Annotated in this window: 45 protein-coding genes and 7 pseudogenes (2 of these 52 cut by a window edge); 21 read left to right on the plus strand and 31 right to left on the minus strand. The window is 59.8% G+C overall.

What is annotated here, in order from left to right:
* Positions 1-264: the end of a hypothetical protein gene (locus tag F1563_RS02580; protein ID WP_007433746.1), read on the plus strand. The gene continues 402 nt to the left of window position 1, outside the view; the window shows 264 of its 666 coding nt (coding positions 403-666); its start codon lies beyond the left edge, outside the window; its stop codon occupies positions 262-264.
* A 101-nt stretch (positions 265-365) separates the two neighbouring features.
* Positions 366-1,178: an isoprenyl transferase gene (locus tag F1563_RS02585; protein ID WP_081414862.1), complete on the plus strand. Its 813-nt coding sequence runs from the start codon at positions 366-368 to the stop codon at positions 1,176-1,178.
* Positions 1,179-1,182: 4 nt separating this feature from the next.
* On the opposite strand, the gene leuA is transcribed toward F1563_RS02585, so the two are convergent.
* On the minus strand, positions 1,183-2,913 hold the full coding sequence (gene leuA, locus F1563_RS02590) for a 2-isopropylmalate synthase (RefSeq protein WP_002527463.1): 1,731 nt from the start codon (positions 2,911-2,913) through the stop codon (positions 1,183-1,185).
* 200 nt (positions 2,914-3,113) lie between these two features.
* On the opposite strand from leuA, the pseudogene F1563_RS02595 reads away from it, so the two are divergent.
* Positions 3,114-4,605, plus strand: a pseudogene (locus tag F1563_RS02595) (amidohydrolase).
* 20 nt (positions 4,606-4,625) lie between these two features.
* Here the strand turns inward: F1563_RS02595 and era are convergent.
* The 4 genes from era to F1563_RS02620 are packed head-to-tail and all read right to left on the minus strand — an operon-like array spanning position 4,626 to position 8,428.
* On the minus strand, positions 4,626-5,648 hold the full coding sequence (era, locus tag F1563_RS02605) for a GTPase Era (protein ID WP_007433743.1): 1,023 nt from the start codon (positions 5,646-5,648) through the stop codon (positions 4,626-4,628).
* Positions 5,641-6,939, minus strand: a complete 1,299-nt coding sequence (locus tag F1563_RS02610) for a hemolysin family protein (protein WP_007433742.1) — start codon at positions 6,937-6,939, stop codon at positions 5,641-5,643. The genes era and F1563_RS02610 overlap by 8 nt, the downstream gene beginning before the upstream one ends.
* Positions 6,936-7,403 (minus strand): rRNA maturation RNase YbeY, encoded by a 468-nt coding sequence (ybeY, locus tag F1563_RS02615; RefSeq protein ID WP_002527468.1) that lies wholly within the window; start codon positions 7,401-7,403, stop codon positions 6,936-6,938. The genes F1563_RS02610 and ybeY overlap by 4 nt, the downstream gene beginning before the upstream one ends.
* Positions 7,400-8,428, minus strand: a complete 1,029-nt coding sequence (locus tag F1563_RS02620; RefSeq protein WP_107528637.1) for a PhoH family protein — start codon at positions 8,426-8,428, stop codon at positions 7,400-7,402. Before F1563_RS02620 ends, ybeY begins: the two co-directional genes overlap by 4 nt.
* A 110-nt stretch (positions 8,429-8,538) precedes the next feature.
* Between F1563_RS02620 and F1563_RS02625 the strand changes: the two genes are divergently transcribed.
* Positions 8,539-9,660, plus strand: coding sequence for a phosphotransferase (locus F1563_RS02625; RefSeq protein WP_002527471.1), 1,122 nt, complete (start codon positions 8,539-8,541; stop codon positions 9,658-9,660).
* A gap of 74 nt (positions 9,661-9,734) precedes the next feature.
* On the opposite strand, the pseudogene pip reads toward F1563_RS02625, so the two are convergent.
* Positions 9,735-10,743, minus strand: a pseudogene (gene pip / locus F1563_RS02630) (prolyl aminopeptidase).
* A gap of 37 nt (positions 10,744-10,780) precedes the next feature.
* Between pip and F1563_RS02635 the strand changes: the two are divergent.
* On the plus strand, positions 10,781-11,533 hold the full coding sequence (locus F1563_RS02635; RefSeq protein ID WP_002527474.1) for a queuosine precursor transporter: 753 nt from the start codon (positions 10,781-10,783) through the stop codon (positions 11,531-11,533).
* Between the two features lie 188 nt (positions 11,534-11,721).
* Here the strand turns inward: F1563_RS02635 and F1563_RS02640 are convergent, their stop codons facing one another.
* The 5 genes and pseudogenes from F1563_RS02640 to tgt form a co-directional block, all read right to left on the minus strand.
* Complete coding sequence (locus F1563_RS02640) at positions 11,722-12,981, minus strand: ABC transporter permease (protein ID WP_002546777.1); 1,260 nt, start codon at positions 12,979-12,981, stop codon at positions 11,722-11,724.
* Positions 12,978-13,931 carry an ABC transporter ATP-binding protein gene (locus F1563_RS02645; RefSeq protein WP_172623556.1) on the minus strand — a complete coding sequence of 318 codons (954 nt, stop codon included), beginning with the start codon at positions 13,929-13,931 and terminating at the stop codon, positions 12,978-12,980. Before F1563_RS02645 ends, F1563_RS02640 begins: the two co-directional genes overlap by 4 nt.
* Before the next feature lie 110 nt (positions 13,932-14,041).
* Positions 14,042-14,695, minus strand: coding sequence for a response regulator (locus F1563_RS02650; protein WP_002527478.1), 654 nt, complete (start codon positions 14,693-14,695; stop codon positions 14,042-14,044).
* A pseudogene (locus F1563_RS13975) lies at positions 14,695-16,057 on the minus strand (sensor histidine kinase). The gene F1563_RS02650 and the pseudogene F1563_RS13975 overlap by 1 nt, the downstream one beginning before the upstream one ends.
* A 106-nt stretch (positions 16,058-16,163) precedes the next feature.
* Complete coding sequence (gene tgt / locus F1563_RS02665; protein WP_007433736.1) at positions 16,164-17,405, minus strand: tRNA guanosine(34) transglycosylase Tgt; 1,242 nt, start codon at positions 17,403-17,405, stop codon at positions 16,164-16,166.
* Between the two features lie 88 nt (positions 17,406-17,493).
* On the opposite strand from tgt, the gene F1563_RS02670 reads away from it, so the two are divergent.
* From F1563_RS02670 to F1563_RS02700, 6 genes and pseudogenes are all read left to right on the plus strand, one after another.
* A complete protein-coding gene (locus F1563_RS02670; RefSeq protein ID WP_002527482.1) occupies positions 17,494-18,345 on the plus strand; it encodes an EamA family transporter in 852 nt (283 codons plus the stop codon).
* Between the two features lie 42 nt (positions 18,346-18,387).
* Entirely contained in the window at positions 18,388-19,605 is a 1,218-nt protein-coding gene (locus tag F1563_RS02675; RefSeq protein ID WP_002527483.1) for a hypothetical protein, read from the plus strand.
* 61 nt (positions 19,606-19,666) lie between these two features.
* Positions 19,667-21,736, plus strand: coding sequence for a RecQ family ATP-dependent DNA helicase (locus F1563_RS02680; RefSeq protein WP_002527484.1), 2,070 nt, complete (start codon positions 19,667-19,669; stop codon positions 21,734-21,736).
* 213 nt (positions 21,737-21,949) lie between these two features.
* The gene (locus F1563_RS02685) at positions 21,950-22,351 is read left to right on the plus strand and encodes a DoxX family protein (protein WP_002527485.1); all 402 of its coding nucleotides are present in this window, start codon (positions 21,950-21,952) and stop codon (positions 22,349-22,351) included.
* 196 nt (positions 22,352-22,547) lie between these two features.
* Positions 22,548-24,186: pseudogene (locus tag F1563_RS02695) on the plus strand (PTS mannitol transporter subunit IICBA); the annotation flags it as partial.
* A 154-nt stretch (positions 24,187-24,340) separates the two neighbouring features.
* Positions 24,341-25,387 (plus strand): zinc-dependent dehydrogenase, encoded by a 1,047-nt coding sequence (locus F1563_RS02700; RefSeq protein WP_002527487.1) that lies wholly within the window; start codon positions 24,341-24,343, stop codon positions 25,385-25,387.
* Between the two features lie 18 nt (positions 25,388-25,405).
* Here the strand turns inward: F1563_RS02700 and F1563_RS02705 are convergent, their stop codons facing one another.
* The 3 genes from F1563_RS02705 to hrcA are packed head-to-tail and all read right to left on the minus strand — an operon-like array spanning position 25,406 to position 28,338.
* Positions 25,406-26,146, minus strand: a complete 741-nt coding sequence (locus F1563_RS02705; protein ID WP_002527488.1) for a 16S rRNA (uracil(1498)-N(3))-methyltransferase — start codon at positions 26,144-26,146, stop codon at positions 25,406-25,408.
* Positions 26,143-27,315 carry a molecular chaperone DnaJ gene (gene dnaJ, locus F1563_RS02710; RefSeq protein ID WP_007433733.1) on the minus strand — a complete coding sequence of 391 codons (1,173 nt, stop codon included), beginning with the start codon at positions 27,313-27,315 and terminating at the stop codon, positions 26,143-26,145. Before dnaJ ends, F1563_RS02705 begins: the two co-directional genes overlap by 4 nt.
* A 3-nt stretch (positions 27,316-27,318) precedes the next feature.
* A complete protein-coding gene (hrcA, locus tag F1563_RS02715) occupies positions 27,319-28,338 on the minus strand; it encodes a heat-inducible transcriptional repressor HrcA (RefSeq protein ID WP_002527491.1) in 1,020 nt (339 codons plus the stop codon).
* A gap of 143 nt (positions 28,339-28,481) precedes the next feature.
* Here hrcA and F1563_RS02720 point away from each other — a divergent pair, with 143 nt between their 5' ends.
* Positions 28,482-29,165, plus strand: a complete 684-nt coding sequence (locus F1563_RS02720; RefSeq protein WP_002546773.1) for an MBL fold metallo-hydrolase — start codon at positions 28,482-28,484, stop codon at positions 29,163-29,165.
* An 18-nt stretch (positions 29,166-29,183) separates the two neighbouring features.
* Here the strand turns inward: F1563_RS02720 and F1563_RS02725 are convergent, their stop codons facing one another.
* The 3 genes from F1563_RS02725 to hemW form a co-directional block, all read right to left on the minus strand.
* Positions 29,184-29,942, minus strand: coding sequence for an inositol monophosphatase family protein (locus F1563_RS02725; RefSeq protein ID WP_002527493.1), 759 nt, complete (start codon positions 29,940-29,942; stop codon positions 29,184-29,186).
* On the minus strand, positions 29,939-30,817 hold the full coding sequence (locus tag F1563_RS02730; RefSeq protein ID WP_172623588.1) for a DUF3097 family protein: 879 nt from the start codon (positions 30,815-30,817) through the stop codon (positions 29,939-29,941). The genes F1563_RS02725 and F1563_RS02730 overlap by 4 nt, the downstream gene beginning before the upstream one ends.
* 73 nt (positions 30,818-30,890) lie before the next feature.
* Complete coding sequence (gene hemW, locus F1563_RS02735; protein WP_172623557.1) at positions 30,891-32,072, minus strand: radical SAM family heme chaperone HemW; 1,182 nt, start codon at positions 32,070-32,072, stop codon at positions 30,891-30,893.
* Between the two features lie 235 nt (positions 32,073-32,307).
* Between hemW and F1563_RS02740 the strand changes: the two genes are divergently transcribed.
* Genes F1563_RS02740 through F1563_RS02750 form a run of 3 tightly spaced genes read left to right on the plus strand, consistent with a single transcriptional unit; the run spans position 32,308 to position 35,433 of the window.
* The gene (locus tag F1563_RS02740) at positions 32,308-33,600 is read left to right on the plus strand and encodes an ABC transporter substrate-binding protein (protein ID WP_007433730.1); all 1,293 of its coding nucleotides are present in this window, start codon (positions 32,308-32,310) and stop codon (positions 33,598-33,600) included.
* A complete protein-coding gene (locus tag F1563_RS02745) occupies positions 33,597-34,586 on the plus strand; it encodes a carbohydrate ABC transporter permease (RefSeq protein ID WP_002527497.1) in 990 nt (329 codons plus the stop codon). Before F1563_RS02740 ends, F1563_RS02745 begins: the two co-directional genes overlap by 4 nt.
* Complete coding sequence (locus F1563_RS02750) at positions 34,579-35,433, plus strand: carbohydrate ABC transporter permease (RefSeq protein ID WP_002527498.1); 855 nt, start codon at positions 34,579-34,581, stop codon at positions 35,431-35,433. Before F1563_RS02745 ends, F1563_RS02750 begins: the two co-directional genes overlap by 8 nt.
* Positions 35,434-35,459: 26 nt before the next feature.
* Here F1563_RS02750 and F1563_RS14860 read toward each other — a convergent pair.
* The 4 genes and pseudogenes from F1563_RS14860 to F1563_RS13450 all read right to left on the minus strand — a co-directional run bounded on the left by F1563_RS14860 (position 35,460) and on the right by F1563_RS13450 (position 36,769).
* Positions 35,460-36,155: pseudogene (locus F1563_RS14860) on the minus strand (AMP-binding protein).
* Positions 36,116-36,337 (minus strand): hypothetical protein, encoded by a 222-nt coding sequence (locus tag F1563_RS13985; protein WP_002527502.1) that lies wholly within the window; start codon positions 36,335-36,337, stop codon positions 36,116-36,118. Before F1563_RS13985 ends, F1563_RS14860 begins: the two are co-directional and overlap by 40 nt.
* 84 nt (positions 36,338-36,421) lie before the next feature.
* Positions 36,422-36,565: an AMP-binding protein gene (locus tag F1563_RS13815; RefSeq protein WP_002527503.1), complete on the minus strand. Its 144-nt coding sequence runs from the start codon at positions 36,563-36,565 to the stop codon at positions 36,422-36,424.
* A gap of 12 nt (positions 36,566-36,577) precedes the next feature.
* Complete coding sequence (locus F1563_RS13450) at positions 36,578-36,769, minus strand: hypothetical protein (protein ID WP_002527504.1); 192 nt, start codon at positions 36,767-36,769, stop codon at positions 36,578-36,580.
* Between the two features lie 357 nt (positions 36,770-37,126).
* Between F1563_RS13450 and F1563_RS02770 the strand changes: the two genes are divergently transcribed.
* The 4 genes from F1563_RS02770 (at position 37,127) to F1563_RS02785 (ending at position 41,183) form a co-directional block, all read left to right on the plus strand.
* The gene (locus F1563_RS02770; protein WP_002546771.1) at positions 37,127-37,648 is read left to right on the plus strand and encodes a rhomboid family intramembrane serine protease; all 522 of its coding nucleotides are present in this window, start codon (positions 37,127-37,129) and stop codon (positions 37,646-37,648) included.
* Positions 37,649-37,667: 19 nt separating this feature from the next.
* Positions 37,668-38,657, plus strand: a complete 990-nt coding sequence (locus F1563_RS02775; protein ID WP_007433727.1) for a 1,4-dihydroxy-2-naphthoyl-CoA synthase — start codon at positions 37,668-37,670, stop codon at positions 38,655-38,657.
* A 29-nt stretch (positions 38,658-38,686) separates the two neighbouring features.
* Positions 38,687-39,871: an AMP-binding protein gene (locus tag F1563_RS02780; protein ID WP_002527507.1), complete on the plus strand. Its 1,185-nt coding sequence runs from the start codon at positions 38,687-38,689 to the stop codon at positions 39,869-39,871.
* 76 nt (positions 39,872-39,947) lie between these two features.
* Positions 39,948-41,183 carry an isochorismate synthase gene (locus F1563_RS02785; protein ID WP_002546770.1) on the plus strand — a complete coding sequence of 412 codons (1,236 nt, stop codon included), beginning with the start codon at positions 39,948-39,950 and terminating at the stop codon, positions 41,181-41,183.
* Positions 41,184-41,708: 525 nt separating this feature from the next.
* Here F1563_RS02785 and F1563_RS02795 read toward each other — a convergent pair.
* From F1563_RS02795 to lepA, 5 genes are all read right to left on the minus strand, one after another.
* Complete coding sequence (locus tag F1563_RS02795) at positions 41,709-42,038, minus strand: serine aminopeptidase domain-containing protein (RefSeq protein WP_081414864.1); 330 nt, start codon at positions 42,036-42,038, stop codon at positions 41,709-41,711.
* A 133-nt stretch (positions 42,039-42,171) separates the two neighbouring features.
* Positions 42,172-42,357, minus strand: a complete 186-nt coding sequence (locus F1563_RS02800; RefSeq protein ID WP_002527512.1) for a hypothetical protein — start codon at positions 42,355-42,357, stop codon at positions 42,172-42,174.
* Between the two features lie 203 nt (positions 42,358-42,560).
* Complete coding sequence (menD, locus tag F1563_RS02805) at positions 42,561-44,153, minus strand: 2-succinyl-5-enolpyruvyl-6-hydroxy-3-cyclohexene-1-carboxylic-acid synthase (RefSeq protein WP_172623558.1); 1,593 nt, start codon at positions 44,151-44,153, stop codon at positions 42,561-42,563.
* Between the two features lies 1 nt (position 44,154).
* On the minus strand, positions 44,155-45,162 hold the full coding sequence (locus tag F1563_RS02810) for an o-succinylbenzoate synthase (protein WP_007433725.1): 1,008 nt from the start codon (positions 45,160-45,162) through the stop codon (positions 44,155-44,157).
* Positions 45,159-47,006, minus strand: a complete 1,848-nt coding sequence (gene lepA, locus F1563_RS02815; protein WP_269148778.1) for a translation elongation factor 4 — start codon at positions 47,004-47,006, stop codon at positions 45,159-45,161. Before lepA ends, F1563_RS02810 begins: the two co-directional genes overlap by 4 nt.
* A gap of 139 nt (positions 47,007-47,145) precedes the next feature.
* Between lepA and F1563_RS02825 the strand changes: the two are divergent.
* Both F1563_RS02825 and rpsT read left to right on the plus strand, forming a co-directional pair.
* Positions 47,146-49,056: pseudogene (locus F1563_RS02825) on the plus strand (alpha-amylase family protein).
* Between the two features lie 125 nt (positions 49,057-49,181).
* Positions 49,182-49,448 carry a 30S ribosomal protein S20 gene (gene rpsT / locus F1563_RS02830; protein ID WP_007433724.1) on the plus strand — a complete coding sequence of 89 codons (267 nt, stop codon included), beginning with the start codon at positions 49,182-49,184 and terminating at the stop codon, positions 49,446-49,448.
* Positions 49,449-49,577: 129 nt separating this feature from the next.
* Here rpsT and holA read toward each other — a convergent pair whose 3' ends face one another.
* The 5 genes and pseudogenes from holA to leuS form a co-directional block, all read right to left on the minus strand.
* Entirely contained in the window at positions 49,578-50,603 is a 1,026-nt protein-coding gene (gene holA, locus F1563_RS02835) for a DNA polymerase III subunit delta (protein ID WP_002527519.1), read from the minus strand.
* Positions 50,604-50,610: 7 nt separating this feature from the next.
* Positions 50,611-52,353: a DEAD/DEAH box helicase gene (locus tag F1563_RS02840; RefSeq protein ID WP_007433722.1), complete on the minus strand. Its 1,743-nt coding sequence runs from the start codon at positions 52,351-52,353 to the stop codon at positions 50,611-50,613.
* Between the two features lie 96 nt (positions 52,354-52,449).
* A pseudogene (locus F1563_RS02845) lies at positions 52,450-54,730 on the minus strand (ComEC/Rec2 family competence protein).
* 52 nt (positions 54,731-54,782) lie between these two features.
* On the minus strand, positions 54,783-55,625 hold the full coding sequence (locus F1563_RS02850; RefSeq protein WP_002527523.1) for a helix-hairpin-helix domain-containing protein: 843 nt from the start codon (positions 55,623-55,625) through the stop codon (positions 54,783-54,785).
* Positions 55,626-55,785: 160 nt separating this feature from the next.
* Positions 55,786-57,671, minus strand: partial view of a leucine--tRNA ligase gene (gene leuS / locus F1563_RS02855; RefSeq protein ID WP_002527524.1) — the 3' portion only. 595 nt of this gene lie beyond the right edge of the window; 1,886 of the gene's 2,481 nt are visible here — the last part of the coding sequence; the start codon falls outside the window, past its right edge; it ends in the stop codon at positions 55,786-55,788.

Below are 57,671 nucleotides of genomic sequence, written 5' to 3' on the forward strand. Positions count from 1 at the left end.
TTCACCACCATTCCGCTGTTCATCTCGTCGAGTCAGCGCATCGGGAATGCCGACCTGCCACTCATCATCAGAATTCTGACGCTCATCATTTCCTGGTGGATCGTCCTCGTTCCGGCGTGGTTTCCCGTCGTTATTGACCGGTTGCGTCCCAATTCCTCGGGAATTTCTGGGAGAACTCGGGAACGTATCAGTCATTGGACGAGCGTCGCCTCGATCATTGCCTGCCTCGGCTCCGGAGTCATCATCATATGGACGTCCCTGTGACGGCGTTGAGGCCTTGAATTTCGGATAACTTTTCTTGGTTACCGTCCCGAGGATACCGGTCTGGATCCGCGGCAGCCCCCGACGCCACTACGCTATGATCCATGGCCCGAACCACATCGCGACCCCCGAAGCGCAGCCCACTGCCGCACTCGTCCGGGGCTCGTCCACCTGAACTGCCATCAGAACTTATCCCCCAACACGTCGCCATCGTCATGGACGGCAATGGACGTTGGGCCAAGCAGCGAGGTCTTAAGCGTACTGACGGTCACGCACGTGGCGAGGATGCCCTCTTCGATGTCATCGAGGGAGCCATCGAAATGGGTATTCCCTATTTGAGCGTCTATGCATTTTCCACCGAGAACTGGAAGCGCTCTCCCGACGAAGTTCGGTGGCTTATGGGCTTCAACCGCGATGTCATCCACCGCCGTCGCGATCAACTCGATGCCATGGGCGTGCGCATCCGCTGGGCCGGGCGCCGTCCCAAGCTGTGGAAGTCCGTTATCAAGGAATTGGAGTCAGCCGAGGAACAGTCAGCTGACAACACCGTCCTCACCCTCCAGTTCTGCGTCAACTACGGCGGTCGGGCCGAGATTGTTGACGCGGTGCGTGACATCGCCCGCTTGGTTGCTGAGGGCAAGATTGATCCCGATCACATCACGGAAAAAACCTTCCGGACTCACCTTGACGAGCCCGAGATCCCCGATGTCGACCTGTTCTGGCGTTCCTCCGGGGAACAGCGCACATCGAACTTCCTATTGTGGCAATCGGCCTACGCCGAGATGGTATTTTCCGACGTGTTGTGGCCCGACGTTGATCGCCGCGACCTGTGGGATGCAGTGGTGGAATACGCCAAGCGGGATCGGAGGTTTGGTGGGGCTGTCCCCAATGAAGTCAACCCCACCCCATCGTCATGAATCCCTAATCCAGGCGACGGGAGCGGTTCACCGCGCTGACGACCGCTTTGAGGGAGGCCTGGGTGATATCAGGGTCAATGCCAACTCCCCAAAGGATCTGTGAGGTTTCGCCGTCCCCAATTTCACATTCAACGTAGGCGGCGGCCTTTGCGGCATCCCCGGCCGTCATGGCGTGTTCGGAGTAGTCGAGCACTTGGACAACGATATCGAGACAAGCCAAAGCGTCGATGAATGCCGACACCGCACCATTGCCTTCGCCACGGATTTGAACATCATCTCCATCAATCCGAAGATTGGCGGTGAGCTGATGGGTCCCGGTCTCAGTGGACGTCATGCGGCTCACCAACTCGATACCGGGCACTTGCAAGTACTCGCGATTAAACAGATCCCAGATCTCGTCGTGGCTGACCTCACGGGCCTGGTCGTCGGTGTAGTGCTGCACAGCGCGGGAGAACTCAATCTGTAGACGACGCGGCAGATCGACTTGATGTTCAGTCTTCAAGAGGTAAGCCATGCCGCCTTTACCGGACTGGCTGTTGACGCGGATGACGGCTTCGTAGGTACGCCCGACATCGTGCGGATCGATGGGTAGGTACGGCACCTGCCAGGCTATCTCGTGGATACCGATGCCCTGTTCCTGGGCCTGGCGTTCGAGGTCCTCCAGGCCTTTCTTGATGGCGTCCTGGTGGGAACCTGAGAAAGCTGTGAAGACGAGGTCGCCGGCGTAAGGTTGACGTGTCGGCACCGGCAGTCCGGTGCAGTACTCGACGGTGCGGCGAATCTTCGGCATGTCAGAGAAGTCGATACCCGCGTCGATACCCTGGCTGACAAGGTTCATACCCAAGGTGACGAGGTCAACGTTGCCAGTACGCTCACCGTGGCCAAAAAGGCAGCCCTCGACACGATCGGCGCCCGCCATCTGAGCAAACTCGGCGGCCGCGACTGCGGTGCCACGGTCGTTGTGCGGGTGCAAAGAAACGCACACGTGCTCACGGTCGCGAATATTGCGACAGAAATACTCGATCTGGTCGGCGTAGGTGTTCGGCGTACTCACCTCGACGGTAGCCGGCAAGTTGAGGATGATCTCACGGTCAGGCCCGGGCTGCCAGACGCCCATAACGGAGTGGCATACCTCGAGGGCGAAGTCAGTGGGAGTCTGGCTAAAGATCTCCGGAGAGTACTCATAGCCGAACTCGACGTCACTGAGGTACTTCTCGGCGTACTTAACGACCCACTCGGTACCCCGGTGGGCGAGGTCGATGCACTGTCGTTCGTCAACCTTGAAAACGACGCGTCGGAAGAGCTCAGCGATCGCGTTGTACATGTGAATAGTGGCACGGTGAGCGCCGACTAAGCTCTGCGCAGTACGGTCAATGAGGTCCTCACGAGCCTGAGTCAGCACCGAGATGGTGACGTCCTCGGGAACAATGTCGGACTCGATGACCTGACGGACGAAGTCGAAATCGGTCTGAGAGGCTGAGGGGAAGCCAACTTCAATCTCCTTATACCCCATCCCAACGAGAAGTTCGAACATCCGCATCTTGCGGGCCGGGGTCATGGGATCAATGAGGGCCTGGTTGCCGTCACGCAAATCGGTGGACAGCCAACGCGGGGCATGGCCCAAGGTTTTGTCTGGCCAGGTGCGGTCAGGCAGCTTCTGCGGAACGAAAGGCTTGTTACGCTCGATAGGCATTGAACTGGTCAGCTGGCAGGGGCGGAGCTGGATTCCCGTCATGGTATCCCCCGTGGGTGATGTGTCGGGCAGCCCGATTACCCGCAGCGAGGAGGCCACCCTTTCAACGGGCCTCGCTACGGCACGCAAGGAGGAGTGCACTCGACATGACGGTCACAGTACACCGAATCGATCAAGCGTGGGATACTTCTCAAAACCGTTCAAGGTGCGACATCGTCCGCTGTCGGTGAGAGCATCTGGGTGTGTTGTTACTTCACGACGCCAGAATTCTCGATCTCATTGACGGGTCGGCAAGCGAACCCACCGACGTGCTGCTGTCGGATCGCGTCCTTGCACTCGGCCCCGATGCGCAGCAGCAAGCCAATAGTGTGAAGGTGCGAAGCATTGATCTTAATGGTCGGCTCCTCATGCCTGGTTTGTGGGACGAGCACGTCCACGTCGGACAGCGGGCGTTGGCGACACGAAAGTTCCGTGTCAGCCAAACCGCAAGCTGCGAGACGGTGCTCGAGGAGGTCGCCACCCACGTCAGACGGCGTGATGACAGCGACGAGCCGATCCTGCAGGGATTCGGGTTCCGTCCCTCGCTATGGGGCTCAAACCCTGACGCCCGTCAGCTTGACACCGTCACCGGTGATCGTGCCGTCGTCCTCGTCTCCGCGGATCTGCATTCCTCGTGGTGTAATACCGCGGCTATGCGCAAACTCGGTATCGAGGGAGATGGATTTCTGCGTGAGCAGACCAGTTTCGATGTCCAAACCCAGCTCTCGCACGTCGATCCTCATGTTTTGGACGGTTGGGTGGGAAGCTGCAGCGGCGCCGCGGCACGCCTAGGAATCACTGGCATCCGCGATATGGAGTTCAACACCGATGTGGAGACGTGGCTACGGCGCGAAGCCGATGGTCGGTGTCCGCTACGGGTCGAGGTGAGTGTGTATCCGGAACGGCTGGATGAGGCAATTGCCCAGAGATTAGCTACTGGCCAGTCCCCCGTCACTGATAAGCCTGGCCCAAGCCGAGTGGCTATGGGCCCGCTCAAGGTCATCGTCGATGGGTCGATGTCGACGCGCACTGCCTGGTGCATGGACTCTTACCCGACAGGCGGCGGGCCCAACGGGGCCGGAATTGACTCAGTAAGGCCGGAGGATCTGGTCAACCTTATGAGGCGAGCTAAATCTGCCAACCTTCAGTGCGCGGCCCACGCCATTGGAGACCGAGCGGTCAAAGAGGTCCTCAACGCCTTCGAGGTGACCGGGGTCTCCGGTCCCATCGAACACGCTCAGGTGCTCACCGACGAAGACGTTCCCCGTTTTGCGGCTCTCGGGGTGCGAGTGAGCGTCCAACCCCCTACACCTTATCGACGATCGAGACGCTACCGACGTCATGTGGGCTGACCGCGCCGACCGCTGTTTCCGGTTCGCCGACATGGTGCGTGCCGGGACCGAGTTGTCGCTGGGATCAGACGCCCCAGTCTCCCCTATCGATCCGTGGGGTGCGATCCGAGTGGCTGTCGAAAGAACCAATGACCAGCGCCCACGTCGGCACCCCGAACAAGCCCTCACCCTGTCCCAGGCCATTATGGCCAGCACTCGTCACGTGGCTCAGGTAGTTCAGGGCGGGCCAGGAGACGTCATCGCTGTAGCCCACAACCCCTTCGACCTATCCGGTGACGCGTTGGCAGGCCTCACTAGCGACCTGACGGTCGTCGGCGGAGAGGTGACGGCCGCAGCCCTATAAGACCGCCACCTCCCGATAACTCAGAACCCCAACCGATTGAGGTATTTCGGGTCGGACTGCCAGTTCGGCAACACCTTGACCTGGAGGTCTAAGTGGGTTGGTGTTCCCAACAGGGCCGCGATCTGTCGTCTGGCGTGGGTACGGACCTGCTTGATATGGGAACCATGGTGACCGATCATGATGCCCTTCTGGGAATCACGTTCCACGATGAGGGATGCGTAGACGTCCAGTAGGGGATGATCGTCCGGCTGACCCTCTCGGAGCCCCATTTCCACGATCTCCACGGCCAGAGAGTGAGGAAGCTCCTCGCGCACGCCTTCAAGCGCTGCCTCACGGATCAGCTCGGCGACAAGGGTATCAGTCGGTTCGTCGGTCACCTCGCCGTCAGGATAGTAGGCCGGTCCTTCCGGTAGCAGAGAGACGATGGCGTCACGAACCTCGTCGACCTGCTCACCGGAAACAGCGGAGCACGGGATGATTTCAGCGAATTCAATGCCGACCTCCTCCTGCAACTTGCCAATAGCGACCAGATGCTCAGCCATCCGCGCCTTGGACACAAGGTCGGACTTCGTTGCCAGAGCGATAAGCGTGGGACGCCGAGGAAAATCGGCGATCTGGGAGACAAGGTAGGTATCCCCTGGCCCGATCCGCTGGTTGGAGGGCAAACACACTCCAATGACGTCGACCTGGGTCCAGGTGTCGAAGACCAGGTCGTTAAGTCGCTGGCCCAGCAGGGTGCGCGGCTTATGGAGACCGGGGGTGTCGATGACGACGATCTGGGACTTCTCGCCAGTAACTACGCCACGGATGACATGACGGGTGGTCTGGGGCTTCGAGGAGGCAATGGCGATTTTCGAGCCGACCAAGGCGTTCGTGAGGGTCGACTTACCGGCATTTGGGCGCCCGACGAAGCACACGAAGCCGGAGTGGAATCCGGCACGGGTAGATTCAGCCACCCTCGCGGCAACATAATCGACGACGGAAATCTCCTCGTCATCGCCGTCCATGAGATCAGCCAGCGAGGGCATCTCGTCGTCACTCATCATTATCCTCCTGTTCGGGGGTTGCCTCGGGAGCGCGCTTCACCAAGCAGGTATCCACCTGGTGACGTCGACCGGTCGCCTTCTCTGCGGTGATCTCTAGCCCCTCCCAGATGATGACAGATCCCGGGATGGGCACGACGGACAGTTCCTTGGCCATAAGGCCACCAACCGTCTCGACGTCGTCATCGTCGACCTTAAGGTCAAACAGTTCTCCTAGGTCATCGACCGGCAAACGCGAGGAAATACGGAAGACACCATCTTTGATCTCTTCGGTAAGGGTCGGCTCGGCGTCGTATTCGTCAACAATCTCGCCAACGATCTCCTCGACAATGTCCTCGATCGTCACCAAGCCAGCCGTACCGCCAAACTCGTCGACGACAATGACGAGATGGTTGCGGTCTCGCTGCATTTCGTGCAGCACTTGGTCGACCGGTTTAGAGTCTGGGCAGAGCACAGCAGGCCGCATAATTGATTCGACGCTTTCGGTAGCATAACCGTCAGGATTGTCGAGCACTCGCCGAGAAAGGTCCTTGAGATAGGCGATGCCACGGATGTCGTCGAAACCTTCGCCGACGACCGGAACCCGGGAGAAGCCAGATCGCAGGGCCAAGGTCAAGGCCTGACGCAGATTCTTAGTCCGGGGAATATAAACCACGTCGGTGCGCGGAACCATGACCTCCTTCGTGAGGGTGTCACCCAGCTCGAATACTGAGTGAATCATTTCCCGCTCGCCGGCCTCAATGAGGTCCGAGGCCTCGGCGTAGTCGACCATCTCGCGCAGCTCAGCCTCAGAAGTGAAGGGGCCCTCGGCGTATCCCTTGCCGGGAGTCAGGGCATTGCCGATGAGAATTAGCAGGGCCGCGATGGGGCCGAGGACGTGGGCAAGCACTCCCCAGGGACGCGACCAAAAGGTGCAGATATTGGTGTCATGTTGGCGCCCCAAGGTGCGCGGAGCCACTCCCCATGTCAAGAAGTCAACGAGCACCATGATCGCCACGACGATGAACACCTGTTGCCAGAGCAGGTCGAAGTGGCTGAAAATAAGCAGCGCAACAAGTGCCGTCGCCGTCACCTCGGAAATAACCCTCACCAGCATCGCGGTATTGATGAAGGGTGCCGGGTCGGCAACCATGTCAAGCACCCGTTGATGAGCAGCCTTACCGTCGGCAGCAAGCTCCTCGGCCTTCGAATGGGACATGTGCTGAAGGGCCGTCTCCATAGCCACATTGAGACTTGCCAACACTGTGAAAACGAAGGCGATCGCCAGAACGAGCCATTCTTGCTGTGTCACCACTGACCTGTCTGTTCTCGATGATCATCCCATGCCGCGATGATTTCGTCATTGAGTCCGAACATGACGCGCTTCTCTTCGGGTTCGGCATGGTCGTGGCCGAGCAGGTGCAACAATCCGTGGATGAGGAGGTATTCCGCCTCCCCATCGGGGGTGCGACCGTTCTCAGCGGCTTGCCGAGCTGTAACTGTCGGACACAGCACGATGTCACCGAGTAGCCCGGAGGGCGGGTCCTCGCGGTCGACGGGAGCACGCATCTCGTCCATCGGGAAGCTCAGGACGTCGGTCGGCCCGGGAAGACCCATGAACTTTTCGTGGTAGGCCTCCATCGTTTGCTCGTCGATGAGGATGATCGATAGCTCCGACGAGGGGTGGATGCGCAACCAATCAAGGGCAAATGTCGCCAGACCGACGAGTCCCTCCTCATCGGCCGGGGAGCCAGACTCATTAGTGATGTCGATCATCGGGTCTTCCTGTTCTTGCGCGGATTTTTGGCGCCATACGGCTCGGTGACGATGTCGTAACGGTCGTAGGCGGCGACGATTTTGCCCACCAGACGGTGGCGGACAACATCGCGGCTGGTGAGGTTACAGAAAGCGATGTCGTCGATGCCGTCGAGGATGCCCTGCACTACTCGTAGCCCAGACTTCACACCGGGGGGCAGATCGACCTGGGTGACGTCGCCAGTGACGACGATCTTTGAACCGAAACCGAGGCGAGTGAGAAACATCTTCATCTGCTGCGGTGAGGTGTTTTGGGCCTCATCCAAGATGACGAAGGCGTCATTGAGAGTGCGGCCCCGCATGTAGGCCAACGGTGCCACCTCAACAGTTCCGGCACTAAGAAGACGTGGCACAGTATCGGAGTCGACCATATCGTGTAGGGCATCGTAGAGCGGGCGCAAATAGGGGTCAATCTTCTCCGACAAGGTACCAGGTAAGTAACCGATTTTCTCTCCCGCCTCAACGGCCGGACGAGTGAGGATAATCCGGCTCACCTGCTTGGTCTGGAGAGCTTGCATTGCTTTGGCCATTGCCAGATATGTCTTACCCGTGCCAGCCGGACCGAGGCCAAAGGTGACGGTGTTGGCGTCGATCGCGTCAACATACCGCTTCTGGTTCAGGGTTTTAGGACGAACTATCTTGCCGCGGTTTTTGAGGACGTCCGCCGTCATGACTTCGGCCGGGCCTTCTCCATTGCGGGTCATGGCCACGACCCGGTCGACATCATCGACGGACAGGCTCTGACCGGTACGGATGATCGTCATCATCTCCGACAGAATGTCGCCGGCATCGACCAGATCTGCGGGATGCCCCGCGAGGTGAATCTCATTACCGCGTACCAGAATATCGGCATCCAGGGCGTCCTCGAGACGTTTGAGGAATTCATCATTGGGCCCGACTAGGGTCACCATGGGAATCGATGTAGGCACCGCGACAACGCGCCGCGCCGCGCCTTCTTTGCCAGTATCGGTGTTGTGAGTCTGCAAAGTTGTGGTCAGGGTTCTCTCCGGTGTGACGGGAATGTGTACCCTCCTACTGTAGACGTAGCCAACGACGGCGCAGCGCGCTGGCAGGTGCAGCGTGCCAGGAGGTAGTGATGGGACGGGGCTGGCTCGACGATGCGGCATTCACCCTGGGTACTGAATTGTCATTGGACAAGGTACTTCGCGAAGGGGTGCGCACCAGCGTGGCCCGGTGCTGGGTGGATGGTTCTACGACGGCCTCTTCGGGCGCGCGAATGGTTGTGGCGAAATGTTTCCGATCAACATCGATGGCGCACAATTCCGGCGGACTGGGGATTGTCCGGGAGGTAGCTGGTTTGGGCTGTCTGCCGGAGGCACCGCGGCTATACGCCGCCGACCTCGATCTAGGCGTAGTGGTCATGGAGAATGTGCCGGGGACGACCTTAGAAACGATCTTGGCCGGCAACGACCCCTCAGCTGCTCTCACTGCCGCTGAGATGTGGGGACGGGCGATGGCGTCTGTTATGGCGGCATCGATGCGGGAGGCGTCTGATCGGCAGGTAAGCAACGAGGTCATCCCAGCGTTCCAGGATGCCGTCCGTTGCCTTGACCCACGGACGCGCTCGGCGGGTGGCCCAGCCTCACCCCGTCTGCCAGGGAGGGGCCTACAGAAAATGTGCGCGGCACTAGAGATCGAGGTACCCGATGATGCGGAGCTCGAATTGTTTGAGTTACTGCGCGGGACCGACGGGGCCGAGGTCGTCACCCAAGCTGACCCGAGCCCCGGCAATGTGCTCGTCGCCGACGATAAAGCCAGATTTGTCGACTACGAAGCGACCTCCGTTCACCATCCGGCAGTTGACGTCGTCAACCTAATCATGCCGTGGAGCAGTTGTGATGGGCTCGTTGGAGTCCCCGCAGAGTTCGTTGACGCCGTCCGCGAAGAATTCCTGAGCGGGTCTCGTTATGCAGGTTCCTGGTTGTCCGATGAACCGATGATCGGTCTGGCAGGTACGGCCGCCACCCTTCAACTCACCGAGCTGTCTTTGGACTCTCTTCGTCGACACCATCTGAATCAACGGGGCGACATGGCTAAGAGTGCGATGGTGTACCGCTGGACATGGGCGGCAACACATGGAGTGCTGACACCTGTTACCGCGGATCTATGCGGGCGAATGGCGCATCGCGCAGTCCACGACTGGGGATGGCCCGAGCATCCGACTGTCGCGAACTGTTTCGCCCCGGTTCCGCTGTGACCTCCTTAAGGTCCAGTCGATTTGACCGTGAGTACATGGTCAAATCGACTGGACCTTCGCCCGCCATCCCTCAATCATCGCCAGGCGAACTCGTCACACACCTTCACCAGTTCGGAGGCAATCAACGGCTCGAACGCAGAGTGACCTGCCATCACGATTCGCAGGTCGACGCTCGGCAGAACCCGCGATAAATCGACAGCCGTGATGTCAGGGCAGCACATGTCGTAGCGGCCCTGGACGATAACCATCGGGATGTCGGCCAGCTTGTGGGCGTTACGCAGCAGCTGTCCCTCGACCATGAACCCGTGATTGACGAAGTAGTGGTTCTCAATGCGGGCGAAGGCCAGTGCGAAGTTCGGATCCGAGAACTCCTCAACGTGAGACGGATCGAAGGACAACGAGGTTGTCGCACCCTCCCACGTCGTCCAGGCCACCGCAGCGGGACCGTGGACGCCGGGATTGTCATCCCAAAGCAGGTCGTAGTAGGCGGCGATGTTGTCGCGAGAGAAGTCATACCCAGCACGGCGCAACGGCTCACAGAACTTGTCCCATAATTCAGGGAAGACCTCGGAGGCACCGAAGTTGTAGTACCAGTCCAACTCCTGTTCACGCAGGGTAAAGATGCCGCGAAGCACAAGTTCAGTTACACGATCAGGGTGGGTCTCGGCGTAGGCCAACGACAGGCAGGATCCCCATGATCCGCCAAAGACCTGCCAGCGCTCAATGCCGAGCAGCTCCCGGATCGTCTCGAGGTCCTCAACAAGTTTCCACGTCGTGTTGGTAGCTATCTCGCCTGGTGTTCGGGCCTGAGAAATGTGCGGGGTCGACGAACCGCAACCCCGCTGATCCAAGACAACAATACGGTAGGCATCGGGGTTAAAAAAAGCGACGTCGCTCGGTACCACCACCGCCGCCAGGGCCACCATGGAGGAAGACTACTGGTTTGCCATCAGGGTTGCCGCACTGCTCGACGTAGAGCTGCTGGCCGTCACCCACGTCCACCATTCGGGTGTCGTAGGGTTCGATCGGCGGATAGAGATCCCGCTGCGGGGTGATGTCCAACTCCGAGGTGGCAAGGGTCACGGAAACCTCCTGTGGTCATAGTCGTCACCTCGATGATATGCGCCAACACAGTTACCATTTCGCCGTGACGTCAGACTCCACCAGCCACAAATTATCTGCGACAGTTCGCCCTGCGTATGCCGATCGAGGGTCGGGACATTACGACATCCTGCTCACCCTCATGTGTGTGGTAGTCATCCTGTCGAATATCGGCGGTTCGAAGGGGGTGCAGCTCGGTCCCATCACTACCGACGGCGGCTTCTTCCTGTTCCCGCTGGCCTACGTCATGGGAGACATCACCACCGAGATCTACGGGATTAAGGCCGCGCGCCGCGCAATCATCATGGGGTTTATCTGCGCAATTCTCTCCGTGCTGTGTTTCTGGGCCATCATCGCCCTCCCCGGATTCACCGACTCCTACTCGGTGTCCCATGACGCCGCCCTCGAGATAGCGCTCGGTCCGCTGTGGCAGATGGTGCTTGCCGGAGTATGCGGATTCCTCGCCGGGCAGTTCACGAATTCAGTCATCATGGTTCGGCTCAAGGCCAAGTGGCTGGAGCGCGGTTTGGTCGGTCGATTGATGGGGTCCACCGGTGCCGGTGAAGCCGTCGACACTATCATCTTCTGCGCCATTGCCGCCCCGGTTGTCGGGATCAGTAGTTTCGGCCAGTGGTGCAACTACGCCTTCTTCGGGTTCCTGTGGAAGACCCTCGCTGAGTACGCCTGCGTCCCCATCACGACCCGGGTTATTGCCTGGATCAAGAAGCATGAGCCGAGCTATCAGGAAAAACTGACCCATCAAGAGGGCTAGCCCTTTCCATGGTCTGACGGAATCACAGAGGTGGTTGCGAAGCCACGCCACAGCAGCCGGGGACGGGCAGACCCTTAGCGGAACTATTTCTGGTGCAGCGCTGTCATTCAACTACCGAGGTTTTCTGTTCGTTCCTGTCAAAGAACATCGATAGCAGCGTCACCATCACCGCTCAGATCGGAGAGGGGCTAGGCAACCGACTCGTCCTGACGCCATGCCTTTCGCAAGCTGACGCGACCCCCGGTCTGCAGGATGGAGCGTCGATAGATCCTCTCCCCCACCAACACGGCTCCCACCGTGAAGCCAATCGTCACTAGGATCGAGAGGACCGGCTCCCACCATGCGGCATTTCCAATTGACATCCGTAGCGGCATCCATACCACCGAGGCTATCGGCACGTAGCTACCGACACGGCCACTAATACCGTCCAGGTTCGACATCGAGAACACCACCCAGGCGTACACCGCCATGATGAGGTACATCACCGGTGATGCTGTTACCTGAACATCCTCGGTACGGGATGCCAAGGCACCGGCTGCCGCAAAAAGACTGGCCAAGGCGACGAAGCCCACCAGGAAGAACACCAGAAACCACATCACCGACCACGACAGCGCTGCAGTAACGAAGTATGACCACGACGAAAACGACAGTGCGAGCAATCCTCCTGCACAGATGATGATGAGTTCCCCAAAAGCTAACACCGTGTTGCCCACGAGCTTGCCAAAGAGCAGATGCCGGGCACGCATCGCTGTCAATAGGATTTCCACGATTCGCGACTGCTTCTCCTCAACAACGGACCCAGCAATCACGTACCCAAACTGCACCGCCAGCACCATAAACAACACTCCGGTGACCATTCCCACCACCGGTGCGATCACTGAGTGGTCCTTCCCATCGGCCTTGATCTGACCGGTCTTCAGCGACATTCTTGAGGTGAGAGATTTCGGGTCAATACCGGCAGCCTTGGCGCTGTCTGCCACGACAGTCGAAGCAACGGCCGACGACATTGCTCGGGTCGCGGACTCACGATCTGAGGGGGTGTCGACGTATCCGTCGAGGCGCCACTGACCACCCTTGCGGTACAAGTAGACGAGGTCGTCGTCCTGTTGCAGTCTCTGACGGGCCTCAGCCTGATTGGCCACCCGGACCGCCTCGACGGTGTCCGACGCCCCCTGCGATGACAAGTCATGCTGGGCCGCCGAGACAACAGCGGCCGCACGGTCATCTGTCACTATGACTCGGTTATGGTCGGATCCCGAATCGAACAGGGACGACAGCAAGGGCGCCCCTATGATGATCACCAGGGTGATGAGCATCGAAATGACAAATCCTTTGTCGCGCAACTTCACATCAATTTCGCGTGCAGCAACAGTGCGCCACGCTGATGCCGAGCGAGTCTTGAACGCCGGGGTTGTCCTGAATGTGGATTTGGGCATGGGATTAGTCATGACTGGGCCACCTCTCGGTAGATCTCGCCCAGGCTAGGGCGAATACGGGACAATTCGACGAGACCGCCGCGCTTCATCGTCTCGGAGACAATGAGGTCGAGGAGACGGCCAATCCGATTAGGCTCGTCGGTATCAGGCTGGTCGGAATGCGGGAATTCGATGATGGCTGTAGTGCCGTCGATGTCGATGGCGGTTAGCCCCGGCACCGACCGCAGCCAGCCCACATCACCACGACCTTCCACGCGGTATCGCAGCGGACCAACGTCACGCAATTCCTCGGTGGTGCCATTGGCCACCATCCGGCCATGGTGCAAGATCACCATGCGGTCACAGAGCCGATCGATGAGGTCGAGCTGGTGAGAGCTAAAGAGCACCGGAACCCCCCGCGCGGTCTGCTCACGCAGCACATTGGCCATGGCGTCGACGGCGACCGGGTCCAACCCCGAGAACGGCTCATCAAGGATAAGAGCAGCCGGTCTGGCCAGTAAGGACGCCGTCACCTGAACTCTTTGCTGGTTGCCCAAAGACAGCTTCTGCACCTGTTCGCGAGCACGATCAGCCAGACCGAACCTCTCCAGGTACTCCATCGCCTCAATGCGCGCGGCCTGCGCTGATTCTCCCTTGATTCGGGCCAGATAGACCAGTTGATCGATGACCGGCTGCTTGGGATACAGCCCTCTTTCCTCCGGCATGTAGCCGATAGCGCATCGGTGTGCAGCCGTGATCGGTTGCCCCGACCACGACACCCGCCCCGAAGTGGGCGAGAGTACCCCGACGATCATGCGCATCGTCGTCGTCTTGCCAGCGCCATTGGCTCCGACGAATCCCGTCATCTGGCCCGCCGGGATCTCAAAATCCAAATGATCGACGGCCACCAAATCCCCAAAGGTCCGGGTGAGTCCCTCGACCTGGATCGAGACGGGGTTTGCTAAGCCGGTGTCCTGTTCCATCACCTCTCCTACTGTGTCGACGCTCGTGTTGGACGCATACTTGAATTTCCCAACCACATGACCATGACACTCGATCGGCAGCGACCGGCACACCGGCCGCACGACGGATTTCAGCTCGATTCGGATTCCCCCACATGAATGAGCCCCGACTCGTAGGCCAATACGACGAGTTGCACCCGGTCACGTAGATCACACTTGGTCAGGCAACTAGACACGTGGGTCTTGACAGTGGCCTCGGAAACAGTGAGTTCAGCGGCGATTTCGGCATTAGAGAGTCCCCGCGCTACCAATCTGGTCACCTCGATCTCTCGGGAGGTCAGATTTTCGACCCGTCGATCTAGTTTGGCGAGTCGGGAAGCTGATCTCGCTATCACCCGACGAGTGACCTCGGGAGCAAGCAGAGCATGGCCTTCGGCGACTTGTCTCAACCCCGTCACCAGCAAATCGGCCTCAGCGTTCTTAAGCATGAATCCACTGGCTCCGGCATCCAAAGCGTCAAAGAGGTAATCGTCACGGTCGAAGGTCGTAAGGATAACGATCTTGACGTCACTGAATTCCCTGATTCGCGTGGTGGCCTCGATGCCGTCCATGACGGGCATCTGAACATCCATAAGAACGACGTCCGGAGTAGCCTGCCGCACCACGTCGATCGCCTCAACACCATTGGACGCCTCCGCGACCACCGTGATGTCAGGCTCGGCTGCAAGAATGAGACGAAATCCTTGTCGGACCAGTTTCTGGTCGTCCGCAAGCGCGATGCGCATCAGTCCTCCTGCGGCATATTGTTGACTTGCCAGTTCGTCGTACGGGCATCTGGAGTACCTGCTCCCGACATCCTGTGCTCTTTCACAGCTTCGCCATCCCCAGCCCGGCTGCGAATAGGGATGACGGCCCGGACTCGCCATCCACCAATCCTGCGAGGCCCGACCTCGAGGGTGCCACCTAAAGCTTCAACTCGCTCGGACATACCGATAATTCCTACACCTGTGGAAGGCACGGAGTGGACGGGACGGCCATTGTCGGTAACCTCGACCTCGACCGAGTTCTCATCGCAGCGCCCAGATACGGTCACCTCGCTGGCGCTGGAATGGGCCTCCACATTATTGAGGGACTCCTGAACGATCCGGTAACAGGTATGCCCTTGCAATGGGCCCACTATGGAGTCATCCCCAACTCGCAGTAGTCGGACCTCGGCCCGCCGAGGGGCCGCGCAGAGACGATCCACGTCCGCCAGGCCGAGTTGGACGCCGGCTTCATCCCGGTCCCGCAGCGATCCTAGCAAGGAACGCATTTCGGCTACTGCTTCCCGGGATTCCGATTCCACCGTCGATAATGCTTCTTTCGCCAAGGTCAAATCGACGCCGAGAGCGCGACGCACCCCAGCGGCATGAATGCCGATGATCGATACATGATGAGCCACTGAATCATGCATCTCCCGAGCGATCCTCAGCCTTTCGGCGAGAACGGCTTGCTCAGCAAGCTGGTTACGCTGTCGTCGATCGTCGCCGCCTGACTCCTCAAATTGGCCAGGTCACGGGCCCACAGCCACGATACCTGGCCGACGAGGGCCGCGCCCACCACGAAGGGATATTGACGACGACATAGGTAAGGACGAGGTAAATAATCTCGTCCCCTTTACTGTCAGGGCTGATAGCCCTCAGCCGTTCACTCAACGAGTGGCCGAAGGCCAGGACGACCGTAACCCACCCCATAATCACAACGAATACCCCAAGCATCGACCCCCAAGCAGCACGCCGGGTTCGTGCCCAAACCATCAAGGAATAATAGGAAAAGAAGAATGCCAGGGTAGAAGCCCAATTATTGACCATGTACGGCGTCACGTAGGTGCCAACAATCCAAATGAGAGTTACGCCAGCGGCCGACGCGATCGGCAGCCTCCGACGGAGGAAGAAAACCACGGCCAAACCAGCTACAACAATGACGTCACAGGATCCCAAATCACCCAGATGATTCTGCACAGCGGCAATCAACACCCCCGCCGCACCAACAGCTAAAGCCACTAATACTCCGACGACCGCGTCGACAATCGGCACCAGCCCTACAATTGGAATCCGCCAAGTCTTCCCCTCTGGCACCCGACGATGCCACATATCATCCATTGCCATGAAGGACACGACCGACTCACGCACACATCAGAGCTTAACGATCAGCGCTAGGCGTCTCCTCCGTCATGAGGATGAGATTTGCCCGTTACCTTATGAATAGTCTCGATCAACCGACTCGCGCCAGCCGACCACCATTAGCGTTCCATCGACCCATGAACTCGACCTCAAAAGCATCGAGGTCCCCGCTACGCATGGCAACCCGGATCTGGTCGACCAGTCTCACCGTCCAACGTTCATTGTGGATGGTTGCCAAAGTGTTGGCAAGCATCTCCTTGGCCTTAAAGAGATGGTGGATATAGGCGCGGGAATAGTGGGTACATGTGTAGCAGTCGCAACCGTCCTCTAATGGGCCGAAGTCTCGCCGAAACCGGGCTGTATCGACGTTATAACGCCCATCAACGGTGTAAATGGCGGCGTTGCGGGCCACCCGGGAGGGGTTAACGCAATCGAAAGTGTCAGCTCCCGCGCGACAAGCAGCGAAGAGGTCATCAGGCTCCGAGATCCCCAGCAGATGACGAGGACGGTCCTCGGGAAGCTCCTCGGCACACCACGTGACGATGCGTCCTAGGTTCACCTTCTCGATTGCTCCACCCAGGCCGAAGCCGTCAAAGCGCTGACCGTCAACGTCCATGGCGGCCAGATCGCGGCAAGCCTTGCGACGCAGATCCTCGTACTGGGCCCCCTGAATGACTCCATAGAGGGCCTGATAGGGCTTTTCAGGCCGAACCTCGGTGAGACGACGATGCTCGGCCAGACAACGCTCGGCCCAGCGTCGGGTGCGCTCCAAGGCCTCCTCTTGGTAGGCGCGGGTATTCATAAGAATGGTCAACTCGTCAAAGGCCATCATGACGTCGGCGCCAAGGTGGTGCTGAATCCCCATTGATACCTCGGGGGTAAAACGGTGCGAGTCGCCATTGAGGGGATTACGGAAGGTGACACCGTCGTCATCGACCATAGCCTTGCGATCGGCATCGGCTGCGATAACGTCGGCCTGCGTAAGCTGGGAAACGTCCATCGCGAGGGTCTTCTTGAACCCAGCGCCAAGGCTAAGCACCTGGAAGCCACCCGAGTCAGTGAAGGTCGGGCCAGACCAGTTCATGAACCGCCCGAGTCCCCCCGCCTCGTCGACGAGTTCCGGACCAGGTCGTAAGAAGAGGTGATACGCGTTGGCCAGCACCGCCTGGGCACCTAGCTGCGCCACCGATTCAGGCAACAGGGACTTGACGGTCGCCTTAGTCCCGACGACCACAAAAGCGGGAGTCTCGATAGAACCATGCGGGGTGTGAATGATCCCGGTGCGCCCGCAAGCATCGTCCAGACGAGACGTGACCTCGAAGTCAAATGGCATGGTCGCCATTCTTGCAGGATGTCCGAATCTCGTCGTCACCTCAGGTTCGCAAGCCCACCCAGGTAGTGAACTTGGCAACCACGTCGTTATGGTGGCGTTTATGCGCGGAGCGATCTTGGTGTTCATGGCCATCCTCTCGGTGCAGTTCGGGGGTGCTTTCGCTGCGACCCTCATCCCCCGTATTGGAGCGTTGGGCACTGTGGCGCTGCGGATGTCCTTGGCGGCGATCCTCCTCGCGCCGATCGTCCAGCCCCGCATGAAGGGCCACACCTGCGCTGACTGGAGGAAGGTGTTGGCCCTGACCATCGCCTTGACTGGCATGAATACCGTGTTCTACTTCTCGCTGGAACGCCTGCCCCTCGGTGTCGCGGTCACCGTTGAGTTTCTGGGGCCATTGGGCATGGCAGCCCTCGGAAGCCGATCCTTACGCGACTGGCTCGCCATCCTGCTGGCTCTGTGCGGAGTTGTGGGAGTCTCGGGTGCGCTTACCGCCGACTGGGCCCACCTCAGTTTCCTCGGTCTGGTGCTCGCCCTCACCGCAGGTGTTTTCTGGACCCTCTACGCCAAGTCCGCCCAGTTAGTTGGGATGAACTGGTCGAAGCTGGAGGGGTTGTGGTGGGCCATCCTGTTCAGTTCGCTCGTGCTGGTGCCATCCGGTTTCGCTACTGCGGGGATACACCTCGTCGCGCCGTACAGCCTCCTTGCTGGTGCGGTTGTGGCCGTAATGTCGTCGGCCCTGCCCTACAGCCTGGAAATGTATGCGCTGCGCCACATCGACACCACGGTCTACGGCGTCCTGACTGGTGTCGAGCCAGCCGTCGCCGCAGTCGCAGGATTCCTCATCCTTGGCCAGAACCTCACCGTGCCGCAAATGCTCGGGATGGCATTCGTCATCACCGCAGCCTGGCTCGTCATGGCCCGCGGTCGACAACGGAAGTGACTAGGCTGGCGGCAACGGATCACGACCTCGAAAGGACCATCGATGGACGTCAACTCCCGTGCGCTTGAACCGCGCGGTCTGGAGAAGGTGACCAAACTCATCGACAGAGGGGTGCACATTCCGAATCCGCTGACCGTCGACATTGATGAGGCAGTCGACATCGACAACATCAGTAGTGATGGGGTGATCATCGGGCCCGGATGCCGAATCCGTGGCCGTCGGACCGTCATCTCGGCCGGATGTGTGCTCGGAGATGAAGTCCCCATGACGATCCAGGACTGCCAACTTGGCACCGATGTCAAGCTCAAAGGTGGGTTTGCCCAGGATGCCGTCTTCTTAGCTGGTTCGAATATGGGTTCAGGGGCCCACGTCCGAGCGGGAACTATACTCGAAGAGGAAGCTGGCGGGGCGCACACTGTCGGCCTCAAACAAACCATCCTCATGCCCTTTGTCACCTTGGGAAGTCTCATCAACTTCTGTGACGTCCTTATGGCCGGTGGCACCTCGAGCTCCAACCACTCCGAGGTCGGTTCCTCTTACATTCATTTCAACTTCACTCCCGACGGTGACAAGACGACAGCCTCCCTTTTCGGTGATGTACCGCACGGAGTGTTGCTTAACCGTCATCCGATCTTCCTCGGTGGTCAGGGAGGCACCGTTGGGCCAGTAAGGGCTGGGTTCGGCACTGTCGTCGGGGCTGGATCGATCCTGCGTGACGACGTCGTCGACGAAGACCAGCTCGTGCTGTCTGCTCCCCCAGCTGGGCGTCAGCGTCCCCTCGTCCCAAACAGTTACGGCAAGCTCGATCGCATCATCTCTCATAACGTCACGTATCTGGGCAACCTGTCTGCTCTGCAGGCCTGGTACTACCAGATTCGTCGTCTCTTCATGTCCCGTGACCGCCTCTCCGGACTAGTCTGGCAAGGCGCTCTCGACAACCTCGTCTCAGCACGACAAGAGCGAGTCAAGCGGCTCAAGTCTCTCATCAGCAAGGTTCAGCCGACCGACGCCGGGCGTGCCCAACTCATCGAGAACGCTGACGCATTCCTCACGTCCCTCGACGCGGTCGACTCCCCTGCTCCAGCCGAGATTGTGCGACACTGCGGCGCCGCTGCCAATGCTGGCGGCGAATACCTCGACGTAATCCAGGCTCTTGACGAGACCGCCCGAGATCAGGTTGTCGCATGGTTAACGGGAATCGTCACTGCCCAGCAAGACCAGGCACAAAAAGTTATTGAGCACTTGCCTTTGCCTTTCTGACAACGCTGTTCTCCTGCTGCGGCGGAGCCGTCCTATGAAACTGTCATGAGCCCCAGAGACAATGGCAGCAGAAGGAGGGGCCATGACGGCAGACACCGAAGCAGTACCGAACACACAGAATTTGCGAGCCCAAGGGCTGGCCATCCTTCGCCGTCTCGTCGGTCGCGCCGATGCTGATTTCCACCCCGGCCAATGGGAGGCAATCGAGGCTCTCGTCGCTCATAACCGTCGAGCGCTCGTCGTCCAGCGCACCGGCTGGGGAAAGTCGGCGGTGTACTTTGTTGCTACCCTGCTTCAGCGTGCCATGGGTTCGGGACCCACCCTCATCGTGTCACCCCTCATCGCCCTCATGCGCGATCAAGTGGCTGCCGCAACACGGGCTGGAGTGCGCACGGCGGCGATCTCGTCAGCGAATGCCACCGAGTGGTCCAAAATTGCCCAACGCCTCGACGCTGACGATCTCGATATCCTCTTGGTATCCCCCGAACGCCTCGTCAATCCCACATTCGCCAGTCGGCAACTACCCGAGTTGGTGAAGAGAATGGGCATGTTGGTTATTGACGAGGCCCATTGCATCTCAGACTGGGGACACGACTTTCGTCCTGATTATCGACGCATTCGCACACTGGTTTCCGCGCTGCCGCTCACGATTCCAGTACTCGCAACGACAGCAACCGCAAACTCGCGTGTCGTCGAGGATGTGGCCGAGCAAATTGCCCCCAGCTCTGATGATGTGTTCATCCTACGTGGGCCACTAGCCCGGGCATCACTGCGGCTCGGAGTCCTCAATTTGCCTGATCCCTCCAACCGGCTCGGTTGGCTCGTCCAGCACCTCGGTGAGCTTCCGGGGTCGGGAATCATCTACTGCCTAACTGTGTCGACGGCCGAAGATACCGCCCGAGCTCTGGCAATGGCCGGTCACAATGTGAAGGAGTACACCGGGCGTACCGATGCCGAAGCAAGGAGCGACCTTGAGGAAGCGCTGCGCGATAACCAGGTCAAAGCCTTAGTGGCAACCAGCGCCTTAGGTATGGGATTCGATAAGCCGTTGCTTCCCGGCCCAGAGGATCCCGACATCTGGAGCTACTTCGCCACTGCTTCGATGCCGACCCAGGAACGAGCTGATGGTGTGCTCGAAGCTCTAGCTGGCGGCCAAGTGCTTTCTATCCCGGCACTGGAGACGCGGGTCAACATGAGGCGTAGCCAGTTGGGGTTACTGCTGAAGATCATGGCCGTTGACGGCTCAGTTACGAAAGTCCGAGATGGGTGGCAGGCCACTGGCAAGCCGTGGGTGCTCGATACTGAGCGATACGAACGTATCTACTTGTCACGACTCGGGGAGCAGCAGGCCATGCTCGACTACGAGCACTCACAGACCTGTCGCATGACCTTTCTCACTAGGCAGCTTGACGATCCGTCGACGACCCCATGCGGACGCTGCGACGTCTGTGCTGGCCAGTGGTACCCAACTGGCGTCAATCGGTCAGCCTATGAAACCGCCATTGAGTCCCTGCGGAGGGTGGGGGTTCCGGTAGAGCCACGCACCACCTGGCCATCGGGAATGGATGCCCTCCAGGTAGGGCTGAAAGGGCGCATTCCTGCCGAGGAAATTGCTGAAGAGGGTCGTGTCATTGCCAGACTCACTGATCTTGGTTGGGGAGAGGCACTGCGCGCACTACTGCGCTCCGACACCGATGGTGTCCCTATCGACGCCGAGATCACCTCGACGTTGGCGCAGGCGTGCTTACAGGTGTTGGCCGAATGGGATTGGGAGCAGCGACCAGCCGCGGTCGTGCGCGTCCCGTCACGTACCCGTCCGCATCTCATTGATTCACTGGCTTCGGGGATTGCCCGGGTCGGCCGACTGCAAGACCTTGGCTGGCTCGATCTGGCAGAGGGAGCCAGTCGCCTCCAGTCGTCCACCAACTCGGCCTACCGACTCCGTGACGTCCATGATCGATTCAGCGTCGGGCCGGAACTGATGTCTCGACTATCTCATCTTGGCGGGGCGTCGGTCCTCCTTGTCGACGATGTCATCTCTAGCCGATGGACCATGACAATCGCTGCACGGTCGTTGAGACGAGCTGGAGCCGGGCACGTTTTCCCACTGGCTCTCGCCCTTTCTGCTTAACTCTCATCTCTGCAACCGTGACCGCCACCGAATTGTGGCCCCGAAAATCGAGGTGCTCAAACCGTAAAACGGCAACGAGACGTGATGCTCGATCGACAAAAGGGGGATTCATCACCTACACGCGAACGTTGCCGTCCCAACGAGCCCCTCACCGCGCATGGCGAGCCACTATGGGGCACGATAGAAATAGCATCAAACCAGCCAGGAGGATCAATGTCTTTTGCCAAGTTCACCGCCCGTTCCCTATTGTCTGCCATCTTCATCACCGGCGGCCTCGGGGAATTTAAGAAGGCCGATCAGCTTTCCGGAGTTGTCGACGGGTTGCTCGCCAAGCTCCCCGAGTCGGCCCGCTCTCAGATCCCTGAGGTTGACTCTGAGTTGCTGGTCAAGGTCAACGGAGCCTCCATGCTGACCGCTGGCTCCCTGCTGGCACTCGGCATCAAACCTCGACTGGCCGCCACCGTCTTAGCAGCCCAGCTCGTCCCGGTCACCGCTGCTGGTCACGCCTTCTGGGAGAAGGAAGGCGCCGAGAAGCAGGGTGATCAGATCCAGTTCTTCAAGAATCTTGGCCTTATTGGTGGTTTACTCGCCGTCGCGCTTGATGGCGCTAAGTAAGCCTTCGCCCGAACGGAGCATACGGGGTCGGACAGATGTCATCTGTCCGACCCCGTTGTTTTTGACTTCGCAAAACCAACACAACGCAACTCTTTGACAACATAAACAAACAGATCCAGACTTGTTCGCAGATCGATGAGGATCCTGCCGCCAATCGGCAGCTAAGCGCATTGGAGTTGCGATGTCACTACCTGACGCTATTGCCTGGGGCCTGCTGACGGCTCTGTTCATCGAAACAGGGTGGGCCCCCAACGCGACCCTCGCCAAGCTTGTCGATCCAACGCTGACCTATCTGCTTCCCATCCTCATCGGCTACACCGGTGGAAGAATCGTCAATGGGACACGCGGTGGAGCCATCGGCGCGATCACCACAATGGGCGTCATCGTCGGCGCCGATATCACGATGTTTCTGGGCGCCATGGTGATGGGCCCATTCGCCGCGTGGCTCCTCAAGCAGGTCGACAAACTCCTCGAAGGCCGAGTCCATTCCGGGTTCGAGATGCTCGTTGACAACTTCGAGGTCGGCATCCTCGGTATGATCCTCGCGATTATTGGGCATCTGGGCGTTGAACCCATCGTCACGGCCCTCATGGGCTGGATGGCAGCTGGGGTTGGATTCCTGGTCCACCACGGCTTGCTGCCACTCGCGTCCCTCCTCGTCGAACCGGCAAAGGTGCTCTTCCTGAACAATGCCGTTAACCACGGCATCTTGACTCCGCTCGGCACCCAGGAGGCTCACACCACCGGGCGCTCGATCCTCTTCATGGTTGAGTCGAATCCCGGCCCTGGCCTCGGCCTCCTGCTCGCCTACCAGTTTTTCGGTTCCCGCCAGATCCGTCAATCGGCTCCAGGTGCCATCATCATTCACCTCTTCGGCGGCATTCACGAGATCTTTTTCCCATACGTGCTCATGAAGCCCAAGACGATTTTCGCTACCATTGCCGGCGGCATGAGCGGTCTGGCTGTTGGCGTCGCACTCCATGCCGGCCTCGTTGCCCCAGCCTCCCCAGGATCGATCATCGCGTGGTTCCTGATGTGTCAGCCTGGTCACTACCTGGCCATGATTGCCGACGTCCTCGTCGCAACCGCTGTCTCCTTCATCGTGGCGATGCTGCTCGTCCGCACGGATCGGGATAAAGACGACGCAGCCGCCGAAGCTGCAGGCCAGACAAGCACCGCCGCATCCGAGGCTGAGGCTCCGCTAACCAACATCTCAAAGGTCGTTATTGCCTGCGACGCTGGCATGGGCTCCTCGGTTATGGTCGCCTCTGCCATGAAGAAAAGACTCTCCCAGTATGGGGTCGAGGTCGCGCACACAGCAGTCGACCAAATTCCCGCGGACGCGTCACTCATCCTCGCCCAGGAGGGCCTCGTCGACCGGGCCCGCAGGCGCATACCGCATGCCCGCGTCATCCCTTTTACGAACTACATGAACGATCCGGCTTTCGACCGGGTCGAGGCCGAGGTTCGTGCTGCACGTGGTGGAACCACGCCTGCCGACGAGGAGCTCCCCCAGTCGCCGACTGCCAGCACCAATACTCGCGTAGCCACCAGCGTGCTGCCCCGTGGCGCCATCCGGTTGGGACAGCGCGCCGCCAGCAAAGAGGAGGCCATCACCATGGCTGGCCAGGTGCTCATTGATGAAGGCGCCGCAGACGACGTCTACGTCAAGGGCATGCTCGCCCGAGAGCACGAAATTTCCACCTATATGGGCGAGGGAATCGCGATCCCCCACGGCGTCAATGAGGTCCGCGATCACATCAGCAAGGCCACCCTGGGGTTCCTCCATGGGACGGGAACACGTGCACCGTCGTCATTCCGATCGCGTCGTCTAGCGACGAGCACCTCGACATCATGGCGGCCCTGGCAAGAATCTTGTCCAATCCCGAAACCGCCCGACAGCTTCGCGAGGCACCATCGGCCGACGAGGTCCTCGACCTTCTCGGTTCTCAGCAGGCATAACCACCGGATCACAGAAAGGCACACACTATGAAGGCATTGAGGTTCCACGCACCCGAGGACGTTCGCCTAGAGGACGTCCCCGAACCGGAGTGCAAGCCCGACGAGATCAAGATCAAGGTTCGCAACTGCTCAACCTGCGGCACTGACGTCAAGATCCTCCACAATGGCCACCAGAACATCACCGGAGTTACGACGATGGGCCACGAGGTTGCCGGTGAGATCGTTGAGATCGGCTCCGAGGTGGCTGGAGACTGGAAGATCGGTGATCGAGTCCAGTCGATCGCGGCCGTCCCCTGCGGAGAGTGCCACGAGTGCCGTAAGGGGTGGATGCAGGTTTGCCAGAACCAGACCAGCGTTGGCTACCAGTACGACGGTGGATTCGCCGAGTACATGATCGTCCCGCCGCAGGTGCTCAAGGTGGACGGCCTCAACCGCATCCCCGACGGCGTCGATTTCGACGAAGCAAGCGCTGCTGAACCCTTCGCGTGCGCGATTAATGCCCAGGAGCAACTCGGCGTCGAAGAAGGTGATTTCGTCGTCATCTTCGGTGCCGGCCCCATTGGGTGCATGCACACCCGCATTGCGCGTGGCGTGCATCAGGCCGGCACCATCGTCATGGTCGACATCAACGCCGAGCGCCTCGCGATGTCCGCCGCTGCCGTCAAGCCCGACATCACCATCGACGCCTCTCACGACGATGTCGTTGCCAAGGTCATGGCGCTCACTGGCGGTCGCGGTGCCGACGTCATCATTACCGCAACCCCGGCCAGCATCACTCAGGAGCAGGCGTTGGCTATGGCGGCCCGCAATGGCCGTATTTCATTCTTTGGCGGGCTGCCGAAGACGAATCCGACGATCACGTGTGATTCGAACCTGGTCCACTACCGTCAACTCCATATTCATGGCGCTAATGGCTCGGCCCCCGAGCACAATAAACGCGCGTTGCAGTACATCGCCTCGGGACAGGTTCCGGTCAAGGACCTCATCACCCGTCACGTGAAACTCGACGACGTTATGACGGTTTTTGACATCGTCGCTAAGGGCGAAGCCATCAAAGTAACCGTCCAGCCCTGATCCCAACCCACGACGTTCTCAACGGCAGGCGGTGAGGTTGGCCATGGCCCGCAACTGGGCTAAGCCAACCACACCGGCGGTCGAAGTTCTCAACACCCCATCCGACACCGTCACAGGGCGTGCACCAGCCGCGACGAAAGCGTCCACTTCTTGGTCGGTGATGCCCCCCTCTGGGCCGACAATGAAGATCACCTCACCGAATGCCGGCAATTCCTGATGCACCAGTGGTTCGGTGGCCGTCTCATGCAAAATATAAGCGGCTTCGGCACTGCGAATCCGCTCAACAACCTCACGAGTCTGCGCCAGTTCTACCTGCGGTATACGAAAACGTCGAGACTGTTTGGTGGCCTCACGGGCAGCCGACTGCCACTTCGCGACCCCCTTGGCTTGCTTGTCGCCTTTCCATCGCACGATGCTCCGACCAGCCTGCCATGCGAGGATCTCGTGGACACCCATCTCGGTGAGGGTTGCCACGGCCAACTCAGCTCTATCGGACTTCGGCAATGCCTGGACAGCTACCCACCAATGCGCGGTCGCGGGAGTTTCGAGAATCTCAACGACCTCGACGTTAACTGACCCCTTCGTCACCTCAATGGCGGGACCCCGCACAGCGTGACCCTGCCCGTCGGTGACGAAAACAGACTCGCCCACCCGGATACGTCGAACCGATCCAGCATGATGACCTTCTGCACCGGTGATCTCCACCACCGATCCGGGAGCAGCTGCGGCAACCTCGCCAAGGAAGCAGGGGTCACTCATCCGCCAAAAGCCTCCTTAATGCGAGAAAACATGCCGCGACCTCCCGACTTTTCCACCGACGCCGAAGCCTTGGTCTCTCCCCGAGCCTCAGCTAGCTGATGCAGCAAATCCTTCTGGTGGGAGTCGAGTTTCGTCGGTGTCTGGACGATGAACGTAACACCAAGATCGCCGCGCCCGTTGCGACGCAATCTCGGCACACCACGTTCAGCAATGACGATTCGGGTTCCCGACTGAGTGCCGGACGGCACCTCGACGGTGACCGTCTTGGCGTCCTCGGGAAAGTCCTCGCGATCAGCCTCCAACGTGTGCACCGGAACCTTCGTCCCCAGCGCTGCCGCCGTCATCGGAATGGTGACAACCATCTCGAGGTCGTCACCATGACGGGTAAAGACGTCATGGGGGCTGACCGTCATCTCGATATACAGGTCACCGGCCGGGCCGCCGCCTGGGCCGACTTCTCCCTGGGAATCAAGATGGATGCGGTTGCCATCAGCCACTCCGGCGGGGATCTTGACATTGATCGTGCGGGTAGTGCGCACCCGTCCCTCACCAGAGCATTCCTGGCATGGATCCGGAATGACCGTGCCGTAACCATGGCAGGTCGGGCAGGGCTGGCTGGTGCGGATATCGCCGAGGAAGGAGCGCTGCACGGTGATAACCTCGCCGCGCCCCTGACAGGTATTACAGGTCACAGGTTCGGAACCGGACTGAGCACCCTTGCCCTGGCATTTCGGACAGACCACTGCGGTGTCGACTTCCAACGGTGTGGTGACGCCAAAAACCGCCTCGGCGAGGCTGAGGCGCATTCGGACCAGGGCGTCCTGGCCACGGCGGGTGCGCGAGCGCGGACCGCGGCCACCACTAGAACCGAAGGGAGAGCTACCGCCGAACATAGCGTCAACAAGGTTGGTGAAATCAAATCCAGCGCTACTGAATCCGCCGTCACCGAACCCGCGAGTGTTGGGATCGCCGCCACGATCAAAAACGGCACGCTTCTGCGGGTTCTGAAGGACTTCGTAAGCCTCTTGGACCTTCTTGAACTCCTCCTCTGATCCAGGCCCGGCAACATCGGGATGGAGTTTCATAGCCTTGCGTCGATACGCCTTCTTGATCTCGTCGGCACTCGCATCATGGGAAACGCCAAGAATCTCGTAGTAGTCGTTACTCAAGAATCATCCTTCTGCCAGGAACCGGCCCACATAACGGGCCACGGCTCGCACAGCTGCCATGGTTGAGGGGTAGTCCATTCGGGTGGGCCCGACGACGCCAAGACTTGACAAGGCATCTTCGGGTCCGTAGGTGCTCGCCACCAGCGAGGTCGATTGGAAAGGCACATCGGTGTTCTCGGCACCTATGCGAACCGTGACCTCGCCGGCTTCCCCCGCAGTCGCCTCGCCGAGCAGTCGCATGAGGACGACCTGCTCTTCAAGGGCCTCCAGGACGGGACGCACTGTCGTCTCCCACTGTGCACCGAATACGGTGAGATTGGGAACCCCAGCGACCACAACCCGAGCAGATGGGTCGACGGCGAGGATTTCGAGAATGGTGGCGATCACCGAGGCCGCTAGCGACCCTTCGGCCGGCCCCAGGTCGTCAAGAAGCCGGTTGAGGGAGTCAGCCGCCTCAACGACTGTCAATCCGACGAGTGCCTCATTCAGCCGGGTGCGAAGTGCAGCGAGATTCTGCTCGTCGTGGCCGGGAAGCTCAACGATCTGCTGCTCCACCGATCCCGACGACATGATGAGCACGATGAGGACGCGGTCGGTCGACAAACTCACCAATTCCAGGTGACGAATCGTCCCCGTCGTCGCCACCGGGTATTGCATGATCGCGACCTGGTGGGTGATTTGAGCAAGCAGACGCACAGTACGGCGCACAATGTCGTCGAGGTCTACCGCCCCAGTCATAAATGCCTGGATGGCTCGACGCTCAGGCGCCGACAACGGTTTGAGGGTGGCAATGCGATCGACAAAGAGGCGATACCCCTTGTCTGTGGGGATCCGCCCGGCACTGGTGTGGGGATGGGTGATGTACCCCTCCTCCTCTAGCACCGCCATGTCGTTACGGATGGTAGCCGGGGAAACGCGCAACCCGTGGCGTTCCACTAGGGCTTTTGAACCAACTGGCTCCTTGCTGGAGACGTAATCGGCGATGATGGCTTTGAGCACGTCGAGCTTGCGGTCGTCGAGCACAACCCCTCCTCACACGATTCGACTGGATGCACATCCCACTTTGGCACTCTCGAGTGCCGAGTGCCACCTTATCGCGTTCGCCCTTAATCCTCCGGCGGCTCTCGTTGGCAGCGCATTCCTGCAGACGTGCCAGACTGGTGGCCATGTCGACGAATCCCGAGACCCCCCAATGGTCCGCCCTCACAACTCGGGTGTGGACGACCACTGTCGAACCGGAGAGCGTTACCTGCGGGCTCGTAGCAGGCGAGGACCACGTCCTCCTCATCGATACCGGATCGACTCCCGAGCAGGGGCACTCCTTGGCGATGTCTGCGGTGTGCATGCTGGGCCGTCCCGTAGATCGGATCGTCGTCACCCATCACCACTATGACCACAGCGGTGGCCTATCTGGGATCAACGACGCCGAAGTATGGATGCACGAAGCCGCCTTAGCTCACTGCCCCGACCTCCATGTCGACCACCCCGTCTCTCTCATGGCGTATGTGGACTTGGGCGGATTAGGCGCCGAAGTTATCCATCCTGGCCCGGCCCACACCGACGGCGACCTCATTGTCATTGTGCGCGACGAAAAGATTACCTTCGCCGGGGACCTCGTGGAGACCGCCGGGGAGCCACAATCTGACGAGACGACCGACGTCCGTGGTTGGCCGCGAGCGATCGATTCGGTCATTACTGGCACCGACGGGGCCGGCCTTTATGTTCCTGGGCACGGCCATCCCATTGACGCGACCACCGTTATGAATCAGCGCGCCCGGCTTGCCGAGCGAGTCCCCATGAATATCCCGCTCACTCCGGTGGGACGACACATCCCTCCCCAACTATCCTGAGGCCACAACTTGGACAACTCAGCGCAACAGCCCGGCAACCGTCTCGTAAGCCTCTTCATCAGCAGCAACAAGCTTTCCCGAGGTCTCCTGCGGCCCATATTCAACACCATCGACGGTGCGTACGACCCCACCGACTTCACGTACCATGAGTGCGCCAGGAAGGTGATCCCACGGGTAAGAATGCTGATAAACGGTGACGTCGTTCTCGCCCAGGCACACCAGCGGATAGTCCACCGCACAGCACCATTTCGCCATCCGCCATTCCACCACCGGTGAGGCAATCTTGTAGGCCTCATGGGTGGTCGCAGCCCGAACTGGAGAGTGGGAAACCCCACGTGTCACCTCATCGCCGTCACATGTCACTCCAGTGCCGCGCTCAGCGAACCACATGTGTCCGTGTTGTGGCTGCCAAATCCATCCTCGGACTGTTTCACCCCGGTTGAGTTGAGCAAGCATAACGCCGTGATCGACAGACCCGCGCACGAAGTTCTTGGTGCCATCAATGGGGTCGATGACCCAGGCCAGGTCAGCATGGGGAACAGCCGCAAGGATCGTCGGGTCGGCGAAGGCTGATTCCTCTCCCACGACGACACCTCCGACATACTTCATCAGAGCGGCCCCCAATTCGTGTTCGGCCTGACGATCAGCGTCAGTAACGAAGTCTCCAGGCTTTTTCTGATGGATCTGGTGATCGTGAAGGGCCCGAAACCGAGTATCGATAACCCTGGCACCCACGTCCCGGATGAGGTCGGACACCGTGTCGACATCGATACTCATGCCATCTCCTCATCTCCCAGCTCGTCGACGTGGTCGCATGTGACAAAGTCAATGAGCTTCTCCATCTCGGTGTTAAACCGGGGGTCCAAATCGTGCCAGTCGCGCACTCGCGCCAGCATGGCCTGCCAGGCTTTACCGACGTCAGCTTGGGTCGAGTGAGGCAGACCGAGACGTTTCAGGGTGCCGAGTTTAAAGTCTTCGTCCATCGGGACCTCAGGCCATTCTTGACAGCCAATGCGCTGAGGTTTAATAGCCTGCCAAATGTCTATAAAGCGATGACCGGTAATCATGACGCACTCGCCATACCCACCACGACGCACATCGTCCGCTACCCGCGACTCTTTAGTGCCAGCGACGAGATGGTCGACCAACACACCAAGGCGATACCCCGGACCAGGTTTGAACTCGGCGACGATCCCGACGAGGTCGTCTATGCCACCCATGTACTCCACAACGACCCCGACGTGGCGCAGGTCGTCGCCCCATATCTTTTCGACGAGCTCAGCGTCATGGCGTCCCTCGACGTATATCCGGCTAGGAAGAGCGACTCGGGCCGGTTCAGCCCTGCCGGCAATGGACCCAGACGCAGTGTGGTTGACGCTTGCACTGCCCTGCCGAGGGGGAATACAGAGATTGACGGGTTGACCGTCCACCCAGAATCCCGGACCGATAGGGAAGGATTTACGCTTGCCCTTGCGGTCCTCAAGCACAACCAGGCCGTTCTGCCACGCGACAACGGCCCCCACGTATCCGCTGGAAGGATCCTCAACGACCACGTCAAGTTCCAGTGGCACGTCAACACTCTTCTTCATGTGGGAGGTGCGCCAGCCGCTTGCGAGGACATCGTGAGAGTACGGGTCAATCACGGTAGTCACTGTATTGCCACGCATGGCCATGACGACAAGCCGTTCAGACAACCGACCTGGCGAAACTGTTAGATGAAGACTGCTAGATAAGGAGATCGGCGATGATCCGGTCAGCCACCATTCGGCCAGATAAGTTGAGCACCAGCCTCCCCTCCTCAATCGTCCCTAGCCCCTGCTCAACGACCTTGGCAGCCCGCATACGTTCAACCCTAGGCAGATCCGTCATAGGCAAACCATCAGACAGGCGCAACCGAAGAAGCACCGTCTCCTCATGGCGCTGCACATCGTCGAGAACCTCATAGCCGTCAACAGGCAGCTTCCGCTCACGTAGCAGACTCCGGTAGGTGGCAGGATGTTTCACGTTCCACCATCGGGTGCCGGCAATGTGAGAATGGGCCCCCGGACCAACTCCCCACCAGTCGTGCCCCAGCCAGTACGCCATGTTGTGCCGACAACGATGGTCACGGCCATTGCGAGGACGGGCCCAATTCGAAACCTCGTAGTTGACGTACCCAGCCTCGGTGAGGATCCTCTCAGCGAGCAGGTATTTGTCTGCGAGATCGTCCTCGTCAGTCATCGGCAACTCTCCCCGACGAATTCGGCCCGCCAACCGAGTTCCCTCTTCAATGATGAGGGAGTATGCGGAAATGTGGTCCGGCTCAGCCGTCAACGCGACGTCAAGACTGTGCCACCACGAATCGAGGCTCTCCCCCGGAGCGCCGAAGATGAGATCCAAACTGACGTCGTCGAAACCCATCTGACGTGCCAGCTGTGCCATCTCGACGGCACGTCCCGGCCGGTGGCGACGATCTAAGACCGTCAAGACGAACTCGTCGGCGGACTGCATTCCCATGGACAACCGATTGATCCCGGCTTTCAAGAGACCGGCAAGGACCTCTCCACTGAGAGTCTCCGGATTGGCCTCTGTGGTGATCTCGGCGTTGAGGTCAGTCCCCCACAACGTACGGATGTGATCGACGAGTTCCCCCAGCTGGACCGGGGAGAGCATCGTCGGCGTTCCGCCCCCAAAGAAGATCGTTGACACTGGAGGCTGACCAGCCCCCAGCACATCCGCAGCCAATTCGAGTTCCCGGTGGACAGCCTTCAGATACCCCGCCACCGCGACATTCCCCATCGCCGACAGCACGTAGGTATTGAAGTCGCAGTACCCGCACCGCGACACGCAGAAGGGAACGTGGAGATAGATACTCCATGGCCCGTCAGCTGGATGAAGCTCTGGAAAGCTACTGTCGGAGTGCGTCATGGTCCTCCTTGTCATGCGGGGGCACAAGGTGCGTCTTGCATGATGCCACCTGATGCCTGCCTCTGTAGTTGCACAAGGCGTCTGCTAGGACCATAACCACACGATTCACTCCGCACGTCATCGTGGCACGGCGGCGAGACGACGATCTAGACAGCTTTATTCTGATAAGTATCCACATGGCAGGCACCAGCCTCGACGCGTGAATTTTCAACAGTTAGAGGATTAAGCTGTCGTTATGGGGTTTTCTCGCCGTCATTTCCTTAGTGCATCCGCTGGCATGGCCACTGCTGCAGTCCTGACTGGGTGCGGATCGAACACCGGTGACGTCTCAACCGGTTCGAATTCCAGCGCCACGTCCGGCGGCACCGGAAAGATCGTCCAGTGGTACCACGAGTACGGCGAGAGGGGCGTTCAGCAGGCCGTCAAGCGCTACGCCAAAGACTACAAAGACGCTACCGTCACCGTGAAGTGGAATCCTGGCACCGATTACATGAAGCTACTCGCCACCACCTTGCTGTCTGGCTCTGGCATTCCGGACGTCTTCGAATCAGAATACGGCGCCACCCTCGATATGATCCAAAGAGGTCAAGTCGTCGACCTCACCGAGGTCATCGGTGACGCCAAGTCAAAATTCTCCCAGCCAGTCCTCGATCGTATGACGCTCGATGGCAAGATCTATGCCATCCCGCAGGTCGTCGATATGCAGCTCCTCTACTACCGTAAATCCGCACTGGAAAAGGCCAAGCTCTCGGCTCCGACCACCTTCGAGCAGCTTGTCGAGGCGGCTAAAGCTGTCAAGACCAGGGACATGGGCGGATTCTTTGCCGGAAATGACGGAGGCGTTGGTGTGCTGGGCAACCTCCTCATCTGGTCGTCCGGCTTCGAGCAGCTCAACACCGATCACACTGACGTCGCCTTCATGGAACAAGCCTTCTTTGACGGCGTTGCTGCCTACCGTGATTTCTACAAGTCCGGTGCTCTACTGACCGCCGCCTCCAAAGATTGGTTCGACTCATCCCCTTTCGTCAATGGCGAGACCACCATGCAGTGGGGCGGTCTATGGTCCCTAAGCGACATCTCCAAGAAATGGAAGGACGACTTCGGCGTCATCCCGTTCCCGGCCATCGGCAAGTCCGGTAGGCAAACAGTGGTCTTCGGCGCCTACGGATCCTGCGTTGCCGCCAAGGAAGTCAGCAACGACGTTGAGGCTGCTAAAAAGTTTGTCAAGTGGCTGTGGATTGACCAAACGGATAAGCAAGTCGATTTTGTCAACTCCTACGGCACCCATATCCCGTCGCAACCTGATCTCACTGACAAATGCTCACAGATCAGTAGCGGCGCTGGCAAGGAGGCCGCTGAGATGGTCGACAAGCACGGCAAGGCCACGAGCCTCTTCTGGACCTCAAAGATTTCTGACGCCTACACTGCCGCATTTACCAACGTCGTCAAGAAGGGCGCCGACCCAAAATCAGCCTTCGCGGAAGTGCAGTCGACTGCCAAAACCGAACTCAAACGCGTCAGCAAATGAGTACAGTCTCGAAACCCCCGGCTCGCAGCTTCTGGCGGCGGTTTCGGGGGCGTCAGGGGCACAATCTCTGGTTCGCGTTATTTGTTGCGCCATTCCTTACCGGGTTACTGGTCTTTGTTTACATCCCGATTCTATGGAGCGCGTACCTATCGTTCTTCGATGCTCAAGCTACGCTGTCCCCCACGAAGTTCGTCGGTTTCGCGAATTACCAAAATTTATTGTCGGACACCCTGTTCCGCAACTCAATGCTGGTTTTCGCCATCTTCGCGATCTTCATCGTCCCGCTCACCTACGCCTGTTCCTTGGCCCTGGCCTTGGCGCTCAACAACGTCAATCGCTTTCGGGCCTTTTTCCGATCGTCCTTCTTCATCCCGACGGCCTGTTCCTACGTCGTCGCGGCGATGGTCTGGCGCCTCAGCTTCTTCAATGGGGCCCGCTTCAGCCTGGCAAATTCCTTGCTGCGTAAGTTCGGTGGAACCAACATCGACTGGCTATCAGGCGTCGGCTATTGGTACTGGATCGCATTAATCTCACTTCGGCTGTGGCTCCAGATCGGGTACTACATGATCCTGCTCACCGCGGGACTCAACCGCATCCCTACCGACACTTATGAAGCGGCTGCCATTGACGGCGCCGGGCGATGGGCAACTTTGCGTCACGTCACCATGCCACAGCTGCGCGGGATGAGTGCTGCCGTCCTCATGCTACTGCTCATCGGCGCTTTCCAGGCCTTCGACGAGTTCTACAATCTGTTGTCCTCTTCGGGCACGTACCCACCCTACGCCCGCCCCCCGCTAGTGCACCTGTACCTCGTGAGCGTCGGCGGCGCCGATCAGGACCTCGGCATGGGAGGCGCCGGAACCGTCATCCTCACCGCCATCATCGTCCTTTTCGGACTAGCTCAAAACTGGCTTATGAACGGGCAGGAGCGCCGAGAAAGGAAGGCCATCAAGCGAGCAGGACCTCGAGAGGTGTCCCATGGCTGAGGAATGCCCCCATATGGTTACGAACCGCCCCGGACACATTCTGCACGGCCTCAAGATTATCGTGCTATTTATCCTGTCCCTGCTGTTCCTGTTGCCTTTCTATGTCATTTTCCGCAATGCTTTCACCAGCTCTGATGCCTTCGTATCCTCTGACTGGCAGTGGCTGCCCGATAACCTCGACTTTTCGGTCCTGCGTGACCTTTTCTCAGACACTGACCTCAACCTGCCGGGGGCAATGATCCATTCAGCTATTCAGGCCGTCGGCCAGACAGCACTGACCGTCTTCGTCAGTTTCATGGCTGGCTACGGGTTGGCGAGGTACCGCAACAAGGCTGCCACCGTGATGCTGCGTCTGACTGTGCTTACCCTCATGGCGCCGACGGCGGTGACCTTTGTGCCAAGTTTCATCATGACGACCCGGTTTGGCTGGATTGACTCTTATCGGGGCCTTATTATCCCGATGATGTTTTCGGCATTCGCGACCTATATGTTCCGTCAGTCTCTGCTGGAATTCCCCCGGGAGTTGGAGGAAGCGTCTAACCTCGACGGCGCCAATCCTTGGACGACGATGTGGCGCATTGTCGTCCCCAATTCTAAGGGGATCATCGCGGCGGTCTCGACGATCACCTTCATCGGTGCCTGGAACTCCTTCCTATGGCCGCTGCTGGTGGCACGCGAGAACACCACAACCATGCAACTCACTTTGAGTCGATTTATGACGAGTCAAGGAGTCGAATACTCCGAGCTCTTCGCCGGTGCCCTGGTGGCGATCGTGCCGGTCGTCTTCGTTTTCCTCGTGTTGCAGCGCTACCTGGTGCAAGGCTTGGAAACCTCAGGCATGGACTGAGATAATTTCTCTACCCTGACTTACCCTTATAAGCGCCGAGAGGGTTTCGGCGACATGTCCACGAATATCAGAGCGGTCCGCATCCTTATACAGGGTGCCATGGCCGGCCACGCGTCCTTGAGGACGAGGAAGCCCTCTTTACCCGCAGGCAACTCGTTACCTTCCCCGTCGACAACGACAGCCTCTTGACCAAAGACCGGACAGTCAGCGGCACCTGGCTTAAGTGGCATCGACGACACCGTAGTGATCTGGAACATGGCTGTCTCGGTCTGCCACCAGGTGTCAGTAATCGGACGCTTGCCGTCGCCGACGACGTCACGGAGTCAGCGCCAAGCCTCCGGGTTGATGGGCTCGCCAACCGAACCAAGTATGCGCAAGTGTTTGCGCCCCCAGGCGTCGCCAAAGCGCATGAGAGTGCGGATGGCGGTTGGAGCGGTATAAAAGCTCGTGATGCCGTAGTGCCCAATAAGCTGCCCCTCAGGGTATGGGTACGCCGGACCACCCTCATGCACGAAAACGGTGGCACCGCTAAGCAGCGGGCCGTAGACAAGATAGAAATGGCCGGTAATCCAGCCCGGATCAGCGGTACACCACCAGTAGTCCTCCTCCTTGATATCAAAGCATTGCTCGAGAGTGACGTAGGTGCCAGCCTGGTAGCCACCGTGGGTGTGAACGGTAGCCTTCAGTTTGCCGGTGGAACCAGAGGCGCAGGGGACGAACAGTGGATCCTCAAGTCCACCTGAACGAACTCGCCCTTGCCTTTAGCGATCGGAAGTTTGCACAGTTCGTCGCACCAGTGGTCACGAATTGAATCTATCGAGACCTCGGAACTGGCGTTGCGCGCCACAATGACATTCTCAACCGTTGGGGAGAATTTCACGGCGCCGTTGATGATCTGCTTCATCGGGAAGACCTTACCGTTAATCCATGGCCCGCCAGCGGTGTTGACGACCTTCGACTCCGAACCGTCAATACACGCGTTAGGCGCCTAATGACCCGCGAAGACCACCGAATGCACGGCACCGCTCTTGACACAGGCCAGCATGACAAAGGAGATCTCCAGAATACGGGACAGATAAGTGGCGACGACATCACCCTTGCGCACGCCCATAGCCTTAAGAACATTGGCCATCTGCTCGACTTCTCAGTTGAGGGCGAAATAAGAATAAGTACGCACCTCGTCGGTATCCTCGCCGACCCAAATAAGGGCCAGCTTATTGCGGCGTGCAGTACTGAGGTGATTTCCCACCGCGTTGGTGACAATGTTGGCTTGAACGCCGGTGAACCACTTAAAGAAGAGCTTATTCGAATCCTCGAGAACTTTATCCCGCGCCACCGATCATCCCAGCTCCTGGACCTGCTCCTCCCAGTACGCAATTGAGCCGACCTCGGCCTTATTCTCCAGCCTAAGACCCCAGGCATTGTCGACGATGCTCTGGGCAGGTTCGAAGACATCCTGCTGGTCTCTCCTATGGTCTTCCTTGGCCTTCCGCCACTATTGCGGCATCCGACATGGGGGAACGGTAGAGCCACACCAACGGGCACCATGTGAACAAAATCACAGAATTTTTTGATTCTTCTTTGACACACTGGGTACATGACTTACTACCCGCCTCTGTCGTCTGCCCCTGTCCGCCGGCGTCAGGCCGAACCCCCGCGCCGCACCAACTCCATCGCCAGCAGCGCAGGCGTGATGGCCGTCGCCGTCGCGATCATGTGGATCCTCGAGGCCATCGACACCATGCTTGGCAATACCCTTGATCACTTCGGTATCCATTCCTGGACCGGGCAGGGACTGTGGGAGATCTTCACTGCCCCGTGGCTGCATTACGGCTGGGCACATCTGGCGGGTAATTCCATACCACTGTTCATCCTCGGAATGCTCGTGTACCTAGAGTCGACGCGAACCTGGCTCATATCAGGGCTGATGATTATGGTGTGCTCGGGCCTTTTCGCGTGGTGTTTCAACTCTCCTGGGACAATCACTCTAGGCGCGTCCGGAATAGTCTTCGGGTGGTTAGCCTATCTGCTGGTCCGCGGCCTGTTCACCAAGAGATTGCGCGACATCCTGGTAGCGATCGTCGTATTCCTCATCTACGGATCAGTGCTGTGGGGGGTACTGCCCGGCGCGGCGGGAGTCTCCTGGCAAGCCCACCTCGGCGGGGCGATCGGCGGCGTCATTTCGGCGTCGTGGCTAGCTCGTCATCCCAAGTAAGAGTGGTAGCTTCCATCGGGTGAGCACCCTTCCGTTCGTTTCCGACACTTTTGATCCAGCTCGCTGGCGAAATGTTGATCTTCCCGGTGACCCGCTGACCGACATGACCTTCCATCGCCTCGTGTCGCGGGGCAAATCTGACCACACCCCGGCTGGAGAAGATCTACCGGTGGTGCGCATTGCCTTCGACCGCCCGGCGATCCGTAACGCCTTCCGTCCGCACACCGTTGATGAGCTGTACCGCTGCATCGACGCAGCCCGTTGCTCCCCAGACGTTGCAGCAATCATCCTCACTGGCAACGGCCCCTCCCCGCGAGACGGCGGGTATTCCTTCTGCTCGGGAGGCGACCAGCGCATCCGTGGAGCCGCTGGGTACCAGTACGAGTCACAGGAAGCCGCCGGTGACGAGGACCTAGCCACCGACGCTCGCAGGGAGCGAATCACCAAAGGACGGCTGGGGCGTCTCCACATCCTTGAGGTACAGCGCCTCATGCGCGCCACCCCGAAGCCCATCATCGCCGCCGTCCCCGGGTGGACGACCGGCGGCGGGCACTCCCTCATGGTGGTAGCCGATATGGCCGTGGCTAGCCGCAAGTACGCCAGGTTTAAGCAAGTCGACGCCAACGTCGGTTCCTTCGATGCCGGATACGGTTCGGCCCTACTGGCACGCCAGATCGGCGACAAGAGAGCCCGCGAAATCTTCTTCCTCGCCGAGACATATGACGCCGAACAGGCCGAGAAGTGGGGCGTCATCAACCGGGCCGTTGACCACGCTGAGCTGGAGAACACCGCCGTTGAGTGGGGCCTGACGGTTGCTGGTAAATCCCCGCAAGCCATCCGAATGTTGAAGTACGCGTTCAACATGGTCGACGACGGCATCGCCGGTCAGCAGGCATTCGCTGGGGAAGCTACTCGGATGGCATATATGACTAACGAAGCCCAAGAGGGACGCGACGCGTTCCTCGAGTATCGCGAGCCCGACTGGTCACCTTACCCATATTACTTTTAATTTCGACTGGAACCACGGAGGGGATCGTCATGTCAATTGCCGAGACGTCGCGGGTGCGCGTCGTGCGAGTGGGGCGCACCACTACCGACGTCACCTGGCTGATGGGAAGACTGGCGCGTTTTTTGGACGGGGAGACGTCAGTCTTGGTACCAGTCGGCGATGACAGACTGCCCCCGGCCGTGGTGCACGATGTTGAGGATCGGGTCGTGTGGCTGCCCGAAGAAGTCGGGTTGGTTGTGCGGACCTCGGGATCGACGACGGGAACCGGGCGCCTCGTCGGATTGTCTGCCGGCCAAATGCGGGCATCGGGAGCAGCGACGCGGCAACGTCTAGGGGGCCCATGCACGTGGATACTGGGCCTTCCCCCACACCACATTGCTGGATTGCAGGTCGTGGCCCGCGCTGTCGCCGACGGGCGAGACGTCGTGACAATCGAAGGTCACGTTGACCCACCCTCGGTGACTGCGGCGATCGAACAGGCCGAAAAGCGTCATTCCGACGGTCGGGTGGCGATCTCGCTGGTACCCACCCAGTTGGCCCACCTCGTCGACGACCCGCGATGCTCTGCGACGCTGGCTCGGTGTGTGGCGGTTCTGGTGGGTGGCGCACCCCTCACCGCCACCCTATTGGAGAAGGCCCGCGACCTCGGTATTCCAGCGACCGTGACCTACGGCATGAGTGAAACATGTGGGGGGTGCGTCTACGATGGTGTGCCGCTTGAGGGGGTACGAATCGAGGTGGCGGACGATTCCCGACTTTCGATTGCCGGCCCGATGGTCATGAGCGGCTATCTCGACGAAGGGCCGGTAGGGCCTTGGCTGCGCACTCAGGACCTGGGCCATTGGGCAGGCGGACGGCTTATCATTGACGGCCGTGTCGACGACGCCATCAATTCCGGCGGGCTGAAAATCTCAGCACATGAGGTCCTCAGCCATATCCGAGCCAGTCAGATGGTGCTCGACGGCATCGTCGTCGGGATGGACGACGAGACGTGGGGCCAGGTTGTGGCGGCTCTGGTCGTACCGAGTCGGCAATGGCGGGGAGAGCAGGCTCTGCGCGACGCGGTGGCCGCCAGATTAGAGCGCACCCATGCGCCGCGAGTTGTTGTTGAGACGTCTTCCCTGCCTCTGTTGGCTTCGGGCAAAATAGATCGGGCGAGAGCACGTCGCCTGATAGCTCAGGCACTTTCGGATGGGAGCGCGTGGCAGCGGTGAAGGGATTGCGGGCAGGTTACGATGCCAATCATCTCCCGTCACTTTTCTGACCGCTTCTTAACCTGGTGTCCGCGGTATGGCACTGTTGCGTTCTTGGCTACGGCTAGAGTCAGGCTTCGTGCCCACACTTTCATGTTCCGACGCCATCTCCACCCTCCCTGGTGCGGAGTGGCTAGCCGAGGTCCTGCATTGGGTGCCCGACGGCATCGATCCGTGGATCTGGCTCGCCCCCGACTCCGACGATGTACCAGCCATGGTTGGTTGGGGGGTCCAACGGCGATTCGTCGCCTCGGGGCACCGGGCCGTGGAATGCGCGTGGCACCACATGGCGTCATGGGCCAACGACCACGTCGTCGCCTTCGGATCCTTTCCTTTCTCCAAAACGCAGGAAGGGTTCCTCGTCGTGCCGCAGGTACTCATCGCTCGTCAACACCTGGGATCGCCAACCATGGTCACCGGAGATGCCTCGTCGCTGACACGTCGCGATCTCTATCTGAAACCTCCTCACATCTACACCAGTGCCCCAGCCATATCCGAAGCGCAGTGGACCGCCTCGGTCAAGGCAGCCACCCGCCGTCTGCGAGAGGATTCCGAACTTGAGAAAGTCGTCCTAGCTCGAGCAGTCGACGTCGAGGCCGACGCGCCAGTGAGCCGAACCGCCGTAGCGTCACGTCTGGCTTCACAGTTCCCAGGGTGCTGGACTTACAGCCATGACGGCCTCGTTGGGGCCACGCCAGAACTACTAGTCGACTGCCGGGATGGGTTGTTTCGTGCCCGTGTCCTGGCCGGCACCCGCAAACCTGAATGGGCCGACGAGCTGTTGTCCAACCTCAAAGAACGCCGCGAGCACGAACTTGCCGTCGCCTCGGTCACTGGCAAGCTCACCGAGGCGGGCTTAAGTGACGCCACAATTCGAGGTCCGTTCCGCCTCGAGCTGCCCAATGTCGTGCACTTAGCAACCGATGTCACCGCTCGGGTGAACGGGTCCAACGCGGCGCGAATTGTTGACGCTATGCACCCCACCGCCGCCGTGTGCGGCACGCCCAGAGAAGGTGCTTACCGACTCATCGCCGAGGTAGAGAGCCTGGACCGCGAACGGTTTGCCGGCCCGGTTGGCTGGATGAGTTCCGATGGATCGGGGCAATGGGCGCTTGCGTTGCGCTGCGGACAGTTCAGCGACGACTCACGACAGATACGCTTATATGCAGGAGCGGGGATCATGCCAACCTCCGATCCGGCCAAGGAATGGCTCGAGGTCGGCGCCAAGATGGCTGCTTTCAACGGCTGTTTGAGACAGCCCACGGACTCGTGATGGCGCCGGCCTCAAGAGCGGTCATTCCTTAATTTTATTTTGAGCGTTAATCCACCCGGGGTCTTGTTGACGACTTGATCACGGGCGGCGTCGTTGAAGATCTCGTGCATGAGGCCCGTCCAGACAATCGCGGTTTTATCCTTCGAATCAGTCGCGTTGCACCAGTTACTATCGTTAAAACGACGGTGCCATCCCGTCGGTCTCTCCATGCATGATGAAGCTCGGAGTCGTGAAATCGCAGGGAAGGCGATGTACAGCTGGCCGATTACCATCTAAGTGCAGAAGCTCTGCCGTCATGTACTTGTTATTGAGCAAGTCGTAGGCAAGCTCTCGTAGGATCGAGGATCGGTGCGCACCCCGTCGTATGTGGTCCTTAAGGAAGACAGCCAATGTGCCGGGAATCTTGACCTTGGCCGAGGCCACGTAGAGCGATAACGGCAGGTGGGCTCCCCCTCGGATTCTTCTTGTGCTGTGACAGCAGCGGGCGCTCGTATTCTGGTCTAGCAGAACTTGTGAGACGGCGGCTTAGCGTGCCTCTCGACCCCGGTAAGGCTCCTCGCCACGATCACCTCGGGCTTGAGGGGTGCCGTTGCCATAGCGATTCATGCCAATTCCACCCGCAGTGGAGATAATGCCATCGACGTCGTTAGGACAGGTGATGCCATAGCCCCGCACAGCCTGGGAACCCATCGAGTGTCCGAGGAGGAAGGCCTTGGCACCGGGCGTGTCCTTCTTCGCGATTCCGACCAGCTGGTGAGTGTCGACGAAGATTGAATTCCAATCGTCGATGTGGCCTCGCGGCACCACGTTGTTTACGTAAGAAGCGGCGCTTCTACCGCGGCCGCGATGGTCCAGCCTGAAGACGTTGTAGCCAGCCTAGGCGAAATGCTTGACGACACTATCGTAACGACCCTGGTGCTCATTCGCGCCGACGATAATGACGATGCTGCCCTTGGGACGTGCCATCAGGTTCTTCTTGGTGAAGCTTTTAGTCTACCACTGATTCCGTAAAGGTCATGTATCCGATGACAATCTGTGGTATCGCGGTCTGGCTGACGCTGACGGGTGCTTTGACTTCCTGTGCTAGCGCAGCATGAACGGAGTTACCTAGGCCGCCGAAAGCGGTGACTCCGGCAACGGGGCCAGCACTCACCCGCAAGCCGTGCCCCTCCACGTTGCATCTCCTGTTCTGACATCGGCAAGCCTTCTTTGGCTCCCATTGGCCTCGACTCCAAGCTCTATCTAGTGGTTCTCGCCCTAGGAACCCGAAAGGTCACTCTCGACGCGTCAAGCCAGACCTTGTGCGTCGTGCGTGACAATGCATTTATCACAATCTCGATGTGCAGGCCATCTTCGCAATGCATCGGCCACAACGGGTCATACCGCGGGCAGGGACACCTCGACGACACTCCTGCCATGGACTGGCTCAGCTAGCAGACGACGCATCTCGTCGACCATGCGTTTGGGCCTACTCGCCTCTACTGTGCAATGGTGTGCGCCAAGCCCGGCAGCCAGGGCCGACAGGTCCAGACGTTGCGGGGTAAGGAACATCCTCTCGAGGACGGGGCGAGGCGCCGCAGAATGCTCCAATCCACCAAAAATCGCGCCACCGTGATCGTCGAGGACAATGACTTGCACGTCGACATCATCGTCGTTGTCACCTCTGAGTAGTGCCATAGCATCATGGGCAAAAGTGAGATCACCGACAACCACCCTGACCGGGTATCGACTACCTAGAGCATGGCCGATGCCGGTACTCACCGTTCCATCGATACCAGCCAATCCGCGATTGGCCACTGCGCGGGGAGACTCACGCTGCGGAACTGCACCGATATCGAAGGCTCGGATGACATCAGAGGCGCCAATGACAAGCTGCGGTGCCTCCGGACACGCCGACGCCCGCCAGATAACGTCGCAGATCCTCTGTTTGCAGGTACGGCCAACCGATTGATCGGCATCTAGCCAGCGCGGCAACCACGACTCGTCAACCTTAACGTCGGCCAACCTGACGGGGCCAGCTACCACTCGCGCAACTCCAGCAACATCGGCCCACCGTGCCCGGTCGGTCACAACGGTCACCCCAGGGCGCGACAACAGCCGCGACACCGGACGCGAGAGGGTCGGATGTCCCATAACGAGTATCCCGTCGATTCCCTCGGCCACCGCACTGCCCAGGGCTGCCTGATAGTTCGTCATCGCATGGCATCCGGCCCGGGCACCCGAGGTGGGCTCGGCCAGTAGAGGCCATCCGCCCTGCTCAGCCAGCTCCCGGGCGCCGCTCCCGGCACCGTCTCCAGCTACAACGACCGTGTGCGACGGCATGGACAGCGGTGTCAAAGCGCCGATCGCCGCCTGCCCAATTCCAGAGTGCTCAATTCGATGATGTGGCATACACGTGGGCCGCCACGAGTCATCCGGCACAAGCGGATCACGGAAACCGACGTTGACATGGACGGGGCCAGGGTCACGGGTGAGGACCCCGGTTGCAGCACTCACCGCACGCAGCACGAGGGAGTCGAGTCTCCCATCAGCGGGAAACCCGGCCGGGATTTGAGCGTCGAACCGCGACGCAGACCCGAACATCCCTGCCTGCAGCGTCGTCTGATTCGCCTCGGTGTGCCACATCTCATGTGGCCGGTCAGCTGATATAACGACAAGCGGCACCCCAGCAGCATCCGCCTCTAGCACAGCAGGATGGAGGTTCGCCACGGCAGTACCCGACGTTGTCACCACCGCAGCCGGATGCCACAGCCCCGCCAACATTGACGATTTCGACAGTCCGAGGGCAACGAACGCAGCCGACCGTTCATCCAGACGCACGTGAATCCGCAGCCATCCGGCAGCCTCAGCATCAGCCAGCGCATACCCGATAGGCGCGTCCCGGGATCCTGGGCAATACACGACGTGTTGGACCCCAGCCCCGACGAGGGCGCTCACCAGACGTCGTCCCACTTCAGTAGAGGGGTTCAACTCAGCTCCGTTCTAACTCGGCTAGGGCGGCCACGGTGAGATCCAGGCGCTGTGACCACCTCGGGCACAGATTCGCATCCGGCTCTTCAGCCTCGACATCGACCTCCCCGCGCTGCGGGCTCAAATAACCGCCAGCTGGAAGGAGTGGTGAGGCGCTGACATCACCCCGAAAAAGACGAATCGTCCCTAGCCCGCAGGCGTAGTCAAGGCTGGGTAGGGCTGCCGCCAAATGTGTGGCCAGGCCGATCCCGATACTGGTGTCCAAAGCCGAGGAGACGACGGCCGGCAACCCGGCAGCGTCAATGACCTCGAGGGCTCGGGCGACCCCCGCCAGCGGCTGGGCCTTGACGATGATGAGATCAGCAGCGCCGACCCGTGCCACCGCAAGTGGATCTTCAGCTCTACGCACTGACTCATCAGCCGCGACTGGCACGTTCACCTTCCGCCTCACCTGAGCTAGCTCCGCCACACTTGCACAGGGTTGCTCGACATATTCCAACCCCTCTGCTGCGGCGTCGAGTTCGGTGATCGCCCGGACTGCCGTCTCCACATCCCAGGCAGCATTGGCGTCCACCCGGATGTGTCCGTCCGGCATAGCCTCGCGCACAGCGGCGACCCGTCGACAATCCTCGCGCAGATCGCTATGGGGATCAGCGACCTTAACCTTGGCCGTCCTGCAGGCGGACTCAGCTGCCATCTGGCGAGCACGATCAGCGTCAACGACGGGGATAGTCACGTTGACCGGCACCCGATCTCGTCGTACGCCGGGTAAGCGCCGAGTGGCGCCCTCGATCCCCGCATGCAACCACGACGCCGACTCAACCGGGTCGTAATCCCAAAAAGGCGACCACTCTCCCCAGCCCTCCGAGCCATGAAGCAGCGTTCCCTCCCGCACCTCAATACCACGGAACCTCATCACCAAAGGCACAGCGAATGCGAGCACCCGATCAATACCACGATCAGCTAGCAGGGGCGGAACGTCTAGTCGGTAGGCCCTTAGACCCGTCACTTCTTCTCCACCGACTCGCCGGTACGCAGAGCAGCGACAAAAGCCTCCTGAGGCACCTCAACCGAACCGACGACTTTCATGCGTTTCTTACCGGCCTTCTGCTTCTCGAGCAGCTTGCGCTTACGAGAAATGTCACCGCCATAGCATTTGGCCAACACATCCTTACGAACAGCGCGAATAGTCTCGCGAGCAATAACCCGCGCGCCAATGGCAGCCTGGATTGGCACCTCGAACTGCTGACGCGGGATGAGTTCCTTGAGCTTGGCCGCCATCGCGACACCGTAGGAATAAGACTTCTCACGGTGGACGATCGAACTCAGGGCGTCCACCGGGTCCCCGTTGAGCAAAATATCGACCTTGACAAGGTCGGCAGCTTGCTCACCGGCCTCGTGGTAGTCCAGTGAGGCATATCCCTTTGTTCGCGACTTGAGCTGGTCAAAGAAGTCGAAAACGATCTCCGAGAGCGGTAAACGGTACCGAATTTCCACCCGATCAGAGGACAAATAGTCCAGGCCCTGCTGAACACCACGACGCTGCTGGCACAACTCGAGAATCGCACCGATGTACTCGGCCGGGCTAAGGATCGTGGCATCAACGATGGGTTCACGCACTTCGATGATCCGTCCGACAGTCGGGTACTCTGACGGGTTCGTGACGGTCACAGTCGACCCGTCCTCCATAAGGACATGGTGAACCACTGAAGGCGCCGTAGAGATGAGATCAAGGTCGAACTCACGCTCCAGGCGCTCGCGCACAATCTCCATGTGCAGCAGCCCAAGGAACCCGACTCGAAATCCAAATCCCAGAGCCGTCGAGGTTTCAGGCTCGTAGACCAGTGCAGCGTCGTTGAGCTGCAACTTATCAAGAGCGTCGCGCAGTTCAGGAAAATCCTTGGCATCGATCGGGAAGAGTCCCGAATACACCATTGGCTTGGGGTGCCGATAGCCGCCAAGGTCCTTCTCGGAGGGCTTGGAAGCATTGGTGACGGTGTCGCCGACCCGGGATTGACGGACGTCCTTGACACCGGTGATGAGGTACCCAACCTCCCCCACCGACAGGCCCTCAGCAGACACCATTTCTGGGGATATAACGCCGATCTCAAGCACCTCGTGGGCTGCTCCGGTGCTCATCATAAGGATCTTCTCACGGTGACGCAGGGCACCGTCAACGACGCGGACATACGTGACGACACCGCGGTAAGTGTCATAGACCGAGTCGAAAATGAGGGCCCGAGCAGGCACGTCGGCGACCCCCTCAGGAGCCGGCACCTTAGCGACGATGGTGTTAAGCAGGTCGTCAACACCGTCACCCGTTTTTGCTGAAACTCGCAGCACCTCTGATTCATCGCAGCCAATGATTCCGGCAATCTCGGCGGCGTGGCGATCCGGCTCGGCTCCAGGCAAATCAATCTTGTTGAGCACCGGAATAATCTCCAGATCAGCTTCCAAAGCCAGATACAGGTTAGCCAACGTCTGGGCTTCGATACCCTGGGCAGCATCGACGAGCAAAACTGCTCCTTCGCAGGCCTGCAAGGATCTAGATACCTCATACGAGAAGTCCACGTGCCCAGGGGTGTCGATCATGTTGAGAAGGTGAGTGACGCCGTCAACCTCCCACGGCATCCGCACAGCCTGGGACTTGATGGTAATTCCGCGCTCTCGCTCAATATCCATGCGATCCAAGTACTGCGCACGAGCACTGCGCTCGTCAAGGACTCCAGTGATTTGCAACATCCGATCGGCCAGGGTCGACTTGCCGTGGTCAATGTGCGCAATGATGCAGAAGTTCCGGATGATGGCCGGATCTGTACTGCCAGGCTGAGGCGCGAACATCTGCTCCCTTATCGACGATGGTGCCGGGGATGCCCGGCTCAGGTTTTAGTTTGTCACGCGCCGACGACACTGTGCTCTCAGTTACGACGCACTCGGTTATGACCACACTGTCAATCCCTTTAGTGTGCGCGCAAACCGATAGGCTCAAACTATGGTCGCCGATGACAGTCTCGGACATGTGAGCCTTGACCCATTCACCCAACAGTCCTTCGACCTCCGCTGGGAGCGCTACCTGCCTGACCTATGGATCGGGTTGAGCAGGGTCTACGGTGACCGGGCCGATGAAACCCTACAGAGAATTCGCGCCATCCTGCTACAACGGTGTGCCGAACGTCCTGACGATCTCAAGCGCCTCGACGAAGCCCGCCTCCTAGAACCCGACTGGCTTTAGCAACCGACGATGATCGGTTACGCCACCTACACCGATCACCTCTCCGGCACCCTCAAAGACATGAGCGACCACCTCGATCACCTTTTAGACATGGGTGTGCGGTATCTGCACCTCATGCCGCGGCTACAACCTCGGAAAGAGGCTAACGGTAGTAGCTATGCCGTCGAGGACCATCGCAGCATCCACGCCGATCTGGGCGCCACGGATGACCTAACCGACCTCACCGCGACTCTACGCACCCATGGCATATCCCTTGTCACGGACGTCGTCGTTAACCACGTAGCGGCCGAACACCAATGGGCTCGATTGGCTCGGACTGGTCAGCAAAAGTACCGCGACTATTTTCATATTCTGTCGACTGAAGACGAGGTTAATGCCTGGCAGAAGAACCTCCCGGACGTTTTTCCGGACTCCGCGCATGACAATTTCACCTGGGACGACGACTGCCAAGGGTGGGTGTGGACGACCTTCAACGAGTTCCAGTGGGATCTTAATTGGGCTAATCCTGACGTTTTCTGCGAATTCCTCGACTCAATGTGTGTGCTAGCCAATCGTGGGGTCGAAGTGTTCCGTCTCGACACCATCACCTTCATTTGGAAGAAACTCGGCACCGCCTGCCAGAACCTTCCGGAAATCCACGACATCACCCAGTCACTGCGTCAGGCAATGCGGATAATCGCCCCCGCCGTCGCTTTCATGGCCGAGGCCGCCGTCGGACCCAACGACCTCATTAATTACCTCGGGCGCGGGCGTCACTGGGGCAAGGTCTGCGAAATGGCCTACCACAACAGCCTCATGGTACAGCTGTGGAGCGTTCTGACTACCCGCAATGTCAGCCTCATGGAGACGGCCTTGAGTCGGATCCCCGACAAACCCTCGACGACAACCTGGGCCACCTACGCTCACTGCCACGACGGCATCGGCTGGGCCGTTGATGATGCCGACGCTCGTGATACAGGCCTCGACCCCACCGCCCACCGGCGGTTCCTCTCCGACTTCTATTCCGGAAGCTTCCCAGGATCCTTCGCTCGCGGTTTGGTCTTCCACAAGCCGGTTACCGGCGACTGTCGAATTGGCGGCTCTCTAGCGAGCCTGGCTGGGCTGGAATCTGCCCTGGAAACCAACGACCCGGCTGATATCGACGTTGCCATTGCTCGTATCATCATGCTGCACACTGCGATCCTCGGGTACGGCGGAGTACCGCTGATCTGGATGGGCGATGAGGTCGGCATGCTCAACGACGACTGGCGACGCGATTCCAACCATGCTGACGACAACCGCTGGGTCCATCGACCTGCGATGGACTGGTCAATAGTCGAGCAGGCCGACGCCGAATCGCATAGCGTTCCTGGTCGAATATGGAACGGGGTGCGCCGGGCGATCAATGCCCGCCGTCGCAGCCCTGAATTTCATGCCTCCGTCGAGACGGTGGTCCTGCCCTCCCCCAGCCGTAAGGTCATCATGTGGGGACGTCCTCATCCAGAAGGCCGCATGATCGAGCTATATAACGTCAGTGAGCACGAGGTGTGTTTCCCGATGGAGACCCTGCGCTCCGAACTCGCCGACGTCGTCACCGAATTGCTGAGTGGGTTCGATTACGACCTCACCCCCATGAATCTGCGCCTCGCCCCCTACGAGTGCCTTTGGCTCAGCGACCGCTCTTACGCCTAACATGATCACCGACCGCTCACAGGCATCGGCTGATTTGGGGACGGCTGCATCGATTTGGTAACGTAGCCTGCTGCGCCTGTCTGGCGCACTCCACGTACATCGACCAAGGAATCAGAGGCTGCCCAGTGCCGAACATTAAGTCGCAGATGAAGCGCGTGAAGACCAATGAGAAGTCGCGCCAGCGCAACAAGGCTGTCAAGTCCGCCCTGCGGACCTATGTGCGCAACTTCCGTCGCGCGGCTGAGGCCGGTGACGTTGAGGCCGCCACTAAGGCGGCCAGGGTCGCCAACCGTCAGCTCGATAAGGCCGCGTCAAAGGGCGTCATTCACAAGAACCAGGCCGCCAACCGTAAGTCGGCCATTTCCAAGAAGCTCAACTCGCTGGCCGCCTGAGTTTTTCTCTCCTGCTGAGTTTCTATAGGACGCGCACAGCGCCTCGACCCACTGGGTGGTCGAGGCGCTTGGTGTGCATCCAGTAGAAACGGAAGAAGCACTGAGCCTAGACCCATCTGATAAAACCAATCAGGCTTGGCGGGCCTTCTCGATGGCGATGAGCATCGATTCCAGGGCGTAGTTGGCGTCAACCGCAGCTCCCTTGACGGCAGCATCGCACGTGTTGACGAGCTGGATAGCCCTCGCGACGCCAGCCTTGCTCCATGACCGTGCCTGTTTATTGAGCGACTTAAGTTTCCATGGGGATACGCCAATGGTCTGGGCGAGTTGTTTATCCCCCATCCGTTGGCTTCGCATATCCAGGTAGAGGCCCAAAGACCGCAGCCCGCGTGCCATGGCAGCCGTCACCGCCGCCGGTTGTACCCCGATTGACAAGGCCCAGCGCAGGGTTTCCAACGCATCGGGGAGGCGTCCTTCCAAGCTAGCGTCAGAAACGTTAAACGACGAAATTTCCGCCCTTCCACCGAAGTAAGTTGTAACGGCCTGAGGCCCAACTCGCCCGTTCGGTGAATCGCTCGCAAGCTGGTCGACGGCTGCCGCCAGAGTGCGCAGATCGTTACCGAGGGCCTGGTGCAAAGCATTGACGGCGTCGTGATCCATATCAAGATGGCCCCGACGTGCCTCTTTCGCGATGAAGTCCGGAATCGCCCACGGTTTAGGGGCATCGACTTTAACGGTCTCCACCTTGGCCTTCGAGAGCCTGGTCAGTAGCCCTTTACCTTTAGTTCCGCCTGGATGGACCAAGATGAGGCAGAGGGTGTCTGGAGGATTAGCCGCGGTGGTGGTGACGAGATCAAACAGATCCTTATCGAGATCAGACACAGCATTGACGACGACGATCGTTGCCTGGCTAAACAGCGACCCCCCAGTGGCCTCCACGAACCGTCCAGCGTCGACCTCCCGGCCCTCTAGCTTGATGAGCTCGGCCTGCGGATTTTCCCGACGAGCGGCCTTGACCCGGGCGTCAACGGCTCGGTCCGACAACAGGGTCTCCGCGCCCTGGACCAGCAATGCCGTACCGTAAACCGTACTCACCCTTCTAAGAATGCCAGAAAATGATGCTGAAATCGCCACCCCGAGGTGCTCTCCTGCCATTAGGTCATTAGTGAGAGTGCAGCCACTCCAACCGAGTACGCAGCAGGTTCATTGGCGCCGATTCATTTTTCGGCCCAGGAACTTCCCGGTATAGCTGGCCCCAACCAGCCTGCGGAGTTAGATCGTGGTGGCGGGAGTAGTCAAGCAAGGCGCGGTGTATTTCGCGTCGCATTTCACGCGGGTCACTGATGGCGTCAAGGGTGGACCCGCCGCGGCGCTGTAGTGCAACCATCTCGTCTCGTCGAACCTGCCTCTCCTCGGCTTCCTTCGATGCTTTAGACGCGCGGCGGGCCGAGGCGACGCGACGGGCCTGCTCAGCGCGAATCTTCTCATCTCGGGCCAGCAAAGCCCGCTCCTGCTCAGGGCTGAGCAAACCGTCAAGGGCGAAAAGACCGCCATCAGAGGGTGCATAAGTGTCGATAACTTCGCCTAGGATCGCGTCGGATGCGACGGCCTGCCAGACTCCGGCGTCAGGATCCGGCTCGGAGCGCTCACGAGTGTCGAATTCCTCAATGAGGTCGGGCTCGGCAGGCGGGCCGATAACGTGGTCACGCACCTCCTCCATCTGGGAGGCGAGATCGAGGAGCCGTCCCACTGCGGGAAGAAAGACTGTGGCCCGTTCGCGACGGTTCCGTGCCCGAACCACACGTCCCACCATCTGGGCGAAGAATAGCGGGGTGGACGCCATCGTCGAGTAAATGAGAACGGCTGCGTCCGGGATGTCAACACCCTCGGTGATGAGGCGCACACACACGGCGCAGATCTTGTCCGGGTCATCGCGGTAGACGGCAAGCTTCTTAGCCGAGGCCGCGTCTTCAGAGAGGATCACGGACGGTTCATTACCGGTGACGTCTCGCCAGACCTCGGCATATTCCTTAGCAATCTTCTGATTAGAAGCCGGGATAAGCACCTTGGCATGCGGGATCGTCCCTGAATCGCGTAGCTGGTTCACCCGTGCCCACGCTGCCGCCATGACATGGGCAATCCACTCGCCGTCAGAGTCCAAGGCGGTACGCCAAGCCATTTCCTCGTGAGCCTTGGTGAGTTCGGAATCACCGAGGATGGCCGTGTGAGTCTCACCCACGGCGTCAGTCCAGGTGGAGCGCCCGGTGTATGTGGCAAAGGTAACCGGACGCACTACCCCATCACGTAAAGCGTCACCGTACCCGTAGGTGTAGTCGGCTACCGACTCGAAAACTCCGTCACCAACTTCCTCGTATCGGACGTGGGCGATTCTGGCCTCGTCAGACCGGAAAGGCGTTCCTGTCACACCAAGTCGCCGCACCGCTCCCGAGAAGGCCTCAATGACGCCAGAACCCCAACTCATGACGTCGCCAGCGTGGTGGATCTCATCGAAGATGACCAAGGTGCGCATATTGGTTGCTCGGGCCGCGTGCAGGGAAGGTTTCTGGGCGACCTGGGCATAGGTGACAACGCATCCGTGACAATCGGGTGGAAGTGCCTCAGCATTGGTCGTATCGCGTAAGTCCAACCCGAGTCCACGAGCCGCATCAATCCACTGGGAGCGCAGGTGATCGGTCGGACACACCACGATGACGCGATTGATGACGTGGTCCTGCCACAGATGTGCAGCAACGGCCAAAGTGAACGTCGTCTTACCGGCGCCCGGGGTGGCGCAAACCAGCCAATCGCGAGGGCTCGTAGCAAGGTACGAATCGAGCGCTTCTCGCTGCCAGGTACGCAACCGCATCGGCATGCGAGGCCCTTTAGTCGTGAACCGTGACGCCACTTGTTCTCCTTCCCCCGACAGCTCACTGCGAACCGACCGCTCAGGTTAGCGCGGCCTGCCGACACCTATCGACGGCATTCCCGACGACGCGGAACGTCACGATCGTGTCTGCACCAGCACGGACCCACCATTGCGGGCCAACAGCACCGTCCCTTCAAGATCAGTGCGATGCAGCTGCATTCCCATCCGCTTAGCCAGAGATACTGCCCTGTACGAGGGATGCCCGAAGGAATTTCCTTGGCCCGCAGACGCCACCGCTACGCTTGCCCCGGTTGCTGCCCAGAAGCCCTCGTCTTGACGGGCCGATCCGTGATGAGGCAAGACGAGGACATCACTGGTCAGGTCCGTGCCTTTGGCCAAAACGTGGTGCTGTTCCTCAGCTTCGGCATCTCCAGGAAACACAACTCTCAACCCGTTAACCGTCGCCTTGATCACAACTGAGGAATTGTTCTCGGCGGCAGGCTCCTCCCCCCAACTCATCCGTACCAGTCTCTGAAAGCTGGGCTCCTCCCCAGAGCTCAAGTGTCGCCGTTCCGGCCGTCATGACCTGGCCCGGACTAGCCACGATCACCTTGGCACCCAACTGAGCAGCCGTTTGCGCCACTCCCTTAGCTGACCACTCTGGGGACGCCAGCTGGGACACGACGATGGCTCTCGTTGGACCATGATCACAGATGGCGTTGAGGCCGTCGACATGATCGGCGTGGAAGTGGCTGAGGATCACCACCGGCACCTGGGCGACGCCGAGGTCATCCAAGCAACGACTCAATCTGTGCGGATCCGGTCCAGTGTCGACGACGACAGCCTCATCCGGGCTGGCACGCACCAGAGCCGCACTGCCCTGACCGACGTCACAGATGGCCACCTGCCACTGCCCCGGCCAGCCCGGGACGGGAGGACGCACGACTGTCGCTGTTAAAACTGCTAGCCCCGCGAGCGCAGTCAACCACGGCCTCGTCAAGACCGCCGGAGTGACCAAAGCCAATCCCACACATATCCCGGCCAGCACCCCGACGGCCCATCCGCCTGCTGGCCACCTGAGTAGACCGGACGGAGCTTTAGCACCGACGTGAGCTATCCAGATGATCGGCTGGACGCAGCATCCGGCAAGCCGCCCGAACGGCGCCCCCAATGGCGGCCAGATCAAGGCGAAAAGCCCGGTCGCCATCCCTAGCGCCGAGGCCAGAGGTACGAAGGGAGCAGCCGCGAGATTAGCGATGAGTCCGGTCGTGCCAGCCATCCAGGTGATGACAGGCTGAGTCGCCAACTGGGCTGCCCATGGCACTGTTATGGTTGTCGCTAGCCACGTTGGCGCCCACGCCATCGCAGCCGACCATGGTTGGGCCCACCACAAGATGCCAGCCGTTGCACAGACCGACAGCCAGAAACCCACTGATCTCACGAGCCATGGATCGATGAGCATCAGCCCAGTCACCGCGACGGCTAAGGTCCTGATGCCACCGCGCCAGTCGAAGGCGACCCCCGTCGCAGCCACAGTGACCACTCCCATCGCAGCTGCTCTTACCACCGAGGCTTCGGTCCGACACACCACCACAAATACAACGACACCAGCCACCGACAGCACCCTTAGCCCTCGCCGCTTCAGGCCGCACCACGCACCTATCCACCACAGCAGGACCGTCGTAGAGGCAAGGTTGGCCCCAGAGACGGCCATGAGGTGGGTCAACGCCGTCACCCGAAAATCCTCGGACATCTCCTCAGAAACCGCTGCGGTATCCCCCACAACAATCGATGGCACGATGGCTCGTTGCCCCTTTGGACATCCCGAAACAGCACTGACTAGACCGGCGCGAAAACGATTGACCCCACGGTCAAGGGGCCCGGCCGGTACAACGACCCTCGGCGGGGACCGCAACTTCAGTACTGCTGCTTCAGCCCGCCCTTCCCGTGGCGGAGTTAGAAGGCCCTGCACCTGAATCTGCTGCCCAACGGTTACCTTCGCGGCAGGGTCCGACATTGACCCCGACGCCACGACAACAACCTTCACCGACTGATTAATAGCCTGGCCTTCTGCGACGATGCGATGGGCTGCCAGAGTGATCATGACAGTGCGCCCTCCCGAACCACTCCCCTCGAATGTCCGCGGATCGACGGTAACCCGACCTCTCACAGTCACCGAAACTCCTTCCTGGGCAAGCTCAGCGACGCCAGTGTGGTGGACAACGTGGTCGCGTATCCCGGCGCTCACGAGGATTGTCAACCCCACCGCAGCGGCTACAACAACCAGCCACACCTTGCGCCCCACCGCGATCATGCCTGCGACAAGGCATCCGATTCCGGCACCAATAACCGTCCAACGATGACCGCCGGTGCCGACGGCAGCCATCCCACACGCGGTGATAGCCACCGGAATCATGCGTACATCGGGGGTTGCGAAGGCCTGGCGTTGACGGCCCTCACGATGAGGTTTAGACCGTGACATGCGGCTTGATCTTTTCGAAGGTCTTCGCTCCGATCCCAGATATTTCCCGCAGCTGGTCTACGGAGGCGAACTGTCCGTGTTCCTGACGCCACGCCATGATCTTGCCCGCCATCACTGGACCGACTCCGTCGATCGTCTCAAGCTCACTCTGATTCGCGGTGTTGAGATTAACCTGAGCCTTACCGCTGCCTGGAGCCGCTGCTACGCCGCCACTTCCCGACCCTCCGGCAACCCCCGGCGAGCCGCCAACGCTGTGGTCGGGTGGGGTCACTGTCCCGTCTCCACCTGCGGGGACCCATACCTGGCAACCGTCACAGACTGGGGCAGCAAGATTGAGACGACCGGGGTGGGCACCCGAGCTTGTTCCGCCCGCAGCTCCGATGGCATCAGCGACGCGGGCGTCGGGATTAACCGTATACACACCGGGATGCTTCACCCGTCCGGCCACGTGAACCTGGATGGGTGCGGTCGTCGTTGCGGTGGCGGCCGGGAGAGCGGCAGGAGTGGTGCCCTCAGACCGCACCTCGGACTCACTGGTCTCTCGACCGGGCATAGTTGTACCTTCAGGCACCGTCGACACCGCCATAGCGCCCGATGGCGCTTCGGTAGGTTTCGAGCGCATCAACACAACAGCGATGACAGACAGCACCACAACGAGCAGAATCCCCACTGCTGAGGCGTGTACTCGGGTCACGGCCCGTCGAGGAGTTGAAGTCTCCTCGGGTGCCGGTTCCTCCTCTACTGGAGTCGCCGAATGTCGGGGCCCCAGGTTGCGGGCAGGCAGCCGTGCCATGAGGTCCTCAAGACGCTCTCGGTAGTCATCACTCATACCTTCAGTTGTCGTCGGGACAACCGAATTTCGCCAGGCAATTTCAAACCTGTGGATAACACGGCGCGGCGGGAAGTCTGCTATTCACAGGCTCGCCACAGCGTCATGTTATGACGGAGCTGGTCAGTCACGTCATTGCGTGATCGAGCTGATCACATCATCACTTCGCGACGATCGATATCATCTTTGGCAGCCTGGTAATGACCTTGACGATCTCTTTGCCTCCGGTGAACCGCTGCACATTAGCGTCAGCCAAAGCCACCTCGAGAGCTTCGTCCTCAGTGATGTCGGGGCTCACCTGGATTTTGGCGCGTACCTTGCCCGTCACCTGGACGACCATGGTCACTTCCTTGGTGACCAGTAGTTTCTGGTCAGCAGTAGGCCAATGAGAGTTCGCGACGGAAGGCTCCAAGCCGAGTATCTCCCACATCTCCTCAGCAAGGTATGGGGCCACCAAGGACAGGGCCTGGGCGGTAAAGGTGACAGCCTCGCGCACCGCAGGGTCGGCTGGGCCACACCCCGAATCGATGGCCTTACGGGTGGCGTTGACCAACTCCATGACCCGCGCCACGACGACGTTGTAACGCCCGCTCTCCAGCAACTCGGTGATGTCAGCGATACTGCGATGGGTAACTTGACGCAAAGTGGCGTCACTCTGCGTCAAGTCGACGTCAGGATCGCTCGTGACCTCAGATGCCACGCGCCAGGCACGCTGCAAGAACTTCAACGTCGACGCCGGGGAGACGTCGGCCCAGTCGATGTCCTCATCCGGCGGACCTGCGAAGATGACGGTAGTACGCACGGCGTCGACACCGAACTCGTCGATCTGCTTGCCGAGGTCCACACCATTTCCTAGCGACTTCGACATTGCCCGGCCCTCGTTGATCACCTGGCCCTGGTTCATGAGCCGCTGGAAAGGCTCGGTGAAGTCGACCATGCCGAGGTCATGCAGCACCTTAGTGAAGAACCGGGAGTACAGCAGGTGCATAGTGGCGTGTTCAACACCACCGATGTACTGGGCCACCGGCATCCAACGGCGAACAGCCTCCGCATCAAACGGGCCTTCGTCATAGTGCGGAGAGCAGTAGCGCATGAAATACCACGACGAGTCCACGAAAGTGTCCATGGTGTCGGTGTCGCGCTGCGCAGCCCCCCCACACGACGGGCAGGCAACCGAACGCCATTCGCTGGCCTCCTCACCGGCCAAGGGGGACGTTCCCTTGGGGGCGAGCTCAGTGCCACGCAGATCAGGCAACCTAACTGGCAGCTGCTCGTCAGGGACCGGAACGTCGCCACAGGACTCACAGTGGATGATCGGAATGGGGCATCCCCAGAAACGCTGACGACTCAGCAGCCAGTCGCGCAGCCGATAGGTAGTTGTCGCCTCACCAATCCCTTTCTCGCCCAGGAGCTTACACACCTTCGCGATGGCCTCGGCTTTAGTGGTGATGCCATCGAGGAGTCCAGAGTTCTGGTAAACGCCATCACCCGTTGTGGCGACCCCGGACTCACGAGGATCGGCTTCGCCTGTGTCGATGACCGGGATGACGTCAATGCCGTACGCGCGGGCGAAGTCGAGGTCGCGCTGGTCATGGGCGGGTACAGCCATAATGGCACCCGTCCCGTAGTCCGCCAGCACATAGTCACCAGCCCACACCGGAACTTTGGCACCATTGACCGGGTTCGTGGCCTCGACCCCGAGGGGCACGCCGATCTTCTCGTGATCGGTGGACTGCCGCTCAATCTCGGACTTCTTCTTGACCTCATCGAGGTAGGTCTCAAAGGCTGGCCGGGCTTCATCCGAAACGATCTCCTGGGCCAGAGTCGAGTCGGGAGCCACCACCATGAAGGTGGCTCCATACAGGGTGTCCGGGCGGGTGGTGAAAATCCTCACTGGCTCCGTGCGACCATCAATCGTGAAATCAACGTAGGCACCCTCGGAACGACCGATCCAATTGCGCTGCATCGACAGCACACGCTCAGGCCACTTGCCCTCAATCTGGTCCATATCGTCGAGCAGGCGCTGGGCGTAGTCTGTGATGCGGA

The sequence above is a fragment of the Cutibacterium modestum genome (assembly GCF_008326345.1).
GTDB lineage: Bacteria > Actinomycetota > Actinomycetes > Propionibacteriales > Propionibacteriaceae > Cutibacterium > Cutibacterium modestum.

Excerpts from the sequence above, each read along its gene's own strand:
- F1563_RS02585 (WP_081414862.1), top strand. The coding sequence starts at position 366 with ATGGCCCGAACCACATCGCGACCCCCGAAGCGCAGCCCACTGCCGCAC.
- leuA (WP_002527463.1), bottom strand. The coding sequence starts at position 2,913 with ATGACGGGAATCCAGCTCCGCCCCTGCCAGCTGACCAGTTCAATGCCT.
- era (WP_007433743.1), bottom strand. The coding sequence starts at position 5,648 with ATGAGTGACGACGAGATGCCCTCGCTGGCTGATCTCATGGACGGCGAT.
- ybeY (WP_002527468.1), bottom strand. The coding sequence starts at position 7,403 with ATGATCGACATCACTAATGAGTCTGGCTCCCCGGCCGATGAGGAGGGA.
- F1563_RS02625 (WP_002527471.1), top strand. The coding sequence starts at position 8,539 with ATGGGACGGGGCTGGCTCGACGATGCGGCATTCACCCTGGGTACTGAA.
- F1563_RS02635 (WP_002527474.1), top strand. The coding sequence starts at position 10,781 with ATGCGCCAACACAGTTACCATTTCGCCGTGACGTCAGACTCCACCAGC.
- F1563_RS02640 (WP_002546777.1), bottom strand. The coding sequence starts at position 12,981 with ATGACTAATCCCATGCCCAAATCCACATTCAGGACAACCCCGGCGTTC.
- F1563_RS02645 (WP_172623556.1), bottom strand. The coding sequence starts at position 13,931 with ATGGAACAGGACACCGGCTTAGCAAACCCCGTCTCGATCCAGGTCGAG.
- F1563_RS02650 (WP_002527478.1), bottom strand. The coding sequence starts at position 14,695 with ATGCGCATCGCGCTTGCGGACGACCAGAAACTGGTCCGACAAGGATTT.
- tgt (WP_007433736.1), bottom strand. The coding sequence starts at position 17,405 with ATGCCATTTGACTTCGAGGTCACGTCTCGTCTGGACGATGCTTGCGGG.
- F1563_RS02670 (WP_002527482.1), top strand. The coding sequence starts at position 17,494 with ATGGTGGCGTTTATGCGCGGAGCGATCTTGGTGTTCATGGCCATCCTC.
- F1563_RS02675 (WP_002527483.1), top strand. The coding sequence starts at position 18,388 with ATGGACGTCAACTCCCGTGCGCTTGAACCGCGCGGTCTGGAGAAGGTG.
- F1563_RS02680 (WP_002527484.1), top strand. The coding sequence starts at position 19,667 with ATGGCAGCAGAAGGAGGGGCCATGACGGCAGACACCGAAGCAGTACCG.
- F1563_RS02685 (WP_002527485.1), top strand. The coding sequence starts at position 21,950 with ATGTCTTTTGCCAAGTTCACCGCCCGTTCCCTATTGTCTGCCATCTTC.
- F1563_RS02700 (WP_002527487.1), top strand. The coding sequence starts at position 24,341 with ATGAAGGCATTGAGGTTCCACGCACCCGAGGACGTTCGCCTAGAGGAC.
- F1563_RS02705 (WP_002527488.1), bottom strand. The coding sequence starts at position 26,146 with ATGAGTGACCCCTGCTTCCTTGGCGAGGTTGCCGCAGCTGCTCCCGGA.
- F1563_RS02720 (WP_002546773.1), top strand. The coding sequence starts at position 28,482 with ATGTCGACGAATCCCGAGACCCCCCAATGGTCCGCCCTCACAACTCGG.
- F1563_RS02725 (WP_002527493.1), bottom strand. The coding sequence starts at position 29,942 with ATGAGTATCGATGTCGACACGGTGTCCGACCTCATCCGGGACGTGGGT.
- hemW (WP_172623557.1), bottom strand. The coding sequence starts at position 32,072 with ATGACGCACTCCGACAGTAGCTTTCCAGAGCTTCATCCAGCTGACGGG.
- F1563_RS02740 (WP_007433730.1), top strand. The coding sequence starts at position 32,308 with ATGGGGTTTTCTCGCCGTCATTTCCTTAGTGCATCCGCTGGCATGGCC.
- F1563_RS02745 (WP_002527497.1), top strand. The coding sequence starts at position 33,597 with ATGAGTACAGTCTCGAAACCCCCGGCTCGCAGCTTCTGGCGGCGGTTT.
- F1563_RS02750 (WP_002527498.1), top strand. The coding sequence starts at position 34,579 with ATGGCTGAGGAATGCCCCCATATGGTTACGAACCGCCCCGGACACATT.
- F1563_RS13985 (WP_002527502.1), bottom strand. The coding sequence starts at position 36,337 with ATGAAGCAGATCATCAACGGCGCCGTGAAATTCTCCCCAACGGTTGAG.
- F1563_RS13815 (WP_002527503.1), bottom strand. The coding sequence starts at position 36,565 with ATGGCCAATGTTCTTAAGGCTATGGGCGTGCGCAAGGGTGATGTCGTC.
- F1563_RS02770 (WP_002546771.1), top strand. The coding sequence starts at position 37,127 with ATGGCCGTCGCCGTCGCGATCATGTGGATCCTCGAGGCCATCGACACC.
- F1563_RS02780 (WP_002527507.1), top strand. The coding sequence starts at position 38,687 with ATGTCAATTGCCGAGACGTCGCGGGTGCGCGTCGTGCGAGTGGGGCGC.
- F1563_RS02785 (WP_002546770.1), top strand. The coding sequence starts at position 39,948 with ATGGCACTGTTGCGTTCTTGGCTACGGCTAGAGTCAGGCTTCGTGCCC.
- holA (WP_002527519.1), bottom strand. The coding sequence starts at position 50,603 with ATGGCAGGAGAGCACCTCGGGGTGGCGATTTCAGCATCATTTTCTGGC.
- F1563_RS02850 (WP_002527523.1), bottom strand. The coding sequence starts at position 55,625 with ATGAGTGATGACTACCGAGAGCGTCTTGAGGACCTCATGGCACGGCTG.